Below are 56,218 nucleotides of genomic sequence, written 5' to 3'. Positions count from 1 at the left end.
CCTCGGAGAAGCGGCTGTCGTCCGGGGTGGCGACCAGGTCCGGGTCGGGCAGCTCGGCGCCGAGGTGCTCGCGCTCGACCGGCGGGGTGAGCAGCAGCTCGACCAGGTCGGCGACCCGGACCGAGCTGGGGGTGCGCAGCCCGGCGCCGCGGGCGAAGAACGCGCCGGTCGGGCGGACGGCCTGCTCTATCGGCAGCCGGAGCACCGGGGCGAGCAGCTGGCCGTACAGGTCGATACCGCTGCGGGCGCCGGGGGTGGCGAAGGCCTGCCGGTCCTGCTCGGCGCGGAACAGCGGGCCGGCCTCCAGCAGGCGGGTCTGCAGCTGGGTGTGGCGGCGGATGCAGTCCTTGACGATGTCGACGAGCTCGGCGGCGCGGCGCTTGTGCTCCGGGTCCTCGGCCTCGTCGCGGGCCTTGCGGATGTTGGTGAGAATCGCGTTCTCGTGCCGGTAGCGGTCGGCGATGTGGTCCAGCGCCTCGTCGATGAGGTCCGGGATGGCCCGCATCCAGTCGACGGCGCGGACGTTGCGCCGGGTGGCGTCGAGGGCGCGGCGCAGCGTCTCGGCGTACTGGACGGTGCGGTAGCGGGCCTGCTCGGCGGCGAGCTGGGCGTCGGCCAGGCGGCCGCGGCGGATCAGCACCTCCAGCTTGACCTCGGCGGCGATCTGGGCCGAGGTGACGTCGGTGTCGAGCGCGCCGACCAGGACGTTGACCGCCTCGTCGGTGGTGCGCAGGTAGACGCCGCCGTCGGGGCCCGGGACCTCCTCGATCAGCTTGAAGTCGTAGTCGCGCCGGACGTACTCGCCGTCCGCGGCGAAGGTGCCGTAGACGGCGCGGAAGCCGCGGTCGACGCTGCCGACGTTGATCAGCGACTCCAGCACCCAGCGGGCCACCCGCTCGTGCTCGGCGCCGGGGCGGCCGGCGGCCTGGGCGGCGACCCGGGGCAGCAGGCGGGCGAGCACTATGTCGCGGTCGGCGCCGGTGTCGAAGTCCATGTGGAGGGTGACCAGGTCGATCGCGGCGAGGCCGACCTCGGCCATCGCGTAGCCGCCGTACTCGCCGGCCAGGTTGACCTTGCGGCTGTCCAGGTCGTGCAGCGGGGCGGTGCAGGCCAGCGCCTTGAGCCGGCGGGCCAGGCCCTCGTCGGCGGCGGGGCCGGGCGCGGGACGCGCGGCGGCGCCGGCGGGCGGCCGGAGGCCGGGCTCGGTGGGCGGGTCTGCGATGGCGGTCACGGTGGACAAGATTAGAGGTTCGCACCGACATCGACCGAAACGGACCTTGCGGGCGGGTGGAGCGGCAGGCTGGAGGGCATGTCGGGGGTGAATTCAGAACGGAGTTTCGACGGGATTCCGCCATTCCCGAACCGATATTCGAGAATCCCGCGAGGGCGGCGCGGTACTACGGTCATGATCGACCCATGATCACCCGACTGGCCAAAGCGGGCCTCGCCGCCGCGCTGTCCGTGACCACCCTCGCCACCGGCGCCGCCGCCTCCACGGCCGCGCCGGCCGACGCGCCCAGCCCCTCGGCGCAGCACGTGACCGTGTCCCTGAACGGATTCCCGCCGAGCACCACCCCTCCCGGGCCGGGCCAGTTCTCGGTCGGCTGGACATCCGCCGGCACGCAGGACCTCACCGGGCCGACCCACCTCACCGTCGACCTGCCGCCGGGGCTGACCACCGACGGCGCGATGTTCTACTCCACGCCGTACGACTACACCTTCACCGAGAGCGTCTCGCCCGACGGCCGTCACCTGGAGGCCGTTCTCATCGGCACCCGGACGCCCGGACACTACGAGTTCATGAAGATGCACGTGTACGGCGGCCCCACCCAGCAGCCGACCGGCCAGATCACCGCGACGGTCGCCAACCCGAACGACACCGATCCGACCGGCCACGTCGCCGTCGTCACGCTCGACGGAAGCACGCCGGCGCCGGTCGTCCAGCCCGCCCCCGCCGTCGACGGCCTGGACACCACCACCGGCCCGGGCGCGGGCGGCACCGCGGTGACCGTCAGTGGCAGCAACCTGGCCCACGGCATGGTGCTGGTCGGCGGGGTGCCGGCGCCCGGCACCTGCACCGACACCGCGTGCACGGTGACCACGCCGGGCGGCTCGGGCAGCGCGCCCGTCTCCGTGGTCACGCCCGGCGGCACGGCTGCGGCGCCGGCGGCCTTCGACTACACCGGCGCCCCGCCGCCGGCGCCGCCCGTGCCGACGGTGTCCCAGGTGTGGACCCCGGCCAGCGCCCCGGTCGCGGGCGGCACGCAGGCGTACATCATCGGCGACAACCTGACGTACGGCACGGTGACGTTCGGCGGGGTGCCGGGCCTGCACACCTCCTGCGGTCCGAAGTTCTGCTCGGTGACCACTCCGCCGGCCGCCGGCCCCGGTCCGGTGGACGTCGTGGTGACGACGGCGGGCGGCACCAGCACGCCGGTCACGTTCACGTACACCGCGTAGTTCCTGCCTCCGATGCCCGGGTGCTGCCGCGCCCGGGCATCGGTGCGTTCCCGGGGCCCCGAGGGGGAGTTGAACACGTTCAAAAGATGAGTCTAGAGTCGGTTCCGCGCAGGTGGGACAAGGCCCCGCCTGTCCTTCGGCATGGAGGTTTCCGGCATGGACGTTTCTGACATGGAGTCCGCAGCCGCGCTGCGCCGGGTCCGGCGGTGGCTCCGGCTCTTCCTGGTCGGCCTGGTCCTGAGCGGCCTGACCGCCTTCCCGCTGGAGACCGAGACCCGCTGGCTCGCCGACTTCGCCGCCGGGCCGGCCGCCCCGGTCTCCGACCACTTGCCGGCGGCGATGGCCTGGCTCGAACGGGTCCGGACCGGGATCGCCGAGACCAACGACCGCTACCCCTTCCTCGCCTACGGCACCGACTGGCTGGCCTTCGCCCATCTGGTGATCGCCGCCGCTTTCTGGGGCCCGCTCAAGGATCCGGTCCGGAACATCTGGGTCATCCGCTGGGCCGTGCTCGCCTGCGGCGCCGTCATCCCCCTCGCCCTGATCTGCGGGCCGCTCCGGGGCATCCCGCTCGCCTGGCGGTTTATCGACATGTCGTTCGGAATCTTCGGTGTCATCCCGCTGCTGATCGTGCTGCGGGCGCTGCGTCCGCTGGAACGTTCCTTCCAGGGACCGGCGGCCGCGAGCTGAGCCGGAGCCGTCCCGCGCCGGGTCCGGAGTCCGGTCCGGCGCCGCCTGGGGGCGCGCAATCGGGGGCCGCGCGCTGGTGCCGGCGCCCGGGGCCCGGGTCACGGTCCGTGGCCTTCACACGCAGGCCCTACCATCTGGCTCAACAGCTGCTGGGAGGCGGACGGGCGTGGCCGATGCGGTGATCGATCTCAATGCGGACCTCGGCGAGGGGTTCGGGCGCTGGACGCTGACCGACGACGAGGCGCTGCTGTCCGTGGTGACCAGCGCCAACGTCGCCTGCGGCTTCCATGCCGGGGATCCGTCGACGATGCGCCGGGTCTGCGCGCTCGCCGCCGAGCGCGGCGTCCGGATCGGCGCCCAGGTCTCCTACCGGGACCTCGCCGGCTTCGGCCGCCGCGCGATGGACGTCCCGCCGGAGGAGCTCGCCGACGAGATCGCCTACCAGATCGGCGCCCTCCAGGTCTTCGCCCGCGCCGCCGGCTCCCGCGTCTCCTACGTCAAACCGCACGGCGCCCTCTACAACCGGGTCGTCACCGACTCCGACCAGGCGGAGGCCGTCGTCGCCGGCGTCCTGCGCGCCGGAGCCGTCTGCGACGGGCCGCTGCCCGTGCTCGGCCTGCCCGGCTCGCGGCTGCTCGCCGTCGCCGAGGGCGTCGGACTGCCCGTCGTCACCGAGGCCTTCGCCGACCGCGCGTACACCTGGGCCGGCACCCTCGTCCCGCGCCGCGACCCCGACGCGGTCGTGCACGACCCCGAGTCGGTGATCACCCGCGCCGTCGGCATCGCCCGGGACGGTGCGGTAGAGGCCGTCGGCGGCGAACGGATCTCCGTCGAGGCCCGCTCCCTGTGCGTCCACGGCGACACCCCCGGCGCCGCCCAGCTCGCCTGGCGGGTACGGGGGGCGCTCGCGTCCGCCGGGGTGCGGGTGGAGGCGTTCACGTGACGGCCGCGGATGTCCGGCGGGTCGGGGAGCGGTCCCTGCTGGTCGAGGTGGTGGGGCCGGTAGAGGTCGCCGCGCTGTACGGCTGGCTGCGCGAACGGCAGGAGGCGGGCACGCTCGGCGCCGTCGAGGAGATCGTGCCGGCGGCCCGGACAGTGCTGCTGGACGGCGTCGCGGACGTCGACGCGCTGGCCGCGCTGGTGCGGACGGCACGGCCGGTGGCGTCGGACGCGACGGGCGGACGCCTGGTCGAGGTGCCGACGGTGTACGACGGGGCCGACCTCGCCGAAGTCGCCGCACTGTGGGGGGTGTCGGAGGAGGCCGCCGTCCGGATCCACACGGCACCCGAGTACGTGGTCGCCTTCTGCGGCTTCTCCCCCGGCTTCGGCTACCTCACCGGGTTGCCGCCGCAGTACGAGGTCCCGCGCCACGCCACCCCGCGCAGCGCCGTCCCGGCCGGTTCCGTCGCCATCGCGGGCGCGTACAGCGCCGTCTACCCGAGCCCGTCCCCGGGCGGCTGGCAGCTCCTCGGGCGGACGGCGCTGAGGCTGTGGGACGCCGACCGCGAACCGGCGGCGCTGCTGGCGCCGGGCGTCCGGGTGCGGTTCACGGCGGTGCGGGCGTAGGGGGTGCAAGCGGGCCGGCCTCGCCTGCCGCCACCGGCCCTACGCCAGCGCCTCCGCAGCCGCGGACGCGAACCCGTCCAAGTTGTCCACCATCACGTTGTGCCCGCACTCCGGCACCGCCACCACCCGGACCCCCGCCGCCCGCAGCCGATCCGCGCCACTCGGCTCGCCATCCGCCTCCGGGTACAAGAAGGTCCGCGGCTGCGGCAGGTCGAGCAGCATCTCCCGCATCGTCGGCACGGTGGCGCGGGCGAGGTGGAGGGCACTGCGGTACAGCGCCTCGGGCCCGGCCAGGCGCATGGTGGCCCACCAGAACGGGCCCACCCGCTCGGCGACTTCGGCGCGACCGCCCGCCAGGAACTCCTCCTCCGTGTAGCTCGCGATCCCACTGCTGCCGGGCCGCTGGGCGACGGGGGCGATCGGATCGAGGTTGGCGTCGACGAGGACGAGCTTCGCGACGAGCTCGGGGTGCCGGTGGGCGAGGACGATCGCGACCGCGCCGCCCATGCTGTGCCCGATGACCTCGACGCCGGCCGGCCCGGCCGACCGTACAGCGGCCGCAACGGCATCGGCGTGGTCCTCCAGCGTGTACCCGAAGTCCGCGGGACGGTCGCTGATGCCGAAGCCGAGCAGGTCGAGCAGGAGGCTGCGGCGCCCCGCGAGCAGCGGGTGGGCGGCGGCCGGGGCGAAGTAGACGGGCGAGCTGGCGCCGAGGCCGTGCAGGTAGAGCCGGGCGGGCTCGGCTCCGGGCAGTTCGACCCAGCGGATCTGGTGGCCGTCGGGGGTGACGGGGGCGTGGCGCATCGCGGGACTCCTTACTCCGAATGACTCGACTGACTCGAATGACGCCGGGGAACGGCGGGGTGATCGGACCACCGCCGGATCGCCGGCGGATCGATCACCGAAAGAGACCATACCTCGATATCGAGGTACCACAACACCGATATACCGACATCCCGAGGGACCGCTCTGGCAGAGTGACCCCATGCTGAAGCTCGCGATCCTCGGATTCCTGCACGACCGACCCCTGCACGGCTACGAGCTGCGCCGCCACCTCGCCGCGCTCACCGGGCACGTCCGCCCGATCAGCGACGGCACGCTCTACCCGGCGATCAAGCGCCTGGAGTCCGACGGCCTCCTCGTCCGCGAGACCGAACCGGGGACGGCCGCCGCGCCCCGGCACACCCTGCACCTCACCGAGGCCGGCCGGGCCGCGCTGCTCGACCGCCTGCGCGAGCCCGAGGCGCTGGACGTCAGCGACGAGAACCGCTGGTTCACGCTGCTCGCCTTCCTGCGCCACCTCGACAACCCGGCCGACCAGGCCGCCGTGCTGCGCCGCCGCCTCGCCTTCCTCGCCGAACCGGCGAGCTTCTTCTACGAGGGCGAACGGCCGCTCGGCGCCGAGGAGTTCGCCGACCCCTTCCGCCGCGGCCTGCTGCTGATCGCCCGCGCCACCACCGAGGCCGAACTCACCTGGCTGCGCGAGACCTTGGCGGAACTGGACGCCGCCTGACCTACGCGGTGCACGCAAGGCCGGCCGGTCACCGCACGGCAACACCGCGGCCCGTAGCGGATGTCGGGACACCCGGCACGGGCCGCAATGTGAGTGCGCCCCGGTCCGAACCCCCCTTCCATCAGCGCGTCACCCGTGTTCGGATAGCGGCCATGAGCAACGAACTCCCTCACAGCGGGCAACCGAGCAACGAGCGACGCAACGGCTACGACGGCACCGGCGCGGGCGCGATCACCCCGGACGGCTGCGCCGTCGAGGTGTGGTCCCGCCTGCCGGTGGGCGACGCCCCCGACGTGATCGAGAGCGCCGTACCGGCCGGGGCGAGCATCCTCGAACTGGGCTGCGGCGTGGGCCGGATGACGCATCCGCTGGTCGACCGCGGGTTCGCCGTGACGGCCGTCGACGAGTCCGCCGAGATGCTGGCGCGGGTGCGCGAGAGCGTCCGGACGGTCCGCAGCCCGATCGAGCGGCTGGACCTCGGCGAGCGCTTCGACGTCGTGATGCTCGCCTCCTTCCTCGTGCACGCAGGCGATGTGACGGTCCGCCAGGGACTGCTGGAGACCTGTCGCCGCCATGTCGCGGACGACGGCTGCGTGTTGGTGCAGCGCGAGGGTGAGGACTGGCATCTGCGGGTGCCGCGGGAGAGCAAGCTCGCGGGGACGGACGGGGTGGCCCGGGTGGCCTCGGCGACGCCGAACGGGGACGGCTCGAACACGGTGTACGTCGAGTACGAGTTCCCGGACGGCCGCTGGTCCCAGACGTTCCTCTCCCGGCCGCTCAGCACGGAGGAGTTCGAGGGAGCGCTGGCGGAGGCCGGTCTGGCGGTGGAGCGGTACCTGACGGAGGACCGCACCTGGGTCCGGGCCCGGCCCGTCCTCTAGACCACGGGAGGCGTCCTCGCCCGGATGCACGCGCCGCCAAGGAGCACGCACGCCGGATAGAACCGGATTTCAAAACGCCGAGCAGAACCGGCCTGCAAAGCGGTGGGCCGGGACACCCGACAAGGGTGTCCCGGCCCACCGCCGACGGTGAAGGAACCCTAGCGCCCGAACTCCCGGGCGGCGGTCAGTCGCCCGCGCACGGCGGCGTGGACCTCGGCCTCCTCGGCCGGGTCGGCGGCGAGTCTCCGCAGGCGCTCCAGCACACGTGCGTCGCCCGTGGTGGCGACATGCCGCGCGGCGAGCTCGCGGGTGGACTCCTCGCAGTCCCAGAGGCACTCGACGGCGGGCCCCTCGGGGAAGTGCACGTCGGTCGCGGCGAGCGCCCGGGCGGCGCGACCGCGCAGTTCGGAGGAGGCGGCCTCCCCGTAGATGTGGCGCAGGACGGGGACGGCGTCGGCGGAGGCCAGCCGCCCCGCACCGTCGACCAGCGACCCGAGCCCGGTACCGCTGACCCCGCGGACGGAGATCCAGCGGCGCAGCCCGGCGACCACCAGCGGCGCGTCGGCCGGCTCCCCGGCGTCGGCGAGCAGCTGGACGGCGGCCTCGCCGAGAGCGCTGTCGGCGCCGCCGGTGGCCGGGTCGGCCCAGCGGCGGGCGTGCGCGAGCACCTCGGGGCCGCGCATCCGGCCGAGCAGCTCCAGCGCCGAGCGCACCATCCGGTCGTCGACGTCGGCGGCGGCGGCCTCGATCAGCTCGGCGGCGGCCGGGTCGCGCCGGTCGACCAGGTAGCGGAGGGCGGCCCGCCGGGCGCCGGGCAGACCGTCGCGAGCGGCTTCCAGCAGTACGGGCCGGTCCTCGGGGCGGACCACGGCGGTCAGGCAACGGGCGGCCGCGGCGGCGCGGCGGTCCACGGCGTCGGGGCCGGCCGGGTCCGACGGGTCGGCGGCGCCGCGGTCCGGCTCGGGACGGCCGAGAAATGCGCCGGCGCCGAGGTCCCCGAGGTCCCCCTGGTCGGCCCAGGCCAGGACGTCGGCGGTGGACCAGCCGGGGGTGACGCCGCTGCGGTTGAGCTGGCGCTGCCAGAGGTCGAAGGGTGACTGCTCGCTGGCCGCCGCGACTCTCGGGTGGTAGGCCGCCCACAGCCGCCAGGGCCGGGGCTCGTACGCGTTGCGGATGAAGTCGCGCAGCTCGGCGTCGCCCTCGGGGCCCGGCGCGAAGCGGTCCAGCACGGCGGTGCCGAGGAGCAGCAGGCCGCGGTCGTCGTCGCGCAGCGCGAGCTCGTCCAGGGCCCAGGGCCAGTTGGCGCCGGTGGCGGTGTACTCGCGCAGCATCAGCAGCGCGTCGCGCCGGCCGTAGGCGGCGAGGTGGCCGAGGACGGACAGGGCGAGGCCGGTGCGGTTCTCGTCGTCGCTGACCAGGTCCTCCGCGGAGTGGAGGTGGTCCTCGATGCCGTCGAGGGGGGCTTCCAGCTCCATGTAGAGGCGGGCGTAGTACAGCGAGCGGCTCTCGACCTGCCAGTCGGCTCGCGGATCCCTGGTGACGCACTCCTCCAGCGCGGCGATGGCCTCGGTACGGTCGGCGGCCAGCGCGTGGAGCTGCCCGTCACCGCGGCCTCGCTGAAGGAGGCCGAGGAGGCTGGCACTGGGTGCTATCACTGGCTCGAACATGAGGTCAGCATCCGTTGCGGCGGTCGTAGTGGCAACGGGATTTCCGTCGCCGGGGTCTCTGGTCGGTACTGCGGTGGGCGCCCGGGCGCCGGAATCACCGAAGGTTACCGCCTCGGGCACGCTTCCGCACACAGGGCGACGAAGGCTTCGGCCACAGTGGCATATGCCACGGGAATTTTGCCCACGTTCTGTCCAAATCCCCCGCAGGGTCGACGCGGCTGTGCGACAGTCTTCTCACCACCCGTTCTCACCACCTGCGACGGCTCGCTCGCTGCGCGTTGCTCGCCCCGATCGATGGGCCGGTCATGAACATGCCCTTAGCTGCCGCCCGCCCGCCGGGCACCGTCCGGCTGGACGGCGCCCCGACGAGCGGCACGAGCGGCACGGGCACGGCCACCACGAGCGCCTTCGGCACGACCCAGGCGGCCACGACCGAGGCGGGCAGCGGCCAGGACGACAGCGCCGACAGCGGAACGGACGGCAGAGTGGACGGCACGGCGCAGGAGCCGTCCGACCCCGCGGTCGGCTCCGCCGAATGGGACCTGCTCACCGACGGCGTCCGGTGGGACGCCGAGACCTATCTGCTGCTCGGCTGCGACCCCGGGCACGGCCCGCTCAGCCTCGACCGGCTGCCCGACCGCGTCCCCGAGGCGGACCGGCCGCTGCTGCGCCGGATGATGACCGAAACCCTGGTGCACGGGCGAACGGCGGTCGGTACCCTGCGGATCCGCCACCCCGACGGTCTCCACAACAGCGTCGAGTGCGCGGGCGAGCCCGTCCTTGGCCCGGACGGCACCGTCACCGCGCTGCGCATGCTGCTCCGCCCGGCCGTGCGGGCCTGAGTACTCAACAGCGCGCCCGACAGGGCCGGCTCAGGTAGCACCCGAGCGCACCGGCTCAGGTCGCCCGCGGCCGGTTCTTGCCGTCCGCCGCGCGCAACTCCCGCCCCAGCTCGGCCCGCAGTTCGTCCACCACCGGCAGCCCGCGGTACTGCGCGGTCAGCCGGTACATCTCGCGCAGCCGGTCCCAGGTCCGGTGCGAGGAGTTCTGGCCGATCAGGTTCATCACCATCTTGGCCTGGAACTCCGCCGCGTCCGGCTCCCCGGTGATCCAGTGCACCGAGGCCAGCGTGATCCGGTCGAACAGCGCGGACCGCAGCTGCCCGGTGCCCTCCCGCAGGGTGATCACCCGCTCCGCGTACCGCTGCGCCTTCGGTGCGGCCGACCGGTCGTGCTCGGCCAGCGTCCGCAGCACCAGCGCCTGCATGCCGCGCAGTTCGGCCTCGTCGAACACCTGCATCCAGGACGGCGGCGGCTCCGGCACGTCCTCGGCGAACAGGTCCTCGGCCTCGCCGAGCAGCCGGCAGGTGTCCTGGGTGTGCCCGATCGAGGCGTGCGCCCACGCCTCGACGGTGTTCAGCATGGCGCGCGTTCTGGGCAGCAGCCGCCCGCCCGCCGCCTTCGCCGCCGACATCAGGTCGATCGCGTCGTCGGCGCGGCCCAGGTGGACCATCTGCCGGGCGGCGCGGGAGATCGCCTCGCCGGCCCGCGGACGGTCGCCCGCCTCCTTGGCCGCCTCGGCCGCGATCATGAAGTACCGCTGGGCGGTGGGCTCCAGGCCCACGTCGTGCGACATCCAGCCGGCCAGCACCGCGAGGTTGGCCGCGACCAGCCACAGCCGCTGTTCCACGGCGGGCGGGTGCCGGTGCGTCAACAGGCCGCCTACCTCGTTGAGTTGGCCGACCACGGCCTTGCGCTGGAGACCGCCCCCGCGCGCGGCGTCCCACGCCCGGAACACCTGCACCGAGCGCTCCAGCGCCTCCACCTCGTCGAGCCCCACCGGGCCCGCGTCGTACACGTCCACCACCGGGCGCGCCCCGCCCTCGGTGATCACCTGCCGCGGGCCGGGCGCCGCGGCCGCGTACGCGACCGCGTCCCCGCCCAGCCAGCCCTTCAGCGAGTCGGCGATGACCGCCCCGGCCGTGAGCGCGGCGCCCGCGCCCACCAATCCACGTCGGTTCAGCATGAGGTCCATTCCCGTGAACTCGGTGAGGACCGCGGCCGTTCGATCCGGCGACCATGGCACTGCTGCGGACTGCGCCGCCCCGTTCCTGGTAGGCCGGTGTCGTTCCAGACCGAGGTCCTCAGTGGTGACGACACGGCCGAGCCGCTCCGTGAACACGGCTGCCAGCACCCGCGGCACCGGATCGCGGGGGATCTCCCCCTGCTCGATCCAGCGCCGTACCCTCGACGTGTCGGTGGACAGCTGCTGCTGACCCATCGCGGCACCCCGACGGTTGACCAGCCGCGCGAGTTCGCCCTTCGACCATCCGGTCAGGACGAACAGATCGGCGAGTCGGGTGTTGGGTCCCCTGCTCACGTGAAGCCCCCAGGTTCCTCGGCTGGTTCGAGGCTAGAGGCTCCGGCAAGTGCCAGGCGAGCATTCGCCACCGTTCGCCAGGGCCCGCCAGACTACTAAGCCAGTGCGGCGCGGGTGTGTTGTAGGGGTGCGCCACCTCGCCCCCGGGGCGGGAGGCGCTCCGGACCGGGTCGGGGCACTCCCCCGACCGTGGCACGGGGCGCGCCCGGTCCTCACCCGAGGGGGTGGCGCGGCCGGGTGGCGCGGGGGCGCCGGGCACGGCCACGGCAGTCCGGCCGACCGCATTCCCCAGGGTGCGGACGGCCGGAGCACAGCCGAACAGGGGTTCTTGACCCCGCGTCCGTGCCCGGCGCCCGCGCACCACCCACCGCACCGAACCAGGGCCACCGTCACGCCAGGAAGCACGCGGCACCGGCCCTCCCCCGCACCGCGGGATGCACCCGCCGACGGACAGGAAGGGACCACCCTCACCCCATGTACTCCTCAGCGACGACCCCCACGCCGACCGCGACCCGCACCGCGCTGCGCCCCCCCACCGCAGCCGCCGGCCGTCCCGGGCCGAAGCAGGTGCCCCCGCCGAGCCGCCCCGCGGCCCCGCGCGGCGCCGACGGCCGGACCACGGACGCCCGGGTTCCGGCCGGCCGTACGGCGCTGGGGCTGCGCGGCCCCGAGGCCGCCCCGCCGGCCGGCGGCCGGATCCCGCTCGCCCGCCAGGCCGACGGCCGGGTGCTGCGCGGCCCGCACCGGCCCGGCCAGCCCGGCGGACCCGAGCGGATCGACCCGTCGTCGCTCCAGACCCCGGCCGTACGGGCCGCGCTGGCGAGCGTCGCGCGGATATGTCCCGCGTTCACCCCGCGCCAGGTGCTGCGCGAGGGCAGCCGCCACATCCTGGTGGCGGGCACCATCGGGCGCGCCCCGGTGGTCGCCAAGTGCCTGGCGCCGCAGGCGGTGCGGAGTGAGTACTTCGAGCAGCTGGTGGCCGACTTCCACCACGAGGTCGCGGTCTACCGGGCGTTCGTCCGGCACCGTCCGCCGGTGCGGCTGCCCCGGCTGGTCGCCGCCGACCACGACCGCTGCGTGCTCGTCATGGAGCGCGTTCCCGGGCGGCCGGCCGCCCGGGAACGCCACCCCGTCAACGCGCCCACCCCGGGCGAGGTGCGGGCGCTGCTCACCGCCGTCCGGACGCTCAACCTGTGGCGTCCGCCGACCGACGTGTTCCAGCCGCGGATGGACTACCAGCTGGAGATCGCCCGGTACCACTCGGTGGGCCAGCTCACCGACCGGGACGCCGGCGACCTGCGCGGCCTGCTGCACGGCCTCGGCCACACCCCGCTCCAGCTCTGCCACGGCGACGCCCTGCTCAGCAACATGCTGCTGGCGCCGTCCGGCCCGGTCCTGGTCGACTGGGAGCAGGCCGGCTGGTACCTGCCCGGCTACGACCTGGCGGTGCTGTGGAGTGTGCTGTCCGGGGACACCGCGGCGCGCCGCCAGATCAGCCAACTCGCCCAGAGCGGCGGCACGCTGGCCCGGGACGCGTTCCTGGTGAACCTGGTGCTGGTGCTGATGCGGGAGATCCGGCTGTACGACGTCCCGGGGGCGGGCGAGGAGCAGCGGATCATGATTCGCCGGCTCTACGACGACGCCGCGCTGGCCCGCAGGGCCGTCCGGGCCGCCGTGGGAACCCGCTGAGCGATCGGTTCCGGTCCGGGGATTCCGGCCGGGGAACAGCCCTCAGGGCCGGGCGCCGTACTCCAGGGCGGCCCGGCCCACGGCCTCCAGGACGGCCTCGTCCGGCGCGAGGTGCACCCGGCTGCTGAGCACGTCCCGCAGGTAGCGCTCCAGCGGGTGACGCCGGCTCAGGCCGGGGTTGCCGGTGAGCGAGACGGCCTGCTGGACGGCGGCCGTGGCGGCCCGGACGGCCAGCAGGTGGGCGGGGCCGGTCCGGGCGACGGCGTCCGGCTCGCCCCGGTCCACCCGTGGGGCCAGCCCCGCGATCAGCTCCTCGGCGCCGATCAGCTGGGCCTCGATCTCGCCGAGCGCGCAGCAGTAGCGGGGCAGGGTGCCGAGCGGCTCCGTCGGATTGGCCGGAGTGCGCTGGTTGAGGAAGCGGACCAGCCAGGTCTGAGCGGCGCGGGCGACACCGACCGCCACCGCGGAGAGGGCCAGATCGTGCCAGGCGCGGGCGAGTTCGGCCTCCGCCTCGGCCTCCTGACCGTCCGTCCGGCGGGGCGCGCCGAGCCCGAGCGCGAGGTCGGCCGGCACCCGGACCCGGTCCAGCACCACGTCGTGGCTGGCGCTGGCCCGCAGGCCGAGCTGGTCCCAGGTCGGGTCGATCTCCAGGCCCTCGCTCTCGCCGCGGACCAGGAAGGTGCCGATCCGCGGCTCCGGTTCGTCGGTCCGCGCGGTCACCGCCATCCAGGCCAGCGCCTCGGCGCCGGTGCAGTACGTTTTCCGGCCACTCAGCAGCCAGCTGTCCCCGTCCCGCCGCGCCACCGTCTCGGGCAGCGCCCCGGGCCGGCCGCCGGGCTCCGCGCGCAGCGTGTTGACCAGGGCGGGCCCGCGCCGGGATTCGGTGAGCAGCCGCCGGTAGCCGGCCGTCGGCCAGGCCGCCCGGCGGGCCTGTTCGGCGTGCTGGAGCAGGGTGAAGGCGGTGACCACGGCCACCGAGGCGTCCCCGCGGCCGAGTTGGGCCAGCACCCGGACGGTGTCGGCGAGCGTGCCGCCCGGTCCGCCGTACCGCTGCGCGACGGTCAGGGTGAGCAGCCCGGCCTCGTGCACCGCCTCGATGCCCTGGTACGGGAAGGTGGCGTCGCGGTCGTGCTCCTCGGCGCGGGCGGCGAGCAGGTCGACCACCCGGGGCAGCCCGGCGAGGGCGGCGGCGACGGGCGACGGGTCGGCGGCGGTCGGGGTCATGGTGCGGGTGCCTCCGGGCGGCAGCAGGGGCTCGGCAACTGCGGGCGGCCCGCCGGGCGGGCACGCGGTGGCGGTCGGCGGCCCCGGAGGTCGGTGCCCGGCTCAGTGCACGGTCCGCCCCCGGATCGGCGCCGACCGCTCGGCCGGGCGCCCGCCGCCGTTCAGCGGCCCGGACACGCCGCGCTGGCGGTGCGCCGCAGGTCCAGATAGCTGCGGCGGGTCAGCAGCGGGAGACGGCACGACATGGTCGCGACTGTACGAACCGATGATCGAGCCCGTCAAGCAGTGGCCTGTCCGCGGAACGGCGGCCGGCGGGGCGGTTCGACGGCAGTGCGGTCAGCCGGCTGGGAGGTCTACCGGCGGGGCGGTTTTCAGCCCTGCTGGAACATGTCCGCGGGGAGCGGCTTCAGGAGCTGATACAAGTCGTCCGAAATCGGCCGGTCCCAGGACGCGATGGTGACCTGGACGCCGTCGCTGCGGCCGAACTGGGCGCAGAACACGCGCTCCTCGCTGACCTTGACCTTCTTCACGATCAGCAGGTCGTCCCCGAGCATCACCGGGAAATCCTCGGCCGAGACGAACTCGACCGGCTCGTCGTTCTCCAGCGCCGCGAGCAGCTGCCGCACCTCGAAGGGCACCTCGTCGCCGGTCTCCCGGGCGGGCGAGCCCTCGGGGAGGTTGCCGATGAACATCGCCGGGCCTCTGCCGCCGAACAGGTCGTAGCGCAGGAAAATCCCCTGGCAGGAGCCGTCCGGGCCGGTCATCATGGCCGCACCGAAGTCGCCGGGCCAGTCGCCCGGGTCCATCGCGAGCACGTCGAAGTCCGGGCCGGCGGGCTGTCCGGAGCGACGGCGGAGAAAAGACATGGGAACATCGTACGTGCCCAGCACACCGCGCTCGCGGGGTGGGTGGGGCACCGGCGGGAGATCCACGCTCAGAGACCAATGTTGACTCTGAGCAACCGTCCGGGCTACGTTCGGTTCTGCACGACAGCCGTTCTGGGTTTCACCCTCCGGGGGGACGGCACGTCGCAACGCGGCCCTACACGCGTATCCCTCACTGTGCACTTGTCGTGCCGAACTGCCGAGCACCCAGCTTCGTCGTCGCACACAGCACAGCACACAAGCCAACAGTTCCATGCACCACAAGAGCCAGATCCGCGGGGCCCCGGCCCGTCGCTCCCGTGGATCTGCTCGGGACGCCGCCGCGTGGGGGCGTGCGGGTCCCGAGCAAACGGTGCCGTGTCCGAGTCGCTCTCGGTCCCGGCGCCAGCCTCCCGGCGACTGCCGGCCCCTCGTGGGCCGGGACCGGCCGACGCACCCCGGTGCGCAGGGGATTCCTGGGAGGATGGCCTGGCAGCACTGCCGGGCCGCACAGCAGGCGCCGTGTCTGGCCGCGTGGGGGCGGTGGGCACGGCGTCTGCCTGTGCTCATACTCTGAGCTGCGTTTGTCTAACAGTCAACAGAAATTCTGACGAGGCACGATCAATAGATCATCAGTTGTGCTGTTCGAGGCCGAAATCACCCTCGAACAGCTGCGGAAACGGCTGCGGAACACCGGTGGGGCGAGCCTCATGTCCGAGGCCCGCCCCACGGCTCTCCCGCAGTCCTGACGGGTCTTTCCCGCGTCCTACCGGGGCCCCACCGGGGTCAGGTGAGGTCGAACTCGCCGTCCCGGGCACCGAGCACGAAGGCCCGCCACTCGGCCGGCGTGAAGACCAGCACCGGCCCGGCCTCCTGGCGGCCGTCCCGCATCCCGATGTACCCGTCGACGAACGCGATCTGGACGTCCCCGACGCCCTGGCTGCTGCACAGCCACGTCGCTCCGGTGAAGTCCACCTTCGGCTTCCCGTTCGGCGCCAACTCCGGCCCCGGACCGGCCACCTCCCGACCGGCCGTCTCCACGTCAGTCCCGCTGTTCGCTGCCACTGTTCGGTCTCCTCCCGACGTCATTCCCGGCCAGCCTAGCCACACCCGCCCGCCCCGGTCAGCGGGTTGAGGAGGACTCCCCCGGACGCGGCCGGACGCCGCCGGAGGAACGGTCGAGCGTGTCCCGCCCGGCGGGGGCTGCAGGCAGCTGCCAGAGTGTGGAACACCCCACCCGCGCCAGGTGGGCCCAGACCGCCCCGGAGGGTCCCCGACGCACGGGCCCCCGACCAACCGCCCGCAGGGAGCAGCCGATGAGCCGCCGGGACGGCACCCGCGCAGACGTCATCCCCATCTCCGACGCCCCCTCGGCCCACCCTCCGGCGCCCCGCACCCCGCCCTCGCGCACCCCGCTGCCCCGGCCCACGTCGGGCCGGCCGACCGCGCACGGCCGGGTCGGGATCGTCCTCGTCTCGCACAGCCAGGAACTGGCCACCGCCGTCCGGGCCCTGGCGCTCGCGCTGACCGGATCCGACTCCCCCGCCCCGGTCGCCGCCACCGGGGGCGACCCGGTCACCGGACCGGGCATCAGCGCGGTCCTGGTCGCCGCCGCCACCCGGCGGGTCGACCAGGGCCACGGCGTGGTCGTCCTGGCCGACCTGGGCAGCGCGGTCGCCACCGTCCGCGCCCTGCTCGCCGACGCCGACGAGCACGGCCTGCCGTTCCCGGTCCGCTTCGCGAACGCGCCGTTCGTCGAGGGCGCCGTGGCGGCCGTCGCGACCGCGACGGCCGGCGGCGACCTCGCCGCCGTCCTGGACGCCGCCGAGGAGACCTACCGGCAGCACAAGGGCTGACGGCAAGGCCTGAGGGTTGGCCGAAAGCAGTGGGTCAGGGGCGCTCCTTGCCCTCCCAGGAGTAGAACGCCGGGCCCTCGCACTCCAGGGCGTGCCGCAGCCGCTCGTGCTCGGTCTCGATCATCGGCGGCAGCGCGTCCAGCGTGAACCAGCCGACCTCCAGCGACTCGTCGTCGTTCACGCGCGCCTCGCCGCCGATCGCCCGGCAGCGGAAGGTCAGCACCAGGTACTGCGACACGTCGCCGTTCGGGTACGTCACCTGCGGCGAGACAGTGACCGAGGCGAGCAGTTCGGGGACCGCCACCACCCCCGTCTCCTCCAGGCACTCGCGCACCACGCCGTCGGCCGGCTGCTCCCCGGGATCGAGGATGCCGCCCACCGGCGCCCAGCGCCCGTCGTCGGCACGCCTGCCGAGCAGCACCCGGTCGCGGTCGTCCAGCACGACGGCGACGACGGCGCTCAGCCAGAGCGGGCGGTTGCCCACCACGGAACGGAGGTCGGCGAGAAACTCAGGAATGGCCATGTCCGCAGCCTAGCGAGGCGGAAGGGCGGGCCGTGCGGAGCCTTCGCCGGGGCGCAGCAGCGCCTTGACGGTCAGTCCGAGGATCCGCAGGTCGAGCCCGAACGAGCGGTGCTCGACGTACCAGAGATCGAGCTCGGCCCACTCCGGCCGGCTCAGCCGGGTGCGCGGCCGACGGGCCTGGAGCTGGGCCCAGCCGGTGAGGCCCGGGCGGACGGCCAGTCGGTCCTGCTCGCGGCGGGGGTAGCGGATCACCTGATCCGGACGGGCCGGCCGGGGCCCGATCACCCCCATCTCGCCGCGGGCGACGTTCCACAGCCGCGGCAGCTCGTCCAGGCCGGTGCGGCGCAGCAGCACCCCGAGGCGGCCGTCCCGCCGGGTGCGGAAGCGCAGGATCTGGAACTCCCGGCCGTGCCGGCCGGTCCTGGTCTGGCGCAGGAGCACCGGTCCGTCCGCCGTCCAGCGGAGCAGCACGGCGATCGCCAACGCCAGCGGCACCGCGACGATCCCCGCCAGGGCCGCGACCGCGAGGTCCACGCCGCGCCTCATGACCCGGGCACCCGTCTGACGGGTTCAGACATGTCCGCCCACCGCCCCGGCGCTGCCGCGCATCGCTTCCCCTCCCCGAGAACGCATTCACAGTATGGGGAGGCATGAAGGCGCCGCCCGGGAATGGTGAAAGAAGTGGGGAAGGGATTACCGGAGCAGCCGAATTCCAGCCGTGGACGTGCCTGCGAGTTCTTGCCCCGCGAGTTGCCGCGTTCTTGTCAAACAGGTTTCGGAGCGCAGCTTTCAGAGCGCGGCGCGGCGGCGGTACCGCAGCAGCGCGAAGACGATCCGGCCGAGCAGCAGGACGCCGGCCGCCAGGCAGCCGGCCACCGCCATCGCCCAGGCCGGTCCGTCACTGTCCGGAACGATCACCGCGACGACGATCCCCAGCGCCAGGCAGGCCAAGCCCACCACCGCCAGCGGAATCTGGTGGGTGACCAGGGCACCGCCGCTCCAGGCGCGGGCCATCCGGGTCGCGCCGTGCAGGTGGAAGGGATCACGGTCCGCATCTGCCATGAGCCCAAGGTACCCCGGGCGGGCGCCGGAGGCAGCCCGCAGGGAGTGAACCCCTCGGCATCCTGCGCCACCTGTACAACTGCCAGTCGACGTGAAATTCGGCGCACATTCAGTCCACGAAAAATCCTCGGCCCCCCGGTACAACCATCTACGCGGCGTACCGGTCTCCACTACATTGAGCGATCCAGGAGCCGTCCTCGACGCGGGTGTTCGTCCCCCCGTCGCGGACCGGAATACACCAGGGGGCGGAGCCGCTGCCCCCTGGAGTCGGAGGCCGGGCTCCGTCCTCCGGCGGTACCGCCACGCCGCTCGGCGACCGAGGGGGAACCGTGCCGCAGTCCCAGTCCACCACGGCGATCACCGCCGTCCACGCCCGACCCGTCGCGCGCGTGCGCACGCTGTCGCCGGTCGTCGGCCGTCCGGCCGAACCGCACGGCGGCGGCTGGCACGGCGCGCCCGCCGACGCCCATCGCCCGGACGCGCGGGTCGACTGGCTGCGGTTCGCCCCCGTCCAGCCCGTGTTCCGGGCCCGCGCCGCCCAGCGGCTCGCCGTCCTCGCGTACCACGGCGTCACCGACCCGAGCTCCTTCGGCGCCCAGCTCGACCGGCTCCGAAGACTCGCCACCCCCGTCTCGCTCGCCGCCGTCCTCCAGGCCGTCACCGAGCGGCGGCCGCTGCCCGCCCGCAGCGTGCTCGTCACCTTCGACGACGCCGACCGCAGCGTGCTCACCCACGCCCTGCCCGCCCTCAACGCCCGCGGCATCCCGGCCGCCGCCTTCGTCATCTCCGAGCTCATCGGCACCGAGCGGCCGTTCTGGTGGCACGAGGCCGACTTCCTCGCCCGACACGGCGGACGCGCCCGCTCCCTCGACTGCGGACACCCCTCCCAGCTGCTCCCCCGGCTCAAGGCCATGCCCGACCCGGACCGCCGGCGCAGCCTGCACGAACTCCGGGTCAGCGCCGGCCGCCGGCCACCCGCACAGGAACAGCTCACCCCCGCCGACCTCCGCGCCCTGCGCGACGGCGGCGTCGCCATCGGCAACCACACCCAGGGGCACCCCTGCCTGGGCCGCTGCGACGACGACACCGTCCGCGCCGAGATCACCGGCGCCCACGACGCCCTCACCCAGTGGCTCGGCGAACCCCCCATCGCCTTCGCCTACCCCGACGGCGGCCACGACCCGCGCGCCGAGGCCGTCCTGCAGGAGCTCGGCTACCGCCTCGGCTTCCTCTCCGACCACCGCCTCGGCCCCCGCCTCCCCTCCCATCCCCTCCAGATCAGCCGCCTCCAGGTCGACTCCACCACCAGCACCCGCCGCTTCGACACCATCCTCTCCGGCCTCGAACCCGCCTACCGCCGCTGGCGCCGCCAACCAGTGGCCTGAAAACCCACCCCACGCGCAGGAAGTCGGCCCTGCCGACTTCTGGTGCGAGCGATCAGGGGGTGGGAGCCAGGAGGAACTGCGACTCGGGGTAGTACGTGGCGGCCGGCGGGAGGGTCGCTGGGGTGCCGGCGTGGAGGACGGTGGTGGTGGCGGTGCCGGTGGGGGTGTGGTCGGCGATGCGGCGGAGGGCCTGGGCGGCGACGGCGTCGGCGGAGCCGTGGAGGGTGAGGTCCGGGGTCGCGGTGGCGGCGACGGCGGCTCGGATGCGGTCCGCCACGAGTTCGTAGTGGGTGCAGCCGAGGACGACCGCGGACGTGCCGGCGGGCGTTCGGGTGGCGGCGTTCGCGATGGCCGCGGTGATGGCGTCGTCGTCGCCGTGCTCGATCGCGTCCGCCAGGCCGGGGCAGGCCACCTCGGTGACGTCCGCCGTGCCGCCGAAGTCGCGGATCAGGCCGCGCTGGTACGCGCTGCCCGTGGTGGCAGGGGTCGCCCAGATGGCGACCGGGCCGCCGAGGGCCGCGGCGGGCTTGATCGCCGGGACGGTGCCGATGACGGGCAGCGCGGGTTCGAGTTCGGCCCGGAGGGTGGCGAGCGCGTGGACGGAGGCCGTGTTGCAGGCGATCACGAGCGCGTCGGGTTCGAGGGCGGCGGCGGCCCGGGCGCAGCCGAGGGCGAGCTCGGTGACCTCTTCGGGGGTGTGCGGCCCCCACGGCATGGAGGCGGGGTTGGAGGAGAGCACCAGGTCGACGTCCGGGCGCAGCTTCCGAAGCGCGGCGGCGGCGGCCAGCAGGCCGATTCCGGAGTCCATCAGTGCGATCTTCACGGGGCAAGACTTTAGTCGATCCGCCCGTCCGGGCCGGTTCTGCGGCAGACTGCCGAGGTGACCGTCCTGCTGTGGATCGCCGCGTTCTCCCTGCTGGTCTGGCTCTGGCTGGCGTGTTGCCACGGCTTGTTCTGGCGCACCGACGTGCGACTGCCGCCGCGCCGGCCGCCGGTGCGCTGGCCGCAGGCGGCGATCGTGGTGCCGGCGCGGGACGAGGCGCCGGTGCTGCCGGTGAGCCTGCCGTCGCTGCTGGCGCAGAAGTATCCGGGGCGGGTCCGGGTGATCCTGGTGGACGACCACAGTTCGGACGGCACGGGCGCGCTGGCGGCGGAGCTGCGGACGATGGACGGGCTGGAGCTGACGGTCACGACGCCTCCCCCGCTGCCGCCGGGCTGGACGGGCAAGCTGTGGGCGCTGCGGCACGGGGTGGAGCTGGCCGGTCCGGACGTGGAGTACCTGCTGCTGACGGACGCGGACATCGCGCACGGCCCGGATTCGCTGGCGGAGCTGGTGGCGGCGGCGGAGAGCAACGGGCTGGATCTGGTGTCGCAGATGGCCCGGCTGCGGGTGGAGACCGGCTGGGAGCGGCTGATCGTGCCGGCGTTCGTCTACTTCTTCGCGCAGCTGTACCCGTTCCGTTGGAGCAACCGCCCGGGCGGCCGGACGGCGGCCGCGGCGGGCGGCTGTTCGCTGGTGCGGCGGGAGGCGCTGGAGCGGGCGGGCGGGGTGGCCGCGATCCGGGGTGCGGTGATCGACGACGTGTCGCTGGCCCGGGCGGTGAAGGCGTCGGGCGGGCGGACGTGGCTGGGCCTGGCCGGGGAGGTGGACAGCGTCCGCCCGTATCCGCGGCTGGAGCAGCTGTGGCGGATGGTGTCGCGCAGCGCATACGCGCAGTTGCGGCATTCGCCGCTGCTGCTGCTCGGGACGGTGCTCGGGCTGACGCTGGTGTACCTGGTGCCGCCGGCGGCAACGGTGGCCGGGCTGGCGGCGGGGGCGCCGACGGTGGTGGCGGTGGGCGGGGCGGCCTGGACGCTGATGGCGGGGACGTACCTGCCGATGGTGCGGTACTACGGGCAGCCCGCTCCGGCGGTGCTGCTGCTGCCGTTCACGGCGGCGATGTACCTGCTGATGACGGTGGACTCGGCGGTGCAGCACTGGCGCGGCCGAGGGGCCGCCTGGAAGGGCCGCACCTACTCGCAGCAGGTGTGAGGCGTTCCCGAGCGCGAGCGGCCGGTCGGACTCCATACTGCTCGGATGGACCGTCAACGGCTCTCCCGTCTCGCCCATGCCCGCCATCCGATCGCGGCGCCGCTCGCGGACGAGTCGGTGGCCCGTCTGCTGGAGCGCGCCACCGCCCACACCGAGGTCGGCCGGGCGCTGGATCTCGGCTGCGGCGAGGGCGCCTGGCTGGTCCGGGCGCTGGCCGCGCGCCCGCGCTGGCGGGCGGTCGGGGTGGACCTGGACGCGCAGGCGCTGACCCGGGCCCGGGAGACGGCCACCGCGGTGGGCGTGGTGCGCCGGATCGGCCTGCACCACGCCGACGTCCGAGAGTTCGCCGCGGCCGAGCCGTTCGACCTGGTGCTGATCGTCGACGCGACGCACGCGTTCGGTGGCCTGCGACCGGCCCTGGCGGCGGTCCGCGAGCAACTGGCGCCGGGCGCCCGGGTGTTGATCGGCGAGAGCTTCTGGGAGCGCGAGCCGTCCCGGGCCGCGCTGGAGGCGCTGGGCGCGGCCCGGGACGACTACGCGGATCTGGCGACCACCACGGGCCGGCTCGTCCGGGACGGCTGGACGCCGGTGGACGGCCACATCAGCAGTCAACAGGAGTGGGACGCCTACGAGTTCTCCTGGACCGGCACGCTCGCCGAGTGGGCGCTTGACCACCCGGAGGACCCGGACGCGGCGGCCGTCCGCGAGGCCGCCGACCGGCACCGCACCGAGTGGCTGCACGGGCACCGGGGCACGCTCGGGTTCGTCACGTACCTGCTGCGCCGGGACTGAACCCGCCTGCTGCGTACGTCACTTCTGCGTACGTGCGAGGAAGTCGTCGATCAGCGGGGCGATTTCGGGCAGCTTCTCCTCCAGCGCGAAGTGCCCGGTGTCGAGGACGTGCAGTTCGGCGTCGGGCAGGTCACGCAGGTAGGCACGGGCTCCGGCCTCGGTGAAGAACGGGTCGTTCCGTCCCCAAACGATCAGTGTGGGCGGGCGGTTGGTGCGCAGCCACTCCTGCCAGACGGGGTAGAGCTCGACGTTGGAGTGGTAGTCGAGGGCGAGTTCGACCTGGATGTCCTTGCGGCCCGGCAGGTCGAGGAAGTGCTGGTCGAGCGTCCAGCCGTCGGGGGCGACGAGGGTCGGGTCGCCGGTGCCGCCCTCGTACTGGCTGCGGGTGATCTCCAGGGTGAGGATCGCGCGGGCCCGTTCGGCGGCGCCCTCGACGCCGTGCCGGTTGGCGATGAACTCCCGTGCCTGGTCGGAGAGTCCCTCGTCGTAGGCGTTGCCGTTCTGGACCACCAGGCCGGTGATCCACTCGGGCCGGCGGGTGGCCAGGCGCAGGCCGACGGGGGCGCCGAAGTCGAAGACGTACAGCGCGAACCGGTCGAGGCCGAGCGCGAGGCAGAAGCGTTCGACGACGTCGGCGAGGGTGTCGAAGCGGTAGCGGAAGGCGTCCGGCGCGGGGCTGTCGCTGTGGCCGAAGCCGGGATAGTCGGGCGCTATCAGGCGGTAGCGGGTACCGAGCGCGTCGAGGAGTCGGGCGTACTGGTGCGACGCGGACGGGAAGCCGTGCAGCAGCAGGAGGACGGGGGCGTCGGCCGGGCCGGTTTCGCGGTAGAACACGCGCAGGCCGTCGAGATCGACGTGGCGGTGGTGGACGTGCGGGATCGTCAGCTCGCTCATGCTAACCATTAAACAGCATCAGAACCGTTAGGTTGGCGGTTTCCTCGGCTGCTTCCTGACGACTGAGCCCGCGTCACCGGCCCGGCGGAGCAGGGGTATCAGCGCTTGCGCAGCTGCTCCTGCTGGACCAGGTAGTCCAGCACCTCGGGCATCGCGTCGACGCCGCCCGCCTTGGTCGGCGAGGTGCGGTACTCGCCCTGGACGACCACCGTGGGCAGCTCGTTGACGCCGTAGCGGACGAACTGGGCGGCCGCGTCGTCGACCGACTGCCGCACGGCGTCGGAGCGGTACGCCTGACCGAACTGCTGCGCGTCGACGCCGTGGCGCACCGCCCACTCGGTGGCGGTGGCCTCGGTGGTGAGGTCGGCCTTGTCGTTGTGCACCGAGCGGAACGCACTCGTCTGCAGCCGCTCGACCAGGCCCAGGCGCTCCAGCGTGTAGTACAGGCGCGCGTGGCCGCGCTGCACGCCCTCCTCGGGGCTGCCCGGCCAGATCGCGGGGACGCGCCGGAGGGCGACGTCCGCGCGGTGCTTCTCGGCCCAGGCCTGGAGCGGCTGCTCCAGCTGCTGCGAGTGGCCGCAGTCGTACCAGAAGAACTCGACCGCCTCGGTACGGGCCGCCTCGCGCACCGGCTGCGGGTGGTCGAGCTTCACGTACTGGACGCCCTCGGCGGGCTGTCGGTGGGTGGCCGCGCCGGCCTGGACGGGCGACGCGGCGATCCCGGCGGCGACCGCGAGCAGGACGGTGGACCTCAGCAGCGCCTTCGACACAGGCTTCACAGACTTCGCAGGTTTCACACCGGGCAGTGTGGCGGTGACGGTTCGTTACCGGCGAGTTGCGCGGGGCGGGTGGGGGCGGATTCGCCCGTTCGGAGTAGCCTGTGGCCTGTCTCAGGCTCTCACGTCCTCCGGGCTGCACGTCCTCAGGTCTGCAGCGCCGCCCGGCTCTCGGCCCACACGTCGGCGACCAGCCGCTGCCAGGCGTCCACGACCGCGCCGAGCTCGAAGTGCGCCAGCGCGTGCGCCCGGGCGGCTGCGCCCAGGCCAGCACGGTTGCAGGCCAGCACCTTGGCCAGCGCCTCGGCGAGCGCCAGCGGGTCCCCAGGGGCGACCAGCGCGCCGGTGGCGCCGTCCCGGACCACCTCGCGCACCCAGCCGACGTCGGTGGCCACCGCGGGCACCCCGGCCAGCGCCGCCTCGATGAGCGCGCCGGGCACGCCCTCGCTGTCGCTGGTGAGCAGCACCGCGTCGGCGGCCCGGTACAGCGGGACCGGGTCCGGCAGGGCGCCGAGGAAGTGGGCCCGGGCGGCGGCCGGGTGGCGGGCCAGGACCTCGCGCAGCGGGCCGTCGCCGGCGACGGCGAGGCGGACGTCGGGGAGCCGGTCGAGGACGTCGAGGGCCAGGTCGAGCCGCTTCTCGGGAGCGATCGCGCCGATCCAGGCGACCAGCAGGACGTCCGCAGGCAGGCCGAGCGCGTGCCGGGCGGCGCGCCGCTCGTCGCGGCCTTCGGCGGGCGGATAGCTCTCGGCAGCACGGGAATTGGGGATGACCCTGACCTTGCCGCCGGGCAGCCGGAAGTGCTCCTCCAGGACCGCACGGGCCTCGTCGGTGAGGGTGGTGACGGCGGCGGCCCGGTGGAGGAGGGCGCCGCCGCGGAACCGGCGCAGCGCCGTCCCGGTCCAGTAGCGGGGGTGGCCGACGGAGACGTAGACGAACGGGATGCGGGTGCCGGCCAGGGCGAGAGCGCAGGCGGCGAGGGTGTCCGAGCCGTGGGCGAGGACGACGTCGGCGGCGCGGGCGGCGGAGCGCAGGGCCAGCAGGGTGGCCGGGTGCAGGCGGCGAGGGCCGAGCACGGTGGCGGTGCGGGCGCCGGGGGCGTCAGGCGCTTCGGGGGTTTCGAGCTTCATGGTTCCGGCGGGCGCCGGGGGCGGGGCGGGCACCTGCGGTTGCGCGCCGGGCGTCTCCGGTATCGCGCGGTCGTCCATCGCGGGCCTGTCTATCGCGGGCTCGTCTGTCGCGCGGTCGTCCGAGCGGGGGCCGGGGCGCGGGGAGGACCTGGTCCCGGAGCGGGAGGCGGGGTTCGGCGCGAGGGCCATCAGGGCGGAGGACTGGCCTCGACGGCGCATCTCGTGGTGCAGGTCCCGGGCGAAGTTCTGGGCGCCACTGCGGCGGGAATCGCTGATCAGATGCAGGATGCGGGGACGGGTTTCGGCCGGGTCGGCCGACGTATCGCAGGTATCGTCGGGCATGGCAACGACCTTGGCACAGCGTCACGCGCTGTACAGCCCCTTCGCACAACCCGTTGGTGGTCCGTGCGCCCGCGCGGATACCCCTCGCGTGCGCCGGTCGGGCGCGGTCGTGCGCCGGTTGCGACCGCCGTGCGCCCCGGTTCGCCCCGCGCGCCCACCCGGCCGCCCCTGCGGCGTTCCCCACACGCGTAATCGCTGGCGGGTCCGCCGGAGCACCTGCGATGCTGATCGGCAGTCAGGGCGCGTCCGGCACGGGAGAACGGACGCACCCGGTGAGGGGCGGGGGTGGCCTGTGCATGTGCTTCAGGTGATCGACAGCGCGAGCCGGCTCGGCGCGGCCGGGCGCGCGCTGGTCGCGATGACGCCCCAACTGGTGCGCGCCGGCGTCACCTTGGACGTCGCGTACCTCCACGACGCGCCCGACGGCTGCCAGCCCGAGCTCACCGAGGCGGGCGCCGCCGTGTTCGCCGTCGGCCGCCCCGGCCGGGCCGGTACGGCCGCTGCGCTGCACCGGCTGATCCGCGAACGGCGGCCCGACCTCGTCCACACCACGCGCCACGCCGGGGCGCACCGCTCCGACCTGCTCGCCCAGGCCGCCGCGTTCGCCGCCCGCACGCCGGTGGTGTCCAGCCTGGTCGACCCGCCGTCGGGGCCGGACCGACCGGGCGGGCTCCGCCCGGCGCAGGCCCTCGACGCGGCAACCGCGCGCGGCACCCGCCGCTTCCACGCGCTCACCCGGTACGTCGCCGCCACGACGGCGAAACGGCTGCGGGTACCCCGGCAGCGGATCGACGTGGTGCCCCGCGGGCGCGACCCGGAGCTGCTCGGCACCGCGACCCCGGAGCGGCGGGCCGAGGTCCGCGGCGCGCTGGAGCTGCCCGGGGACGTGCCGGTGGTGCTGGTCGCCGCGTGCCAGCAGTACCGGAAGGGCCTGGACGTGCTGCTCGACGCCTGGCCCGCGGTGCGGCGCGCGGAGCCCGAGGCCGTCCTGCTGCTCGCGGGCGGCGAGGGCCCCGAGACGGCGCGGCTGCACGCGCTCGCCGGGGTGGCCGGGAACGTGCGCTTCCTCGGGCCGCGCGACGACGTGGCCGACCTGATGGCCGCCGCCGACGCGGTCGCGGTGCCGGCCCGTCGGGACGGCCAGGGCGGCGCGGCGATCGAGGCGATGGGCGTGGGCGTGCCGCTGGTCTGCACGGACCTGCCGGGGCTGCGCGAGACGGTCGGTTCGGAGGACTACGCCCGGCTGGTGCCGCCGGAGCGGCCGGCCGAGCTGGCGGCGGCGATCGCCGACACGCTGGCGGACCGGTCGGCGGCCGGCGCGCGGGCACAGGCGGCGCGGGCGCGCTTCCTCACCTCGTTCACGCTGCATCAAGTGTCGGCGCAGACGGTCGAGTTCTACGAACGCTCGCTGCGCCTGCGCCCGGCCTGAGCGGAGGCGGTGGCCACGAGGCGGCCGGGATCGACCCGTACGCGGAGCGCCCGCGCATCGCCTGCCCGCCGACCGTGCGGTCCGCGGCCGGTTAGGCGGATCGGGTGAACGCGGTTGGACCTCGGCCCGGGCCGGTCGGCAGGATGTCCGGCCGGGGCGCCGCCATGCGGCCCCACCTCCCCCTCCCCCGTACGGATTTGGAGTACCCGGTGTTCAAGGGATTCCGCAGCTTCCTGCTGCGCGGAAACGTGGTGGACCTCGCGGTCGGCATCGTGATCGGCGCGGCCTTCACCGCCGTCGTCACCGGGTTCGTGACCGCCTTCCTCACGCCGCTCATCGGGGTCGCGACCGGCGCCGTCGGCGACTTCACCCAGAAGACCTTCGACGTGGCCGGCACCCGGTTCCCGTACGGCGTCTTCGTCAACGCGCTGATCAGCTTCCTCCTGGTCGCCGCGGTCATCTACTTCGCCGTGGTAGTACCGGTCGGCAAGCTCCAGACCCGCTTCGAGTCGGCCAAGCCCGTGCCGGCGCCCAAGGTGGACTGCCCGGAGTGCCTGAGCTCGATCCCGGCCGCGGCGACCCGCTGCTCGTTCTGCACCTCGGAGGTCGGCGCCCGCCCCGGCCTGCCGGCGCAGGCCCAGGCGCTGCAGTCGCACTGACCGGTGCTGACCAGGCGCCAGAGGCACTGACGGGGTCTTTATCCCCGAAACATTCACGAGCCCCCGCCGCACCGTCGGCGGGGGCTCGAACGCGCCCGCGCACGCCCCATCCGTAAAAGTTTCTCCCCCGGACCCAGACCCCGGCACCGCCCGGTCACCCCAAGGGTTCGCCGGTCCGCCGTCCGGGCGCTGTTCGATCACTGACGGCGCGTCGAGGTTGTCCGGAACTGAATGCCGGTATGTCCGTTCTTCCTACTTTCGAAACCTTTGTGCGAGCGAAGACTGTGTAAACACTCGAACTGCTCCCCCTCCCGCTCTCCTCAGCAGGCGCATTGTGGGCTTACCGTATGCCCCATGACCTCGCCCCGCTCCTACGACGGAGTCGGCTACCCCTCTCCGTCCTTCTCCTCCGGCACGCCGATTTACGACAGCCTTGTCGCCGAACGCGGTGTCCCGCAGATCGCCCCCATCAATGTGCCGGCCGCCCTGCCGCCGGCCCTGTCGTCCGGGTACGGATCAGGCCTCGGCCCGTCCTACGAGAACCGGTACGCCACCGGCTACGAGAGCGCCGGCAGCAACCTCCCCGCGCTGCCGCCGGCCCGCCTCGCGCTGGGCCCCGGCCCGAGCAGCAGCCCCTCCGCCGGCCCCGCCACGGCGTACATCCCGGCCCAGCCCGCGCCGGCGTACGCCTCCGCGCCGCAGCCGCCCGTCCCCGGCTACGGCGGCCCGCAGCCGTACCAGCGGCCCCAGCCGCCGGCGCCGGCCTTCGCCCAGACGGCGAGCGGCGGTTACCAGCCGACCGGCGGCCAGAGCTTCGGCGGCCAGAACACCTTCGTCGGCGGCCAGGGCGGCCAGCAGTCCTTCGGCGCGCAGCCGATCGGCGGCCCGGGCGCGTTCGGCCCCGGCCAGCCTGGCGGCCAGCAGCACGGCGGTCCGCAGAGCTTCGGCGGCCAGCAGTCCTTCAGCGGCCCGGCGCAGGGCGGCCCCGGCTTCCAGGGGCAGGGCGGCGACCAGTCCTTCGGGGGCGGCCAGCTGCGCCCGGCCATGGCGCCGGTCGCGCCGGTCCGCCCGATGCAGCCGCAGCGCCCGGGCCCGTACGGCGAGCCCGGCCACGGCGGATTCGCCGGGCAGCCCGGGGGCTACCAGCCGCAGGGCCAGGGCTACTGAGCCGCTGACACCCCAGGGCCGACCCCACCCGGCCCGCACCCGCACCACCTGAGCACCACCCGGCGCGCGCCGCGCGCCGGGCGAACGGAGAAACGGGTCATCCACGGACCGCCCGGAACGCCCCCCACGGCGTCCCGGGCGGTCCGTGCGCGTTCGGGGGTTCGTTTGGGGTGCGTGCGCGTACGGGGTGCACGCGTAAGGGGGCGTCGGGTCCGTGCGATCGCGGCTGGCAGGATGGAGGAATGCAGCTCACCGGACTCCACGTCTACCCCGTCAAGTCCATGTACCGCCTGAGCCCCGACAGTGCCCCGGTCGAACCCTGGGGCCTGGCCGGAGACCGCCGCTGGATGCTCGCCGACCCCACCGGCCGCTTCGTCAGCCAGCGCGAGAACGCCGCCCTCGGTCAGATCCGCACCGGCCTGCGCCCCGACGGCACGCTCACCCTCACCGCCCCCGACGGCTCCCGGATCGAGGTCACCGCCCCCGCCGTCGCGGCCGGCGACCCGCTCGCCGAGGTCGAGGTCTGGGGCACCCGCTTCCGCGCCACCGAGGCGCCCAAGGACGCGCACGAGTGGATCTCCGAGCACCTCGGCGAGTATCGCCTGGTGCATCTGGACGATCCGCGCGCCCGGCCCGTCGACCCGGACTACGGCACACCCGGCGACACCGTGTCCATGGCCGACGGGTTCCCGCTGCTGCTCACCACCACCGCCTCGCTGGACCGGCTCAACGAGCTGATCGCCGCCGAGCACCCGGACGGCCACGAGCCGCTGCCGATGGAACGTTTCCGCCCCAACGTCGTGGTCGACGGCGCCGAGCCGTGGGCCGAGGACGGCTGGCGCCGGATCCGGATCGGCGGCCTGACCTTCAAGGCGGTCAAGCCCTGCGGCCGGTGCGTCATCACCACCACCGACCAGGAGAGCGGCGAGCGGCGCGGCCCGGAGCCGCTGCGCACCCTGGCCCGGCACCACCGGCTCCTGAAGAAGGCCGCCTTCGGCCAGAACCTGATCCCCGAGCGCCCGGCCGGTGTGACCGGCGACGTGCTCGGCGCGCTGCGGCTCGGCGACGAGGTCGAGGTCCTGGAGGACGGCGCGCACTGGCCGGCCGACGCGCGGGCGTGAGCACCCGGCGTGCGGCCCCGGCTCCGGAACGGTCTGGTTCCTGAACGCCCTGGTTCCGGGGTCGGAGCCAGGGCTGGCTCTGCGGCTTCGGCTCCGGAACCAGGGCTGTGCGCGCTCGTTGAAACATGTGGTCGGAACATGTGCTGAAGACGGGCGCCCCCGGTGCCCGCATGATCGCCGGCGGCGGCCGGACCACCCGCCCGGGCGCGCTACGGTGGGCGGACGGCCCGCGCACCCTCGCGCGTACGGCCCGTTGATCGCCGGCTCGACGAAGGTGGGGACGACAGACCGTCATGGCTGAGCACAGGGTCCGGGTCACCCAGGACAGCGCATCCCGCTGGCGGCGCCGCGCGGGCGAGTACGACACGCTCGCGGAGGCCCTCGCCGCCGCCGAACCGGGCGACACCGTGACCGTCCGGCCCGGCACCTTCCGGGAGAACGTGCTGCTCGACAAGGCCGTGACGATCGTCCCGGCGCAGGGCCCGGGCACCGTCCGGATCGACCCGCCCTCCGGCGTGCCGCTGACCGTCACCGCCGCCGCGACCGTCCGCGACCTCGTGGTCGAGGGCGGCGACAGCTCCGCCCCCGCCGTCCTGATCAGCGGGCCGGAGGCGGCGCCCGCGCTCAGCGGCTGCCGGGTGGAGAGCCCCTCCGCCACCGGGATCGAGATCACCGGCGGCGCCCGGCCCACCCTGCGCGGCTGCGTCGTCGCCAACCCCGGCGGGCTCGGCCTGCGGCTGCGCGGCGAGGGCACCGCCGCCGCGTTCGAGGACTGCGAGGTCGCCTCCGCCGCCCAGGCCGGACTCGCCGTGCTCGGCGGCGCGACCGCCGCGCTCGACCGCTGCCGGATCCACCACACCGCCGGCGCCGGCGTGCTGCTCTCCGACCCGGGCAGCGCCGCCGAACTGACCGGCTGCGAGATCTACGAGATCCGCGGCAGCGGCGTCCAGGCCGAGGCGCACGCGGGCGGACGGCTCGTCGACTGCGAGATCCACCGCGTCACCGGCAACGGGCTGACCCTCGACGGCGAGGCCGAGCTCGTGCTCACCGGCTGCCGGGTGCATGACCTGCCCGAGAACGGCGCCGACCTGCGCGGACGCTCCCGGCTCAGCCTCACCCACACCACCGTCCGGGACTTCGGGCGCGGCGCGCTCTCGGTCTGGGACCAGGGCACCGAGGCCGTCGCCGAGTCCTGCCAGATCCACAGCTCCACCGGCGAGTACCCGGCGCTGTGGGTCAGCGACGGCGCCCGGCTCACCCTGACCGACTGCGCGCTGCACGACCTGCCGGACGCGCTCTTCGTCCTCGACCGGGACTCCGCCGCCACCGCCGACCGCTGCTCGTTCAGCCGGATCCGCAGCTCGGCGGTCTCGGTCAGCGGCGGCGCCGCGGTGACGCTCACCGCCTGCCGGGTGCAGGAGGCCGGCACCGGGCTCTGGTTCCGCGACCACGGCAGCGGCGGGCTGCTCACCGACTGCGAGATCTCCGACGTCGCCACCGGCGTGATCGTCACCAAGGGCGCCGACCCGGTGCTGCGCGACTGTACCGTCCGGGCCAGCACCGACGCCGGGGTGTACGTGTCGGCGCAGGGGCGCGGCACGTTCGAGGACTGCCGGGTCTCGCACGGCAAGGGCTTCGGATTCCACATCATCGACGGCTGCCGCACCCAGCTCACCCGGTGCCGGGCCGAGCAGAACGAGCGGGCCGGCTTCGAGTTCTCCGAACCCGGTCCGGTGGCGGAGGGCTGCACCTCGGACGACGTCGGGCCGGCCGGCGGAGCGGCGGAGGTGCCGGCGCCGCGGACCCCGCGGATGCCGGTGACCGCCCAACTCACCTCTGTCGCCCCGGTGTTGGCGGCCACGGCGTTGGCGGCACCGACTGCCGCGATCGCCCCGATCCCCGACTGCCGGCCCGCCGACGAGGCTCTCGCCGAACTCGACTCGCTGGTCGGGCTGGCCACCGTGAAGCAGGAGGTGCGCACGCTCATCGACCTGATCTCGGTCGGCCGGCGCCGCCGCCAGGCCGGGCTCAAGGCTCCCTCGCTGCGCCGGCACCTGGTCTTCACCGGTGCCCCGGGCACCGGCAAGACCACGGTGGCCCGGCTCTACGGCGAGATCCTCGCCTCGCTCGGGGTGCTCCAGCGCGGGCACCTCGTCGAGGTGGCCCGGGTGGACCTCGTCGGCGAGCACATCGGCTCCACCGCGATCCGCACCGCCGCTGCCTTCGACCGCGCCAGGGGCGGGGTGCTCTTCATCGACGAGGCGTACGCGCTCGCGCCCGAGGACGGCGCCCGCGACTTCGGGCGCGAGGCGATCGACACCCTGGTCAAGCTGATGGAGGACCACAGGGACGAGGTCGTCGTCATCGTCGCCGGCTACACGGCCGAGATGGAGCGCTTTCTCTCCGCCAACCCCGGCGTCTCGTCACGTTTCTCACGCACCATCACCTTCTCCGACTACACGGCGGACGAACTGCTGGAGATCGCGCGGGCGCAGTGCGCCGAGCACGAGTACGCGCTCGCCGAGGCCACCGAGGGCGCGCTGCTGCACCACTTCGCGACGCTTGACCGCGGGCCCAACTTCGGTAACGGGCGCACGGCGCGGCAGGTCTTCGAGACGATGGTCGAGCGGCACGCGATGCGGGTCGCGCACCTGGACAATCCGTCCACGGAGGAGCTCCAACTCCTCGTCCCCGCCGACCTCCCCGCCGCGCGCCTGCCCTGACGCCGGCAGAGTTCCTGGGAACTCCGCGGAACTCGGCGGTGCGGCGCGGTCGTTGAGGCTTGCATGAGCATGCTTCTGACGGGCGCGGCGGGCGGGTTGCTACTGCCGGCGGCGCTGGTGGTGGTGTTCTTCGTCGGCGCGGTACTGCGGCAGCTGTGGGCGCGGCCGGCGGAGGGCGCTGAGCGGGGCGCGGGCGCGACGGCGACGGAGGAGCTGCACGCGCTGCTGTACCCGGGCAAGCGCGTGCAGCTGGAGCAGCGCCGGGTGGAGCTGGTGCTGCGGGACGACGAGCACGACGGAGCACCGAAGCGCGCCGGGATCGACCTCGCGGGTGGGCGGGCGGTGATCCGTCGGGGCGGGGGGAACAGGTAACAGCTAACAACAAACAGATTACAGATTTCGAAATCTGTTATCTGTCATCTGTTACCTGTTCGCCGCCACCCGTCAGCGCCCGCCCGTCACCCCGCCCACTCGCCGCCGGCCAGGAACGACTCCAGCACGGCCCGGTACGGCGCGATGTCGATCCGCTCGCCCGCCAGCCAGTCGTCCGAGTAGTACTTGTCCAGGTACCGGTCGCCCGGGTCGCAGATCAGGCCGACCACGCTCCCGTGCCGCCCCGCCGCCCGCATCTCGGCGACGATCCGCAGCGCGCTCCACAGCCCCGTCCCCGTGGACGCCCCCGCCTTCTTGCCGAGCACCTGCTCCAGCACCCGCACGGCGGCGATCGACGCGGCGTCCGGGACCCTCATCATCCGGTCGATCGCGCCGGGCACGAAGCTCGGCTCCATCCGGGGCCGCCCGATGCCCTCGATCCGCGAGCCGCTCGCGCAGACCGCGTCCGGGTCGTGGTGCACCCAGCCGTCGAAGAAGCAGGAGTTCTCCGGGTCCGCGACGCAGATCCGGGTGTCGTACTGCATGTAGTGCACGTACCGGGCGATGGTCGCCGAGGTGCCGCCCGTCCCGGCGGTGGCGACGATCCAGGCCGGCTCGGGGTGCGGCTCCAGGCGCAGCTGGGCGAAGACCGACTCGGCGATGTTGTTGTTGCCCCGCCAGTCGGTGGCCCGCTCGGCGTAGGTGAACTGGTCCATGTAGTGGCCGCCGGTCTCCTCGGCAAGCCGGGCGGAGGCCTCGTACACCTCGTCCGAGCGCTCGACCAGGTGGCACTCGCCGCCGTGGAACTCGATCAGGTCGATCTTGGCCTGGCTGGTGCTCTTGGCCATCACGGCGATGAACGGCACCCCGATGAGCTGCGCGAAGTAGGCCTCGGAGACGGCGGTGGACCCACTGGAGGCCTCGATCACCGGCTTGCCCGGGCGGATCCAGCCGTTGCAGAGCCCGTACAGGAAGAGCGAGCGGGCGAGGCGGTGCTTGAGTGAGCCGGTCGGGTGGGTGGACTCGTCCTTGAGGTAGAGGTCGATCCCCCACTCGGCCGGCAGCGGGAAGCGCAGCAGGTGGGTGTCGGCGGAGCGGTTGGCGTCGGCCTGGACCCTGCGCACCGCCTCGTTGAGCCAGGCCCGGTAGTCGTCGTCGGAACGGTCGACGTCGATGGTCGGCTCGATGCCGGGTCTGATGCCCCGTGCGGTACCCGACTCGCTGCCCAGCTCGGTACTCATGGTCACTCTCCTCGTCGCGGCCCCCCGCTGCTCACTACGAGTGTACGAGAGTCACGATAAGTGACCATTTTCGAAGTCCCAGCTTCCGCTTATCCCTTTCTCTCCGCCCGAAGGGCACCTCACCCCGCCTGCACCGATTGCGGGTCCGCCAGGTAAGGCAGCCACGCCAGCTCCGCCGCACCCGCGAGCGCGCTGTGGGCCAGCTCCGCGCCGACGATCGGCACCCGGCCGCTGCGCCCCCACAGGCAGCGCTCGGCGACGACCGCGCGCAGCCGCTCGGGCGCGGCCTCCAGCAGGTCGAGGTGGAGCCCGCTGAGGACCACCCGGTCGGGGTTGAGGATGTTCGCGACGCCGGCCAGCCCGAGCCCGAGCCGGTCGATGACGTGCTCGACGGCCGCGCGGGCCCGCTCGTCGGTGGCCGCCGCCCGGCACAGGTCGCGCGCCTGGTCGAGCAGCGGGCGCCCCGGCTCCGGGGTGAACCCGGCGGCGGCGAACAGCGCGTCGGGGTCGGTCTCGGAGTTGAGGCAGCCCCGATTGCCGCACACACAGGGCCGGCCCTGCGGGTCGACGGTGAGGTGGCCGACCTCCAGGGCGAGCCCGGCACTGCCCGTGTGCAGCCGGCCGTCGATCACCAGCGCGCCACCGACGCCGCTGTGGCCAGAGGTGACCAGGAGCAGGTGGCGGGCGCCGCGCCCGGCGCCATGCCGGTACTCGGCGAGCGCGCCGAGGTTGGCGTCGTTGGCGATGGCGGCGGGCAGCGGCCGGAGCGCGTGCGGGCCGTGGTCGGCGCGGCCGACCTCGACGTCGTACAGGTCGGCAACCGGGGTGCCGCTGGGCCAGGCGAAGTGCAGGGCGGCGAGCGCGGTGCCGTCCGGCTCGGTGACCGGGTTGGGCAGCGCGAGCGCGGCGCCGAGGCAGCGCCGGCTGGTGGAGCGGGCGAGTTCGGCGCCCGCCTCCGCGACGGCGCGCAGCATCCGGACCGGGTCGGTGGCGGCGGGCAGCGGCAGGTGGACCGGGGGGTCGAGGAGTCCGCCGAGGCCGGCGAGGGTGACGCTGAGCCCGTCGGCGTGGATCTGTCCGGCGATCACGACCGGGCCCTCGGGGTCGATCGCGAGCCGGTGCGAGGGGCGCCCGCGCCCTCCACCGGCCGGGCGGGAGTCGACGGTGATCAGGCCCAGCGCCTCCAGCTCGGCCGTGACAGCGCCGGCGGTGGCCCGGGTGACGTCCAGCGCCCGGGTGAGCGCGGAGCGGGTGGGCGTCTGGCCGGTGTGGATGAGCGAGAGCGCGGGGCCGAGCAGCGTCCGGCCGCGGTCGGGGGCGGCGCGGCGGTGGGCATCGCGCTGCGCGTCGGGCTCGGTCTCGGGGCCCGGTTTCGGACTTGATGGTGAGAGCTGCACGCCCCTATTGTGACTTTGTGCCGCTTCGAAACAAAATCCGTTCCCACGCCCTGCCCAACCAGCCCTCTCCCCAGTCTCGCAGCACACCCCCCGTGACGGACAGCCCCTGGGGCCCCGCACGCCTCGCGCTCACCGCGATCTTCGCCGTCGACGGCTTCCTCTTCGCCACCTGGGTGGTCCGGATCCCGGACGTCCGCAGCCAGGTCAGCGCCTCGCACAGCGCCCTCGGGCTCGCCCTGCTCTGCCTGTCGATCGGCGCCGTCCTCACCATGCCGGTGGTCGGCCGGCTCTGCCTCCGGTACGGCTCCCGCGTGGTGACGGTCGGCTCGCTCGCGCTGCTCAGCCTCGCTGTTCCGCTGCCCGCACACGCCCACTCGGTCCCCGCGCTCGGCGGCGTGCTGCTGCTCTTCGGCGCCGGGTACGGGGGCGCCAACGTCGCGATGAACAGCGCCGCCGTCGACCTGGTCGCACAGCTCCGACGGCCCGTCATGCCCAGCTTCCACGCCGGGTACAGCCTCGGCGGCCTGCTCGGCGCCGGCGTCGGCGGACTCCTCGCCGACACCCTGAGCGCCTCGTGGGCACTCGCGCTCGGCGGCCTGTCCGGCCTCGCGGTCACCGCGGCGGCGGGCGTCGTCCTGCTGCGCAGCCCGGACGCACCGCAGGTCACCCCCGAACGCCCCGACGCCGGGCACGGCGCCTCCCGGACCCTCCCGCACGCCAAGCTGCTCGTGCTCATGCTCGGCCTCACCGCCCTGTGCACCGCGTACGGCGAGGGTGCGATCGCCGACTGGACCACCCTCCACCTCACCGACGACGTCCACGCGAGCGCCGGGACGGCCGCTGTCGGCTACGCCGCGTACGCGTTCGCGATGACCAGCGGGCGGGTCGGCGGCACCTGGCTGTCCATCAGGCTCGGCCAGAGCCGGCTCATGCTCCTCGGCGGGCTCGCCGCGGCGGCCGGCATGCTGCTCGCCGCGCTCGCGCCCTCGGTGCCGCTCGCGATCGGCGGGTTCGTCCTGGTCGGCCTCGGGCTGGCCAACCTGTTCCCGCTCGCCATCGCCCAGGCGGGCGCGGCGGGCGGCCCGCAGGGCGTCGCGCTCGCCTCGACGCTCGGGTACGGCGGGATGCTGATCGGTCCGGTGATGATCGGCTTCCTGGCCGACGTGGCCGGGCTCCCGCTCGCCCTCACCACGGTCGCTGTCACGGCCACGGTGGCGGCGTTCCTGCCGCTCACAGTCCGGCGCCACTGACGGTCCTGGGGCTGCCCGCCGGGGAGCCCCGGCTCGACGCGAACAGATGACAGCAAACAGATGACAGATTTCATCATCTGTCATCTGTTTGCTGTTACTTGTCCGCTGCATGGTGGCAGGATGCACGCCATGACGACCAGCGGACGGATCCAGGTACTGCGGGCGAGCGAGCGCCCGGCGACGGCGTGGCTCAACGGGGGCGGGGTGACCAGGGAGGTTGCGGGGTTCCCGGCCGGGGCGGGGCTGGCCGGGTTCGACTGGCGGGTCAGCCTCGCGGACGTCGCGGCGGCCGGGCCGTTCTCGCCGTTCCCCGGAATCGACCGGGTGATCACCCTGCTCGAGGGCCCCGGCATGGTGCTCACCGTGGACGGCACCGAGCACCGCGTCGACGCGCCCTACCGGCCCTTCGCCTTCCCCGGCGAGGCCGCCACGGACTGCCGGCTGCTCGCCGGCCCGGTGGTCGACTTCAACGTGATGACCCGCCGCGGCAAGGTCACTGCGGACGTCGGCCTCATCACCGCGCCGGCCTCCGCGGACGTCCCGTCGGGCGGCGCCGTCCTCGTGGTCTGCCTCTCCGGTACAGCCGCCGTCGGCACAACCGCTGGCGACGACGCACCGCTCGCCCGCTACGACGCCGCTCTGCTCGACCACCCCGACGCGCACCGGCTCCGGGTCGACGGCGTCACCGCCGTCATCACCTTCCGCCCCGCCCGCTGACGGCCCGTACCGGAAAGTCGTACCCGCTCAGGCCGACTCCCCCGGCAGCCGCAGGTCCCAGCCCACCAGCGCGCGCAGCTGCTCCGCCGTCACACCGTCGGGCACCGGCTGCGGCGCGTCGTGGCGCAGCGGCGGCTGCCAGCCCTCCTCCGCCGTCCAGCGGCGGACCACCTTGGCGGGCGCTCCCGCGACGACGCTGTGGTCCGGCACCTCGCCGCGTACCACGGCGCCCGCCGCCACCACGACGTTGCGGCCGATCCGAGCCCCCGGCAGGATCACCGCACCAGTGCCGATCCAGCTGCCCGCGCCGATCTCCACCGGCTCGTTGCGCGGCCACTGCTTGCCGATCGGCAGGTCGGTGGAGCGGTACTCGTGGGCCTGGTCGGAGATGTAGACGCCGGGCCCGGTCCACACGTCGTCGCCGAGGACGATCGACTGGTGGCCGACGATGTGGCTGTCGCGGCCTATCACGCAGCCGCCGCCGATCCGCACGATCGGCTCGGGCCCGAGGTCGAGGCCGGGCAGGAAGCCCGCGCTGATGGTGACCCGTTCGCCGATGATCGAGAACGGCCCGATGGTGATCCACTGCTCGTTGAAGACCGCCCCGAGCGGGAACGCGAGCGTCGTCCCGTCCCCCAACTCGCCGAACCGGTACGGGCCGGGGTTCTGGTTGCTGACCGCGCCGGTCCGCTGCGCCCAGCGCCAACCCCGGTGGACGAGGCGCCCGGCGGCGCGCCGGCCGCCGGCCCGGACGGCAGTGAGGAGGGAACGGGTTTTCGGCATGCGATCACGTTACCGGCCCGTAGGGTTCGCCCGGCGGCCGGGCGGTCAACATCACATCCGCCCCGCCGAACGGCCTGGGACACCCGCCGAACGGCCCGGGTCCGAAATCCGCCACCCGTGGAAGACTCCGGTGCCATGGACATCTCCGAGCACATCGAAGCGCTGCGCCGCGAGGGCGCCCTGCTCGCCGACGCCGCCGCCCGTACCGACCTGGACGCCCCCGTCCCGACCTGCCCGGACTGGCGGCTCGGCGACCTCCTGCGGCACACCGGCCACGTCCACCGCTGGGCCGCCGCCTACCCCGCCCGGGGCCTGCGGGAGCCGCTGGACCCGGAGGGCGAGCGGGCGGTGTTCGGTCCGGCGCCGTCGGACGCGGCGCTGCTCGACTGGTTCCGCGAGGGCCATGCCGCCCTGGTGGACACGCTGGTCAAGACCCCGGCGGACGTGGACTGCTGGACGTTCCTCCCGGCCCCCAGCCCGCTGGCGTTCTGGGCCCGCCGCCAGGCGCACGAGACCGCCGTCCACCGCCACGACGCCGACGCGGCGGCCGGCATCGAGGGCCCGCGCGTGGACACCGCGCTCGCGCTCGACGGCATCGACGAGCTGCTGCGCGGATTCCTGGTCCGCCCGCGCTCGAAGCTGCGCAGCGAGCGGCCGCGCACGCTGCTGGTCCGCGCGACCGACGGCCCGGGCCTCTGGCGGCTGACGATCACCCAGGAGCCGCTCGCCGTCACCACGGACGGGCCCGAGGAACCCGCCGACCTCACCCTTGCCGGTCCGGGCCGCGAGCTGTACCTGCTGCTGTGGAACCGTCTCCCGGCCGAGCACGGATCCGCCCAGCACGCCGGATCCGCCGGGCACGTCGAGCGCACCGGGGACGAGACGCTGCTCGACCTCTGGCGGGAGACGGCCGCCGTCCGCTGAAGCCGGGAGCCCGGAGCCGGGAGCCGGGAGCCAGGAACCGGGCTCAGCGCACCCAGCGCGCCGGCCGCTTCTCCAGGAACGCCCGCATCCCCTCCTGCGCCTCCGCCGAACCGAACAGCCGCGCCGACAGCTCCACCAGCTCGTCCGCGTCGCGCTCGAAGGACCGCGCCACGTCCGCGTTCGCCAGCCGCTTCGACTCCGCCAGCCCCTGCGGCGAGCCCTGGCGCAGCGCGTCCAGCAGGTCCTTCAGCGCGACGCCGGTGTCCTCGCTGGACCCCGTGGCGCGGGTGATCAGCCCGATCCGGGCGGCCTCGGCCGCGTCGAAGACCTCGCCGGTGAGGTAGTAGCGGGAGGCGGCACGCGGCTCCAGCTTGGGGCGCAGCGGCAGCGAGATGACGGCGGGCGCGAGGCCGAGCCGGACCTCGGTGAACGCGAAGGTGGCGGCCGGCCCCGCGAGGGCGAGGTCCGCCGCACCGACCAGGCCGAGGCCGCCGGCCCGCACGTGCCCGTCGATCACGGCGATCACCGGCTTCGCGCAGTCGACGATGGCCCGCTGGAGCTCGACCAGGCCGCGCGGACCGACCGTCGGGTCCGCACCGGTCGCCTCGGACAGGTCCGCGCCCGCGCAGAACACCTTGCCGGTGTGCCCGAGCACCACCGCCCGGACCTCCGGGTCGGCGGCGGCGAGCGCCAGTCCAGCGTGCAGCTCGGCCATCAGGCGGGTGGAGAGCGCGTTGCGGTTGTGCGGCGAGTCGAGGGTGAGGGTGGTGACGGCGTCGGCGGTGGTGACGCGGACGAAGGGCGCTTCGCTGGTCATCGGCGGGGCCTGCTTTCCGGCTGAGGGTGGGTCGGACTGCGGCGCCGTCCGGGGTGCCCGGACGGCGCCCGGACGACTCTGGCACGGCCACCCGCCCCTCGGCCAGAGCCGCAAGGTGTCGAGCACGGGCGAAAACCGGTGGTGAGCGCCACGGCCTCCGGGGCAGCATCGCCGCCATGACCGCAGACGCCATGAGCACCGACGCCATGAGGGCCACCCCCGCCGCCGTGACCACCGACGCTGTCCTGCTGCTCGCGCCCCGCATCAACGAGACCGGACTCCAGCTGCGGACCGCAGCCGGCCGCCGAGGCCTGCGGGCGTACACCGCGAGGTCCTGGCAGGCGCCGCAGGAGCTCCTCGGCTCGGCGGGGCCGGTGCACGTCTACGGCGGGCCGCTGTTCGGCGACGCCGTCGGCCGGGCGCTCGGGCTCGCGCTGCTGGAGCCGCCCGCGGACTGGCTGGCGGAGCTGCCGAAGGAGCTGACCGGGCGGCGGGTGGCCAGCACCACCCTGGCCGAGGCCCGTCGGCTGCGCCGCCCGGCGTTCGTCAAGCCGCCGGCGGACAAGGCATTCGCGGCCCGCGTCTACCCCGACGGCACCGCGCTGCCGGGCCCGGAGCTGCTGGACGATGACACCCCCGTGCTGGTCAGCGAGGTGGTGCGGTTCCGGCGCGAGTACCGGCTGTTCGTCCTGGACGGCTCGGTGCGGGCCGCCTCGCGCTACGCGGTGGACGGCGAGTTGAGCGTCGCACCGCTCGGGGCGGACGGCGCGGACGTCCTCGCGTTCGCCGCCGACGTCCTGGCCGCTTCGGGGGCCGCCTCGGGCCCGGCCCTGCCGAGCGCCGTCGTGGTGGACGTCGGGGCAACCGACAGCGGCTGGGCCGTGGTCGAGGCCAACGCGGCCTGGGCCAGCGGCGGTTACGCCGCCGACCCGGACGGCGTCCTGGACGTGGTCCTGCGCTCCGCCGGACCGCTCGCCCAACTCCCGCCCGCCGACCGCTCGTTCCTGCGCGACCTGCCCGAAGTCGTCCGCTAGCGGCGCCACTCGACTGTCCGACGGCGGCCTCGGCTCATACCCCCTGCCAGCCCTGGCCGGTCCGGGGCGCTCGCTCCGTCCGCGCTCCGCCCCTGGCGAAACGGTGGTGCGGCCCCTCCGCGCGATGGGCCACGATGGCCCCATGACCACCACTCACCTCACGCACATCACCGAACCCCCTGGCGTCGCCCCCGGGACCGGCTACACCCAGGTCGTCACCGGCGCTGGCCGACTGGTCCAGGTCTCCGGCCAGGTGGCCTTCGACGAGCACCGGAACCTGGTCGGCGTGGGCGACCCGAAGACCCAGGCGCGCCAGGTGTTCGAGAACCTGCGCCGCTGCCTGGCCGCTGCCGGGGCCGACTTCGGCGACGTCGTCAAGTTCACCATCTTCGTCACCGACATCGCCTACCTCCCGGCCATCCGGGAGGCCCGGGACGAGCACGTGGACACCGCGAACCCGCCGGCCAGCTCCGCGGTGCAGGTCGCGGCGCTGTTCCTCCCCGAGGTGCTGATCGAGATCGAGGCCCTCGCGCTCGTCCGGGAGTAGGGCCTCAAGCGTTTGCGGTCCCTCTTACGCGTTGCGGTCCCTCTCACGCGTTGCGCTCCCGCCGTCCGGCCCACCGGACGGCGGGGCCCATCGCCAGGCCCGCCGCCGCCAGCACCGCGCCGAGGACGGCCCAGCCGAGCAGCCCGTACCCGATCACAGCGGTGCTCACCAGCGCCGGACCGATCATCAGCGCCGCTGCCGTACCGGCGTTGTACACGCCTTGGTAAGCGCCGTGGGCGCGCTCCCCCGCGAGGTCGTAGCTGAGCGCCCATCCGCCCGCCTGGCCGAGCACCTCACCGAACGACTGGAGCGCCACCCCACCGAGCACCACCACGGCCGCGACGATCGGGGGCAGACCGTGCGCGAGGGCGATCACCACGCACGCCCCCGCGAGGATCACCCCCGCCCGGCCGCAGACCCGGGCCGCCGTCGCCGGGTCTTCGGTGCCCTTGGTGGCACGGACCTGAAGCGCGATCACCAGCACGGTGTTGACGATCAGGGTGCCGGCGACGGTGATGCGGGGCGCGTCGGTCTCCTTGACGATCCACAGCGGCACGCCGACCTCCAGGACGGAGAACTGCAGGCCGAGCAGGGCGTTCAGCACGGTCACGACCAGGAACGGCCCGTCCCGCAGCGCCGGGTTGCTCCGCCCGGTGCGCTCTCCTGCCCCGTCTCCGGTGCGATCTCCGGCGCCCCGCTCCTGCCGTCCTGACGGCCGGTCCGCCAACACGGGGAGGCGGTGGAACATCCCGGCGACGACCACGAAGGAAGCGGCGTTGACCAGGATCGCCGTCAGGTAGACCGGCCGAGTGTCCGCCTGGAGCGCGATCGCGCCGAGCGCCGTCCCCGCGCAGAGGCCGGCGTTGGTCACCACCCGCAGGTAGGCACGGCCCGCCACCCGGCGGTCGGCCGGCAGCACCTCGGCGTAGAGCGCGTTGCGAACGGCGGTCGACCCGCGGTCCACCGCCGCGACCGCGCAGGCCAGCGCGACGAACGCCGGGTAACTGTGCACCAGCGCGTACCCCGCGGTGCCGACCGCCTCCAGGGAGATCAACGCCACCAGCACGCGCCGCGCACCCCAGCGGTCGGCGGCCCGCCCGGCCGGCACGCTGGCGACGACCCCGCAGAGCCCGGCAGCCGTCATCCCGAATCCGAGCTGGGCGGCGCTCAGGCCGAGCACCCGGGTGAAGAACAACACGGAGACGGCCAGCGAGAGGCCGTTGCCCACGGTGTTGACCAGGGTGATCGCGGCCAGCCGACGGACCGTCGGGTCCGGGTGCAGCCGCCGCCGGACGGCACGGGCGAGCCCGCCGCCGGATTCGGGCACGGCGGACTCAGGCACGGCGGATTCGGGCACGGCGGATTCGGGCACGGCGGATTCGGGCACGGCGGAGGAAGGTGCGGAGGTCTCCGCGGATGGGGTGGTCATGGCCCCGATCCCACCGCCTGACGCGCGGCAACCGGTAATCCTTTAGGCTCTGCCTAAATCTCCGCCCCACTCATCGTTCCGCGCCGCCCGGAGGCCTCGCCGTGCACCGGTTCACGCTAGGCCTGGCCGACCTCGCCACCACCTGGTTCGCCGTCTCCCCGATCCAGGAGGCCTCGCTGAGCCTGCGGATGTGGACCCACCCCGGCGTCTACCCGCTGCAGAGCCGCGCCTTCGAACGGCTCCGACCCACCTTCGAGCGGCTGGACTCCACCCTGCTGCTGTCCCTCGTCGCCGGGAACCGCTGGATCCCCGACTTCCTGACGCCCCGCCCGGCCGCCCCGGCCGCCGACTTCCGCACCGAACTGGCCACCGTCCGCGCCCTCCCGCCCGAGCAGCTGCGCCCCGAACTGGAGCAGACCTTCCTGCCGCACGGCCAGCCGCTGCCCGCATCGCTCGCCGCCGGGCTGGCCGACCCGGCACGGCTGTTGGGCCGGATCGCCGACGCGCTGGAGGAGTACTGGGAGGTGTGCCTCGCGCCCACCTGGTGGCCGCAGGCCCGCGCGGTGCTGGACGCCGACCTGGTCTACCGGGCCCGGCTGCTCGCCCAGCACGGCGCGGCGGCGCTCTTCGCCGACCTGGACCACCGGCTGCGCTGGGAGAACGGCGTGCTGTCGATCAACCGGCGGTGGAAGGAACGGGACGGCGAGACCGCCGTGGACGGACGCGGCCTCGTCCTGACGCCGACCTTCTTCGCCCGCGGCGCGATCACGATGATCAGCAACGATCGTCCGCCACAGATCAGTTACCCGGCCCGCGGGCAGGCAGGCATGGCCGGCGCGAGCGCACCGGTGCCGCCGCAGGCGCTGGAGGCGCTGCTCGGCGCACCGAAGGCCCGGCTGCTGACACTGCTCGCCGAACCGGCCTCGACCACCGACCTGGCCTACCGCCTGGGCGTCACCCCGGGCGCCGTCAGCCAGCACCTGTCCGTCCTCGCCGCCACCGGCCTGGTCACCCGGGCCCGGCACGGCCGCTCAGTGCTGTACCGGCGGAGCGCGCTGGGGGACGAGCTGGCGGGGGCGAACAGGTAACAGATGTCAGATGACAGATGTTGAAATCTGCAATCTGTTATCTGTTCGCCGTCACCTGCCCGCCGTCCGCCACCCGCCCACCACCCACCACCCACCACCCACCGCCGGCCATCATCTGCCGACCACCACCCAAGTGGTACAGACCTGTTGACGCATTGGTCCAGTCCTCCTACAGTTCCCACGCCCCGCCTGCCCACGGCGCGGGCACCGATCGTACACGGATCACCCGCCGGTTCTACGTCACCCTGTCCAACCCCCACAGTCACAGGGAGAACCATGTCCGCTCGATCCCGGGCGGGGCGCCCGCGCGTGCGCAGCAGACTACTCGCGCTGCTCTCCGTCCTGCTCCTCCCGCTGGCCGCACTCACCGCGCTGGCCGCCCCGGCGCACGCCGCCGGCCGGCTCACCGCCACCTTCACCACCGCCGACAACGGCTCGTGGTGGCAGGGCACTTACATCGTCCACAACGACAACGCCACCGCCGTCACCGGCTGGACCCTGGAGTTCGACCTCCCGGCCGGCGTCACCATCGGCAACAGCTACAACGGCACCGCCACCGTCAACGGACAGCACGTCACCGCCACCAACGCCTTCTACAACGCGACCGTCCCCGCCCACGGCAGCACCGAGCCGTACAGCTTCTGGTTCGTCGGCAACGGCCCGGCCGTCCAGGGCTACGAATTCCACGGCTCAGGCAGCGACAACTCCTGGGAGCCCAACCGCACCGGCCACCAGGCCAATCTCTACGCCGACCCGAAGGACCCGTACAACTTCCACTTCAGCGTGGACGCGGCGGTCCAGGCCTACCTCGGCGCCGGGGTCAACCCGCGCAAGCTCACCATCGGCTTCCCGTTCTACGGACGCGGCTGGCAGGGCGTGGCCGACGGCGGCGCGTCCGGCGTCTGGCAGCCCGCGAACGGCGCCGCCCCGGGCCAGTTCGCGGAGGAGGCCGGCACCCGCGGCTACAACAACCTCATCACCGGCGTCCCCAACCTCGCCGTCCACCACGACCCGCAGTCCGTCGCGACCTACGGCTGCACCGGCGCCGGCGGGCAGTGGTGGACCTTCGACGACGCCTGGTCGATCGCCCAGAAGACGGCCTACCTCAGGTCGAAGAACCTGCTCGGCGGCATGATCTGGGAGATGTCCGGCGACACCCCGTCCGGCACCCTGATGAACGCCCTCGACACCGGCCCCAAGTAGGCCGACTGAAAGGCCCGTTGACACCAAAGGGGCCGGTGTTCCTCCCCGCGGGGAGGAACACCGGCCCCCAACGAACGGACGCCGCCTACCGCGAGGCCAGCGCCGACAACTTGCGCGCCGCACGGTACTGGCGCAGTACCTGGGCGAAGGTGGTGTGGCCCTGGGTCGTCCGGGCGAAGGCCCGCCAGGCGGCCGGCACCAGGCAGACAGCCGCGTGGAACAGGTATGGGCGCCGCTCGAACGCACCCAACAGCTGCTTCCCGGCCCGCATTTCAACACCCAGGCCCGCCTTGATGGCGAATGCGTAGTTGAGCGCCTCGCGCCGCACCTCGGCCGCGTTGCCCGCCTCCGCGACCTGCACCGCCCACTCGCCCGCCAGCCGGCCCGAGCGCAGTGCGTACGAGATGCCCTCGCGGGTCCACGGCTCCAGCAGCCCGGCCGCGTCCCCGGCCACCAGCACCCGGCCGCGGGAGAGTGGCGAGTCCTCGGCCCGGCAGCGGGTCAGGTGCCCGGACTCCACACTCGGAGTGAAGCCCGACAGGCCCAACTGCCGGATATAGTCGGCGAGATACTGCTTCGTCCGCTCACCGTCGCCACGCGCCGAGATGACGCCCACGGTCAGGCTGCTCGACTCGGTCTTCGGGAACACCCAGCCGTAACTGCCCGGCAGCGGGCCCCAGTCGAGGTGGATCCGGCCCGCCCAGTCGGCGGCGACCTGCGGCGGCACCGGGATCTCCGCCTCCAGGCCCAGGTCGATCTGGTCGAAGGTGACGCCGACGTGGCGGCCGATCCGGCTCGCGCTGCCGTCCGCGCCGACCACCGCGCGTGCCTCGAAGCTGCGCCCGTCCGCCGCCGTGACCAGCGCCGTCCGGTGCCCGCCGCCGCGCTGCTCCACGCCGGTGACGGTCACTCCGGTGACCAGCACCGCCCCGGCCTGCTTGGCCGCCTGCACCAGGCGCAGGTCGAACTCGTCGCGGTTGACCAGGCCGAACAGCATCCGCTTGGAGCGCTGCGTCCGGGTGTACCGCCCGCAGTACGCGAAGGTGACGGCGTGCACCCGGTCCTGCAGCGGGAGCCGGAAGTCCGGCGGCAGGCTGTCGCGGGACGGGCCGATGATGCCGCCGCCGCAGGTCTTGTAGCGGGGGTGCTCGGCCTTGTCGAGCAGCAGCACCCGGCGGCCCTGGACGGCGGCGGCGTGCGCGGCCGAGGCCCCGGCCGGTCCGGCGCCGACCACCACGACGTCCCAGACGCCGTCGAGCCCGTCAGGCCCGTCGGGCTGCGAAGCGGACGGCCCCTCGGACGTCCCGGACGCTGCGGACGTCCCAGGCGCTGCGGACGCCTCGGACGTCCCTGACGCCTCGGGCAGTTCGGACGCCTTGGGCGCCGCGGCGTCGAGCGGCGAAGTCTCGGTGTCGAGCGGGCTGCGGGAATCGGAGCTTCCGGAGTCAGTCACGTCAAGCAATCCTATGCGTCCACCGGGCCCGCCGGTCGCCGCGCCGCCGTGAACCTCCCGTCGTCTGCGGACCCGGCCAACGGACCTGACCGCCGAGCCCTAACGAGGGACCCGGCCGAGGGCCCCGGCCGCCGGACCGCGCCACCGGGCCGGGCCGCCGAACCCGCCGGTGCCGCTCCGCCTATGATCGGCGGTACCCCAACCGTCCACGCCCGCCCGGACCACCCCTCGGGCGGCCCCGCCCCTCTCGGAGCACCCCGATGTCACAGCCCCTGGCCGACGCCGTCCGGTCCCTGATGGACCGTGCCCGCACCGACCTCGCCGAGCTGGTCGCCTTCCCGTCGGTCGCCGACCCGCGCCAGTTCCCGGTCGAGGAGTGCGAGAAGGCTGCCCGCTGGGTCGCCGATGCCTTCGCCGCCGAGGGCCTGACCAACGTGCAGCTGCTCGACACCCCCGACGGCACCCAGTCCGTCTACGCCGAACTGCCCGGCCCCGAGGGCGCGCCCACCGTCCTGCTCTACTCGCACTACGACGTCCAGCCCCCGCTCGACGAGGACGCCTGGCAGAGCCCCGCGTTCGAACTGACCGAGCGGGACGGCCGCTGGTACGGCCGCGGCGCGGCCGACTGCAAGGGCAACATCCTGATGCACCTCACCGCCCTGCGCGCCCTGCGCCAGGTGTACGGGGACGCCTACCCGGTCGCCCTGAAGATCATCGTCGAGGGCTCGGAGGAGCAGGGCACCGGCGGCCTGGAGCGGTACGCGGAGGCGCACCCCGAGCTGCTCGCCGCCGACGCGATCATCATCGGCGACACCGGCAACTTCGCCCCCGGCCTGCCCACCGTCACCGCCTCGCTGCGCGGCATGACGGTCGTCGAGGTATCACTCACCACCCTGGCCGGCAATCTGCACTCCGGCGCGTTCGGCGGCGCCGCCCCCGACGCTCTGCAGTCGCTCATCAAGGTCCTCGCCTCGCTGCACGACGAGCACGGCGACGTCGCCGTGGCCGGGCTGGCCGCCGACCAGACCTGGGACGGCGTGCAATACACGGAGGAGCAGTTCCGCTCCGACGCCAAGGTGCTCGACGGCGTCGCCCTCACCGGCACCGGCACCATCGCCGACCGGCTCTGGGCCCGCCCGTCCGTCACCGTCCTCGGCATCGACGCCCCGCCGGTGATCGGCGCCACCTCCTCCGTCCAGGCCGCTGCCAAGGCGCTGGTGAGCCTGCGCGTACCGCCGGGCACCGACCCGGCCGCCGCCCAGGACCTGCTGGTCGCCCACCTGGAGGCGCAGGTCCCGCTCGGCGCCCGGCTGACGATCGAGCGCCAGGGCAACGGCTCCCCGTTCAACGCCGACACCACCGGCCCGGCCTACGAGGCGATGGGCGAGGCCATGGCCGAGGCCTTCGGCACCCCGATGGTCGCCTCCGGCGAGGGCGGCTCGATCCCGCTCTGCAACACGCTGCGTACGCTGTACCCGCAGGCCGAGATCGTGCTGATCGGGGTCGAGGAGCCCACCACCCAGATCCACGCGGTCAACGAGAGCGTCGACCCGCAGGAGCTGGAGCGGATGGCCCTCACCGAGGCCCTGTTCCTCCGCCGCTACGCCGAACTGCGCTCCGTCTGACGGACATTGGGACGGGGGCTGCCCGCAGCCCCCGTCCCCGTGCGGCCACCGCCGCCGCGAACCCGACCGCGCCCACCGCGAGTCCGGCCCCGGCGCCGAAGCAGAGTTCGGGGATCAGCCCCCGCCGCAACGGCCTGAGCCGGTGCACCACCCCGGCCACCGTCGCCGCCCCGAGCGCCCCGGCGGCCGCCCGACGGGCGCCGGGCGAGAGCACGACTGCGGGCGGCACCGGTTCGACGGCCCGCGCCGCACGCACCGCCCACCCACCGAGCCCGGCCAGCGCGAGCGCCGAACTCCCGTACTGCAGCGCCGAGTACAGCGGAACGCCGGCCATCTCCCGTTCCAGCGCGGGGAGCAGCCGCACCCCCAACCGCCCCTCGTGCGTGAACGCGTCCCACCCGACGTGCGTGGCCGCCCCCACCGCAGCGGACACCGCGAACCAGCCCACCCGCGCAGCACAGTCGCCTTCACGCCGGACGGTCAACGCCTCGGCCGCGCCCGCCCACCGCGCGGGCAACAGCGCCACCAACGGCGCGCGCAGCAGCCCGTGCCAACCGGCCACCAGCGCCCCCGCGATCGCCACATCCACCGTCGGCACCGCCCACCACCGGTGGGTCAACCCGCCGTGCCCGTACACCCCCGGCAGCAACGACTCCGCGAAGAACGGCACATCGGGCGCCATCGACCCGGCAACCAGCGCCGAGGCCACCAGCGGCCCGCGCTCCCCGGCAGCACGCAGCAGAGGCAGGACGGCCATCGGATGGCTCAGCGTGAACGGCATGCCTCCATCCTGCCCGCTGCGCCGCCCAGCGGCGTCATCCGGTCTCCGCCATGTCCGCCGCAAAGCCTGCTGAGCCACCCGAACCAGGCCGAGGGCGACCTGCCGTCCGCTCGCTCGGCGCCGGTCGAGCCCTCTGCCCTCCACCACCGGCCGCAGTGGCACCCGCTACGCCGCATCCGCCGCCCGGGCAAGGCCCAGAGCGACCTGTCGCCCTGCCTCCAGATAACGCAACTCGCCGCAGCGGCGCGCGTCCAGGGTGGCGGCAAGCCGCCGATACCGGCTCGGGGGCAGCAGGTCGGCGGCCTCGTCCAGGGTGACGAAGCGCCAGCCGCGCAGTTCCTCGGGCTGGAGCAGCAGGCCCTGCCGCCCGTTCGCGTCCAGCAACCCGCCGTCGTACATGAGCCGCAGACCGCCGCGGCGAGGACCCGTGCGCGGTTCCCAGTCGACGGCGAGCAGGCGCAGAGTGGCCGGGTCGAGGCGGAGACCGAGTTCCTCGGCGGTCTCACGCAGGGCGGCGTCGGTGGGGGCCTCGCCGCGTTCGACGACGCCGCCGGGGAAGTCCCAGTCGGGCTTGTAGACGGGGTCGACGAGAAGCACGCGGTCCTGTTCGTCGAAGAGCAGGACCGCGGAGGCGACCGTGTCCCCGGTGGGGTCGGGGGTCTGGGCGATCGGGCAGCGGGCGGCGCCGTCGCGGACGAGTTCGGCGATCCGCTCGGCGGTTTCGCGCGGGGTGAGCCGGCCGGAGTCGATCAGGCGGGCGTCGCGGACGAGCCAGCGCCGGGCTGCACGGTAGCGGGGCAGGTGCTCAAGGCACCACTGGCGGACCCGCTCGCTGGCCGCCGCATCGCCGGGGCATTCGTCCCGGTGTGCAATGCGCTGACGCAGGATCGTTTCTTCTGGGTCAAGGACGACGTGGTGCACCGCGATCCCGTGCGCGGCGAGATCGCCGAAGATCTCGTCCCGGTAGTCCTCTCTGAGCAGGGTCATCGGGACCACCAGCGGGCCCGGCACCTCGCCGAGCAGCGCGGCGGCCACCTCGGGGACGAGCCGGCGCCAGGCCGGCAGGTCCTGGAAGTCGGACACCGCCGCCAGCCGGTCGGCCGGAAGCACCCTGCGCAGCCCGAACCCCACCAGCTCGGGGTCGAAGAGCATGCTCCCCGGCAGCAGTTCCACCAGTTCCCGGCAGGCACTGGTCTTGCCCGCCCCGAATGTGCCATTGACCCAGACGATCACAGCGTCCCCTGCCCTCGACTTCCCCCGGTGCCGGTTCGCACCGGGCGGCGCCCCCGTTGTCGAACCAGCGCCACCCGTGGTGGTACCCCCGCCGCGCCGCTCCCCATACCTTCCCGCGCCGCCCACTGCGCCATCCACTGCGGCGCCCCGACTCGCCTCTTGACAGAGGCATGTGCCCAGGCCAGGCGCCTGGGCGGTCGGCTATGTAGACCAGTCGTCATAATCCTTGCGCCCCCTTCGCACTCCCACAACCCGCCTCCGTACCACCCCTCGCGGCGCCCGGCCGACCCTCGCGCCGGCGCTCTCGTGCAAACGCGCGCCCCGCACGCACCACTCACGCCCAGCGCTCCTGCTCCCCCCTTCACCCGGGGAAAATTATGTAGACCGGTCTACATCGCCCGCCGAATCAGCCCCTCCACCCAGCGCACAGGAAGTCGGCCTGCCCGACTTCCTACGCACACCACCACACCACCCCAGATTTCTGTAGACCGACCTACATATTCGCGCCGCCGCACACACTGTGCCGCCCCCACCCCCGCCCAACCCCCGCCCCACCGCGCCCGCTTGCGCCCAGGCCCCCGCACCCCGTACAGAGGAACGATGAAGCTGCGCCCAGTCGGCCGAGTCGTCGTCATCGGGTCGGTCAACGTCGACCGGATCCTCCGCTGCCCCATGCTCCCCTCCCCCGGCGAGACCGTGCTCGCCATGGACGCCACGCAGGGGTTCGGTGGCAAGGGCGCCAACCAGGCGGTGGCGGCGGCCCGGATGGGGGCGGCGACCCAACTGGTCGCGAAGGTCGGGGCGGACGCCGACGGACGGGCTGCGCTCGCCGACCTCCGGAGCGCCGACGTCGACACGGGCGCCGTGCTCACCGACCCCGCCGCACCCACCGGGCAGGCGATCGTCATGGTCGACCCGGCCGGCGAGAACAGCATCGTCGTCGTCCCCGGCGCGAACGCCCACCTCACCGCCGCCGAGGTCACCGCCGCCCTCGCCGCCGTCCGGCTGCTCCCTCGCGACGTGGTCCTCACCAGCGGCGAGATCCCCAAGGAGTGCGTCCGCGCGACGGCCGCCGCGCTCCCCGCACACGGCACCCGCTGGGTCCACAACGCCGCGCCCGCCGGCACGCTCCCCGACACGCGTTCAACCGGCCGCCGTCCCCTGGTCGTTGTGAACGCCGTCGAGGCCCGTCAGCTGACCGGCACCGCCACCGTCACCGAGGCCGCACACGCACTCACCAACATCACCGACCTCCCCAACCCCACAAACCTCGCCGCCCTCACCGACGGCACCGTGATCACCCTCGGCGGCGAGGGCGCCCTCGTCGTCGCCGACGGCCGGGTGACCAGGCTCCCCGCCCCCGCCGTCACCGTCGTCGACACCACCGGTGCCGGCGACGTCTTCTGCGGCGCCCTCGCCGCCGAACTCGCCCGCGACACGCCGCTCCCCGAGGCCGTCGCCGTCGCCGTGGCCGCAGGAGCCTTCGCCGTCACCGCCCTCGGCGCCCGCGGCGCCCTCCCCCGCCCCACGGACCTCTGAGCACAGCAGGGAGCGGCACAGCAGGGAACAGCACAGCGAGGAGCAGCACAGCAAGGGACGCCCGGACCACAAAGCCCCAGGCACCCCTCACCGACAACCCACGCGAGCCCTACGGCCGCCCCATGTACGACGGGTAGTAGCCGCTGCTGATGCCCGAGATCCGGATGAGGGTCCCCGGCCGCGCGGCCTCGACGTACTGGTTGTTGCCCAGGTAGATCGCCACGTGCTGGATCCCCCGCTTGGTGCCGTCGGGCGACCAGAAGAACAGGTCACCCCGGCGGAGCTGGCTCGCCGTGATGGGCGTGGTCGCCGCGTACTGGTCGTTGGCCACCCGCGGCAGGTTGATGCCGCCGCGCCGGAACGCCTGCTGCACCAGGCCGGAGCAGTCGTAGCCGTCCGGCCCGTTGCCCGCCGTCATGAACGGCTTGCCCACCTGGGCGAGCGCGAACTGGATGGCCGTCTCGACGTTCCGGTCCGCCGCCGCCGGCGCGGCGTTGGACGAGGACGAGGACGAGGACGAGGACGAGCCCCCACCGCCCGTACGGTTCAGGTACACGTCGTAGTGCGTGGTCCAGCGCCACTCGCCCTTGCTGTTCTTGAACCAGTAGCGCGACCCGTCCCACCCCTGCTTGATCCCCCCGTTGGACGTCGCGCTCGACGACTTCGAGGACGTCGACGTCGAGGAGGACGACGTCGAGGACGCCGACCCGCCCCCGGTCCGCGCCACGTAGACGCTGTAGTGGGTGGTCCAGCGCCACTGCCCCTGGCTGTTCTTGAACCAGTACCGCGAGCCGTCCCAGCCGGCGTGGGCCGGCGCCGGCTCGGCGGCGGCGGGGGTCACGCCGGTACCGAGGCCGATCACGCCGGCGCCGGCCGCGACCACAGCCACCATGCCGATCCCCCGGCGGAGCCGCGCGGCCCGGGAAGGACGGGCGGCGGCCCGCCGGTCGGCGGTGGTGGCGTGCTGCCCGGTCGGCTCGTCGGCGGCATCCGGCGTGCTGGTATTGACGGTGGTCATTCTGTTGTCTTCCTTCACTGCTGCGGACTGTGCTGCGGACACGGCTGATCAGTTCTGCCGCCTGTCACGTTAAGCACGCGTCAGCTCACAGCGCGCAGTGGAGTGCGCCAAAGGAGGGTCGCGAAAGGTGAGCACCGAACGGGTCGTCAGGGTGATACGACGTCACCGAAGCTGGATCCGACGCCCCCTCATCACCGCTTCCCGCCCTCCGCGAGCAGCTGCTTCTTGAGCACCTTTCCCATGGCGTTCCTGGGGAGTTCGGGCACCAGGACGACCCGGCGCGGCCGCTTGTGCACCGAGAGCCGCTCTGCCACAAAGGCCGTCAGCTGATCCCCCGTCACCGGACCGTCCGGAACGACGTACGCGACGATCGCCTGTCCGAGGTCCTCGTCCGGCGCGCCGACCACGGCGGCGTCGGCGACCGCGGGGTGGTCGCGCAGCGCGGCCTCCACCTCGCCGGCGCCGATCCGGTAGCCACCGCTCTTGATCAGGTCGACCGAGGCGCGGCCGACGATCCGGTGGAATCCGTCCTCGCCGATCACGGCGACATCGCCGGTGCGGAACCAGCCGTCCGCCGTCCAGGACTCGGCGTCGGCGTCCGGCCGGTTGAGGTACCCGGAGAACAGGGTCGGCCCGGCGACCTGCAGTTCGCCGACACTCTCCCCGTCGGACGGCACGGGCGCGCCGTCCTCGCCGACCAGCCGGGTGCGCACGCCGTCCAGCGGCAGGCCGACGCTGCCGGGGCGGCGCTCGCCGTCCGCCCTGGTGCTGACGGTGATCAGGGACTCGGTCATCCCGTAGCGCTCGATCGGCGCGTGCCCGGTCAGCGCCGCCAGCTTCTCGAACACCGGGACGGGCAGCGGCGCACTGCCGGAGACCAGCAGCCGGGCCGAGGCGAGCCGGGCCGCCGCCTCCGGGTCGGCCACCAGCCGGGACCAGACGGTCGGCACCCCGAAGTACAGGCTGCCGCCCGCGGCGGCGTACCCGGTGGGACTGGGCCGCCCGGTGTGCACCAGCCGGCTGCCGGTGCGCAGGGCGCCGAGCACGCCGAGCAGCAGGCCGTGCACGTGGAACAGCGGCAGGCCGTGGACGAGCGTGTCCTCGGCGGTCCACTGCCAGGCGGAGGCGAGCGCGTCCAGGTCGGCAGCGACGGCCTCGCGACGGATCACCGCGCCCTTGGGCGCGCCGGTAGTGCCCGAGGTGTAGAGGACGAACCCGGTGGTGTCCCCGGCCGGCTCGGCGTACGTCGTCGCGGAACGTTCCGTCAGGTCGACGGCCAGCCCCTTCACCCCGCCCACCCCGCTGTCCTCGCTGTCCCCGACGGCGCGCGCCAGCAACGCGGCCCCCGAGTCGCGCAGGATGTGCTCGCGCTCCTTCGGCCCGGAGTCGGGCGGCACCGGCACCACGGGCACACCCGCCAGCAGGCCGCCGACCACGGCGGTCACCGTCTCGACGCTCGCCCGGGCCAGCACCGCGAGCGCGGGCGCCCCGGCCACCCGATCGGCCACGGCGGTCGCCGCGCCGAGCAGTTCCTCCCGGGAGAGCGCCCGCCCGTCGATCCGCAGCGCATCGGCCGCATCCCCGAAGCCGCCCTGAAGTGCCGTCAGCAGTGCCATGCTTCCGTCCTCGCCTCTCTCACGGTGTCCCGCCGACTCTACGGGCCGTCCGGGTCCGCCCCGGAAACGCCGGAGGGCGTGGCACCGAGCACCCGGTACCACGCCCTCCGTCCCTCCGCGGGGGACCCTGCGGGGATCCAGCGAGGGATCCCCGCAGGGTCCTGCGAGGGATCAGCCCTTGCGGGCCTTCACCTCGGCGGTGAGCTGCGGGAGAACGGCGAAGAGGTCGCCGACCACGCCGTAGTCGACCAGCTCGAAGATCGGGGCCTCGGGGTCCTTGTTGACGGCCACGATGGTCTTCGAGGTCTGCATGCCGGCCCGGTGCTGGATGGCACCGGAGATGCCCGCCGCGATGTACAGCTGCGGCGAGACCTGCTTGCCGGTCTGGCCGACCTGGTTGCTGTGCGGGTACCAGCCGGCGTCGACGGCGGCACGCGAGGCTCCGACGGCCGCGCCGAGCGCGTCCGCGAGCTCCTCGACGACGCCGAAGCCCTCGGCGGCACCGACGCCGCGGCCGCCGGAGACCACGATCGCGGCCTCGGTCAGCTCCGGACGGCCGGTGGAGACGCGCGGGGTGCGCGAGGTGACCTTGGCGGCGTTGCCGGTGAACTCCACCGCGACGTTCTCGACGGCGCCGGCGGCCGGGGCGGCCTCGGGGGCGACGGCGTTCGGCTTGACGGTGATGACCGGCGCGCCGTGGGTGACCTTGGACTTCACCTGGAAGGACGCGGCGAACACCGACTGGGTGGCGACCGGACCGCCGTCGCCGGCCTCCAGGTCGACGGCGTCGGTGATGATGCCGGAGCCGATCCGCAGCGCCACGCGGGCGGCGACCTCCTTGCCCTCACCGGAGGACGTGACCAGCACCGCCGCGGGCGACACGGTCTTGGCGATCTGGGCCAGGGCGTCCACCTTCGGGACGACCAGCTGGTCGGCGAACTCGGCGCCGTCGGCGACGTACACCTTCGCCGCGCCGTACTCGCCGGCCTTCGCGGCGATGTCGGCCGCGGCGGCACCGGCGCCGAGGACGACGGCGGACGGCTCGCCGATGCGGCGGGCCAGGGTCAGCAGCTCCAGGGCCGGCTTGCGGACCACACCGTCGGCGTGGTCCACCAGAACCAGGATCTCAGCCATGATTCGTTGCTCCTGATCGATCGTTGGATGCGCGAACGGGTGGGACTAGATGAACTTCTGGTCGGCCAGGAACGCGGCGAGCTGCTTGCCGCCCTCGCCCTCGTCCTTGACGACGGTGCCCGCGGTGCGCGCCGGACGCGCCGCCACCGCCTCGACCGCCGTCCACGCACCCGCCAGACCGACCTCGTCCGCCT

At 74.1% G+C, this 56,218-nt stretch carries 51 protein-coding genes and 3 pseudogenes (1 of these 54 cut by a window edge); 28 read left to right on the top strand and 26 right to left on the bottom strand.

The window, feature by feature from the left end; translation table 11 throughout:
* Nucleotides 1-1,222, bottom strand: partial view of a hypothetical protein gene (locus KV557_RS27290; protein WP_218204178.1) — the 5' portion only. Its footprint begins 305 nt before the window's first position; the window shows 1,222 of its 1,527 coding nt (coding positions 1-1,222); the start codon lies at nt 1,220-1,222; its stop codon lies off the left edge, out of view.
* Between the two features lie 194 nt (nt 1,223-1,416).
* Between KV557_RS27290 and KV557_RS27285 the strand changes: the two genes are divergently transcribed.
* The 4 genes from KV557_RS27285 (at nt 1,417) to KV557_RS27270 (ending at nt 4,716) form a co-directional block, all read left to right on the top strand.
* Nucleotides 1,417-2,460 (top strand): IPT/TIG domain-containing protein, encoded by a 1,044-nt coding sequence (locus tag KV557_RS27285; protein WP_218204152.1) that lies wholly within the window; start codon nt 1,417-1,419, stop codon nt 2,458-2,460.
* 156 nt (nt 2,461-2,616) lie between these two features.
* Nucleotides 2,617-3,150: a hypothetical protein gene (locus tag KV557_RS27280; protein ID WP_256178007.1), complete on the top strand. Its 534-nt coding sequence runs from the start codon at nt 2,617-2,619 to the stop codon at nt 3,148-3,150.
* Nucleotides 3,151-3,316: 166 nt separating this feature from the next.
* The gene (locus KV557_RS27275; protein WP_308130095.1) at nt 3,317-4,093 is read left to right on the top strand and encodes a LamB/YcsF family protein; all 777 of its coding nucleotides are present in this window, start codon (nt 3,317-3,319) and stop codon (nt 4,091-4,093) included.
* Complete coding sequence (locus KV557_RS27270; RefSeq protein WP_218204151.1) at nt 4,090-4,716, top strand: 5-oxoprolinase subunit B family protein; 627 nt, start codon at nt 4,090-4,092, stop codon at nt 4,714-4,716. Before KV557_RS27275 ends, KV557_RS27270 begins: the two co-directional genes overlap by 4 nt.
* 39 nt (nt 4,717-4,755) lie before the next feature.
* On the opposite strand, the gene KV557_RS27265 is transcribed toward KV557_RS27270, so the two are convergent.
* A complete protein-coding gene (locus KV557_RS27265; protein WP_218204150.1) occupies nt 4,756-5,520 on the bottom strand; it encodes an alpha/beta fold hydrolase in 765 nt (254 codons plus the stop codon).
* 181 nt (nt 5,521-5,701) lie between these two features.
* On the opposite strand from KV557_RS27265, the gene KV557_RS27260 reads away from it, so the two are divergent.
* Together KV557_RS27260 and KV557_RS27255 are read left to right on the top strand one after the other, a co-directional pair.
* Nucleotides 5,702-6,229, top strand: coding sequence for a PadR family transcriptional regulator (locus tag KV557_RS27260; protein ID WP_218204149.1), 528 nt, complete (start codon nt 5,702-5,704; stop codon nt 6,227-6,229).
* 152 nt (nt 6,230-6,381) lie between these two features.
* Nucleotides 6,382-7,110 (top strand): class I SAM-dependent methyltransferase, encoded by a 729-nt coding sequence (locus tag KV557_RS27255; RefSeq protein ID WP_218204148.1) that lies wholly within the window; start codon nt 6,382-6,384, stop codon nt 7,108-7,110.
* A gap of 158 nt (nt 7,111-7,268) precedes the next feature.
* Here the strand turns inward: KV557_RS27255 and KV557_RS27250 are convergent, their stop codons facing one another.
* Nucleotides 7,269-8,777: a HEAT repeat domain-containing protein gene (locus KV557_RS27250; protein ID WP_218204147.1), complete on the bottom strand. Its 1,509-nt coding sequence runs from the start codon at nt 8,775-8,777 to the stop codon at nt 7,269-7,271.
* A 305-nt stretch (nt 8,778-9,082) separates the two neighbouring features.
* Here KV557_RS27250 and KV557_RS27245 point away from each other — a divergent pair, with 305 nt between their 5' ends.
* Nucleotides 9,083-9,619 (top strand): hypothetical protein, encoded by a 537-nt coding sequence (locus KV557_RS27245; protein WP_218204146.1) that lies wholly within the window; start codon nt 9,083-9,085, stop codon nt 9,617-9,619.
* 55 nt (nt 9,620-9,674) lie between these two features.
* On the opposite strand, the gene KV557_RS27240 is transcribed toward KV557_RS27245, so the two are convergent.
* Nucleotides 9,675-11,156 carry a DNA-binding protein NsdB gene (locus tag KV557_RS27240; protein ID WP_218204145.1) on the bottom strand — a complete coding sequence of 494 codons (1,482 nt, stop codon included), beginning with the start codon at nt 11,154-11,156 and terminating at the stop codon, nt 9,675-9,677.
* Between the two features lie 474 nt (nt 11,157-11,630).
* Here KV557_RS27240 and KV557_RS27235 point away from each other — a divergent pair, with 474 nt between their 5' ends.
* Complete coding sequence (locus tag KV557_RS27235; protein WP_218204144.1) at nt 11,631-12,845, top strand: aminoglycoside phosphotransferase family protein; 1,215 nt, start codon at nt 11,631-11,633, stop codon at nt 12,843-12,845.
* A gap of 42 nt (nt 12,846-12,887) precedes the next feature.
* On the opposite strand, the gene KV557_RS27230 is transcribed toward KV557_RS27235, so the two are convergent.
* The 3 genes from KV557_RS27230 to KV557_RS27220 form a co-directional block, all read right to left on the bottom strand.
* Nucleotides 12,888-14,069 carry an acyl-CoA dehydrogenase family protein gene (locus KV557_RS27230; RefSeq protein ID WP_218204143.1) on the bottom strand — a complete coding sequence of 394 codons (1,182 nt, stop codon included), beginning with the start codon at nt 14,067-14,069 and terminating at the stop codon, nt 12,888-12,890.
* A 371-nt stretch (nt 14,070-14,440) separates the two neighbouring features.
* Nucleotides 14,441-14,935 (bottom strand): hypothetical protein, encoded by a 495-nt coding sequence (locus tag KV557_RS27225; protein WP_218204142.1) that lies wholly within the window; start codon nt 14,933-14,935, stop codon nt 14,441-14,443.
* A gap of 783 nt (nt 14,936-15,718) precedes the next feature.
* A complete protein-coding gene (locus tag KV557_RS27220; protein WP_374106678.1) occupies nt 15,719-15,952 on the bottom strand; it encodes a DUF397 domain-containing protein in 234 nt (77 codons plus the stop codon).
* A gap of 296 nt (nt 15,953-16,248) precedes the next feature.
* On the opposite strand from KV557_RS27220, the gene KV557_RS27215 reads away from it, so the two are divergent.
* Entirely contained in the window at nt 16,249-16,788 is a 540-nt protein-coding gene (locus KV557_RS27215) for a PTS-dependent dihydroxyacetone kinase phosphotransferase subunit DhaM (protein WP_218204140.1), read from the top strand.
* A 34-nt stretch (nt 16,789-16,822) separates the two neighbouring features.
* On the opposite strand, the gene KV557_RS27210 is transcribed toward KV557_RS27215, so the two are convergent.
* From KV557_RS27210 to KV557_RS27200, 3 genes are all read right to left on the bottom strand, one after another.
* On the bottom strand, nt 16,823-17,311 hold the full coding sequence (locus tag KV557_RS27210; protein WP_218204139.1) for an NUDIX hydrolase: 489 nt from the start codon (nt 17,309-17,311) through the stop codon (nt 16,823-16,825).
* A gap of 9 nt (nt 17,312-17,320) precedes the next feature.
* A complete protein-coding gene (locus tag KV557_RS27205; RefSeq protein WP_218204138.1) occupies nt 17,321-17,857 on the bottom strand; it encodes a sugar transferase in 537 nt (178 codons plus the stop codon).
* Nucleotides 17,858-18,100: 243 nt separating this feature from the next.
* Nucleotides 18,101-18,373 carry a hypothetical protein gene (locus KV557_RS27200; RefSeq protein WP_218204137.1) on the bottom strand — a complete coding sequence of 91 codons (273 nt, stop codon included), beginning with the start codon at nt 18,371-18,373 and terminating at the stop codon, nt 18,101-18,103.
* A 329-nt stretch (nt 18,374-18,702) separates the two neighbouring features.
* Here KV557_RS27200 and KV557_RS27195 point away from each other — a divergent pair, with 329 nt between their 5' ends.
* Nucleotides 18,703-19,758, top strand: a complete 1,056-nt coding sequence (locus tag KV557_RS27195) for a polysaccharide deacetylase family protein (RefSeq protein ID WP_308130094.1) — start codon at nt 18,703-18,705, stop codon at nt 19,756-19,758.
* Between the two features lie 52 nt (nt 19,759-19,810).
* Here KV557_RS27195 and KV557_RS27190 read toward each other — a convergent pair whose 3' ends face one another.
* On the bottom strand, nt 19,811-20,581 hold the full coding sequence (locus KV557_RS27190; RefSeq protein WP_218204136.1) for a glutamate racemase: 771 nt from the start codon (nt 20,579-20,581) through the stop codon (nt 19,811-19,813).
* Between the two features lie 57 nt (nt 20,582-20,638).
* Between KV557_RS27190 and KV557_RS27185 the strand changes: the two genes are divergently transcribed.
* Complete coding sequence (locus tag KV557_RS27185; RefSeq protein ID WP_374106677.1) at nt 20,639-21,790, top strand: glycosyltransferase; 1,152 nt, start codon at nt 20,639-20,641, stop codon at nt 21,788-21,790.
* A 45-nt stretch (nt 21,791-21,835) separates the two neighbouring features.
* Complete coding sequence (locus KV557_RS27180) at nt 21,836-22,582, top strand: SAM-dependent methyltransferase (RefSeq protein WP_218204135.1); 747 nt, start codon at nt 21,836-21,838, stop codon at nt 22,580-22,582.
* A gap of 18 nt (nt 22,583-22,600) precedes the next feature.
* Here KV557_RS27180 and KV557_RS27175 read toward each other — a convergent pair whose 3' ends face one another.
* The 3 genes from KV557_RS27175 to KV557_RS27165 all read right to left on the bottom strand — a co-directional run bounded on the left by KV557_RS27175 (nt 22,601) and on the right by KV557_RS27165 (nt 25,724).
* A complete protein-coding gene (locus KV557_RS27175; RefSeq protein ID WP_256178006.1) occupies nt 22,601-23,476 on the bottom strand; it encodes an alpha/beta fold hydrolase in 876 nt (291 codons plus the stop codon).
* 98 nt (nt 23,477-23,574) lie between these two features.
* Nucleotides 23,575-24,255 (bottom strand): thiol:disulfide interchange protein DsbA/DsbL, encoded by a 681-nt coding sequence (locus KV557_RS27170; RefSeq protein ID WP_218204133.1) that lies wholly within the window; start codon nt 24,253-24,255, stop codon nt 23,575-23,577.
* 143 nt (nt 24,256-24,398) lie between these two features.
* On the bottom strand, nt 24,399-25,724 hold the full coding sequence (locus tag KV557_RS27165; RefSeq protein ID WP_218204132.1) for a glycosyltransferase family 4 protein: 1,326 nt from the start codon (nt 25,722-25,724) through the stop codon (nt 24,399-24,401).
* A 307-nt stretch (nt 25,725-26,031) separates the two neighbouring features.
* Between KV557_RS27165 and KV557_RS27160 the strand changes: the two genes are divergently transcribed.
* From KV557_RS27160 to KV557_RS27135, 6 genes are all read left to right on the top strand, one after another.
* The gene (locus KV557_RS27160) at nt 26,032-27,153 is read left to right on the top strand and encodes a glycosyltransferase family 4 protein (protein ID WP_308130093.1); all 1,122 of its coding nucleotides are present in this window, start codon (nt 26,032-26,034) and stop codon (nt 27,151-27,153) included.
* 209 nt (nt 27,154-27,362) lie between these two features.
* Nucleotides 27,363-27,812 carry a large conductance mechanosensitive channel protein MscL gene (gene mscL / locus KV557_RS27155; protein WP_218204130.1) on the top strand — a complete coding sequence of 150 codons (450 nt, stop codon included), beginning with the start codon at nt 27,363-27,365 and terminating at the stop codon, nt 27,810-27,812.
* Nucleotides 27,813-28,166: 354 nt separating this feature from the next.
* Nucleotides 28,167-28,979: a DUF6643 family protein gene (locus tag KV557_RS27150; RefSeq protein WP_218204129.1), complete on the top strand. Its 813-nt coding sequence runs from the start codon at nt 28,167-28,169 to the stop codon at nt 28,977-28,979.
* A 242-nt stretch (nt 28,980-29,221) separates the two neighbouring features.
* Nucleotides 29,222-30,100 carry an MOSC domain-containing protein gene (locus KV557_RS27145; RefSeq protein WP_218204128.1) on the top strand — a complete coding sequence of 293 codons (879 nt, stop codon included), beginning with the start codon at nt 29,222-29,224 and terminating at the stop codon, nt 30,098-30,100.
* Nucleotides 30,101-30,393: 293 nt separating this feature from the next.
* Entirely contained in the window at nt 30,394-32,823 is a 2,430-nt protein-coding gene (locus KV557_RS27140; RefSeq protein ID WP_218204127.1) for a right-handed parallel beta-helix repeat-containing protein, read from the top strand.
* A gap of 63 nt (nt 32,824-32,886) precedes the next feature.
* Complete coding sequence (locus KV557_RS27135) at nt 32,887-33,195, top strand: DUF6191 domain-containing protein (RefSeq protein ID WP_218204126.1); 309 nt, start codon at nt 32,887-32,889, stop codon at nt 33,193-33,195.
* 86 nt (nt 33,196-33,281) lie between these two features.
* Here KV557_RS27135 and KV557_RS27130 read toward each other — a convergent pair whose 3' ends face one another.
* Entirely contained in the window at nt 33,282-34,436 is a 1,155-nt protein-coding gene (locus KV557_RS27130) for a PLP-dependent cysteine synthase family protein (RefSeq protein ID WP_218204125.1), read from the bottom strand.
* A gap of 119 nt (nt 34,437-34,555) precedes the next feature.
* Nucleotides 34,556-35,734, bottom strand: a complete 1,179-nt coding sequence (locus KV557_RS27125) for an ROK family protein (protein ID WP_256178010.1) — start codon at nt 35,732-35,734, stop codon at nt 34,556-34,558.
* Between the two features lie 116 nt (nt 35,735-35,850).
* Here KV557_RS27125 and KV557_RS27120 point away from each other — a divergent pair, with 116 nt between their 5' ends.
* On the top strand, nt 35,851-37,083 hold the full coding sequence (locus KV557_RS27120) for an MFS transporter (protein ID WP_374106676.1): 1,233 nt from the start codon (nt 35,851-35,853) through the stop codon (nt 37,081-37,083).
* A 129-nt stretch (nt 37,084-37,212) separates the two neighbouring features.
* A complete protein-coding gene (locus tag KV557_RS27115; protein ID WP_256178005.1) occupies nt 37,213-37,800 on the top strand; it encodes a HutD/Ves family protein in 588 nt (195 codons plus the stop codon).
* Between the two features lie 27 nt (nt 37,801-37,827).
* Here KV557_RS27115 and KV557_RS27110 read toward each other — a convergent pair whose 3' ends face one another.
* Entirely contained in the window at nt 37,828-38,583 is a 756-nt protein-coding gene (locus tag KV557_RS27110; protein ID WP_218204122.1) for an acyltransferase, read from the bottom strand.
* Between the two features lie 135 nt (nt 38,584-38,718).
* On the opposite strand from KV557_RS27110, the gene KV557_RS27105 reads away from it, so the two are divergent.
* Nucleotides 38,719-39,507: a maleylpyruvate isomerase family mycothiol-dependent enzyme gene (locus KV557_RS27105; RefSeq protein ID WP_218204121.1), complete on the top strand. Its 789-nt coding sequence runs from the start codon at nt 38,719-38,721 to the stop codon at nt 39,505-39,507.
* 43 nt (nt 39,508-39,550) lie between these two features.
* Here the strand turns inward: KV557_RS27105 and KV557_RS27100 are convergent, their stop codons facing one another.
* A complete protein-coding gene (locus tag KV557_RS27100; RefSeq protein ID WP_218204120.1) occupies nt 39,551-40,324 on the bottom strand; it encodes an enoyl-CoA hydratase family protein in 774 nt (257 codons plus the stop codon).
* Between the two features lie 206 nt (nt 40,325-40,530).
* Here KV557_RS27100 and KV557_RS27095 point away from each other — a divergent pair, with 206 nt between their 5' ends.
* On the top strand, nt 40,531-41,358 hold the full coding sequence (locus KV557_RS27095; protein WP_218204172.1) for an ATP-grasp domain-containing protein: 828 nt from the start codon (nt 40,531-40,533) through the stop codon (nt 41,356-41,358).
* 142 nt (nt 41,359-41,500) lie between these two features.
* Nucleotides 41,501-41,905, top strand: a complete 405-nt coding sequence (locus KV557_RS27090) for a RidA family protein (RefSeq protein WP_256178004.1) — start codon at nt 41,501-41,503, stop codon at nt 41,903-41,905.
* A gap of 43 nt (nt 41,906-41,948) precedes the next feature.
* On the opposite strand, the gene KV557_RS27085 is transcribed toward KV557_RS27090, so the two are convergent.
* Complete coding sequence (locus tag KV557_RS27085) at nt 41,949-43,334, bottom strand: MFS transporter (protein WP_218204118.1); 1,386 nt, start codon at nt 43,332-43,334, stop codon at nt 41,949-41,951.
* Nucleotides 43,335-43,435: 101 nt separating this feature from the next.
* Between KV557_RS27085 and KV557_RS27080 the strand changes: the two genes are divergently transcribed.
* The 3 genes and pseudogenes from KV557_RS27080 to KV557_RS44555 form a co-directional block, all read left to right on the top strand.
* Nucleotides 43,436-44,422 (top strand): ArsR/SmtB family transcription factor, encoded by a 987-nt coding sequence (locus tag KV557_RS27080; protein ID WP_218204117.1) that lies wholly within the window; start codon nt 43,436-43,438, stop codon nt 44,420-44,422.
* 276 nt (nt 44,423-44,698) lie between these two features.
* Nucleotides 44,699-45,022: pseudogene (locus KV557_RS44560) on the top strand (cellulose binding domain-containing protein); the annotation flags it as partial.
* 66 nt (nt 45,023-45,088) lie between these two features.
* Nucleotides 45,089-45,625 (top strand): annotated as a pseudogene (locus tag KV557_RS44555) (glycoside hydrolase family 18 protein); the annotation flags it as partial.
* Nucleotides 45,626-45,710: 85 nt separating this feature from the next.
* Here KV557_RS44555 and KV557_RS27070 read toward each other — a convergent pair.
* Nucleotides 45,711-46,862 (bottom strand): geranylgeranyl reductase family protein, encoded by a 1,152-nt coding sequence (locus tag KV557_RS27070; RefSeq protein ID WP_308130097.1) that lies wholly within the window; start codon nt 46,860-46,862, stop codon nt 45,711-45,713.
* A gap of 476 nt (nt 46,863-47,338) precedes the next feature.
* Here KV557_RS27070 and KV557_RS27065 point away from each other — a divergent pair, with 476 nt between their 5' ends.
* The gene (locus tag KV557_RS27065) at nt 47,339-48,703 is read left to right on the top strand and encodes a dipeptidase (RefSeq protein ID WP_218204115.1); all 1,365 of its coding nucleotides are present in this window, start codon (nt 47,339-47,341) and stop codon (nt 48,701-48,703) included.
* Here the strand turns inward: KV557_RS27065 and KV557_RS27060 are convergent.
* Complete coding sequence (locus KV557_RS27060; RefSeq protein WP_218204114.1) at nt 48,654-49,484, bottom strand: DUF4184 family protein; 831 nt, start codon at nt 49,482-49,484, stop codon at nt 48,654-48,656. The genes KV557_RS27065 and KV557_RS27060 overlap by 50 nt on opposite strands.
* A gap of 165 nt (nt 49,485-49,649) precedes the next feature.
* Nucleotides 49,650-50,717, bottom strand: a complete 1,068-nt coding sequence (locus KV557_RS27055; RefSeq protein ID WP_218204113.1) for an NUDIX hydrolase — start codon at nt 50,715-50,717, stop codon at nt 49,650-49,652.
* A 600-nt stretch (nt 50,718-51,317) separates the two neighbouring features.
* On the opposite strand from KV557_RS27055, the gene KV557_RS27050 reads away from it, so the two are divergent.
* A complete protein-coding gene (locus KV557_RS27050) occupies nt 51,318-52,256 on the top strand; it encodes a ribokinase (protein ID WP_218204112.1) in 939 nt (312 codons plus the stop codon).
* Between the two features lie 109 nt (nt 52,257-52,365).
* Here KV557_RS27050 and KV557_RS27045 read toward each other — a convergent pair whose 3' ends face one another.
* From KV557_RS27045 to KV557_RS27030, 4 genes and pseudogenes are all read right to left on the bottom strand, one after another.
* The gene (locus KV557_RS27045; RefSeq protein WP_218204111.1) at nt 52,366-53,274 is read right to left on the bottom strand and encodes a C40 family peptidase; all 909 of its coding nucleotides are present in this window, start codon (nt 53,272-53,274) and stop codon (nt 52,366-52,368) included.
* A 191-nt stretch (nt 53,275-53,465) separates the two neighbouring features.
* Entirely contained in the window at nt 53,466-54,890 is a 1,425-nt protein-coding gene (locus KV557_RS27040; RefSeq protein ID WP_218204110.1) for an AMP-binding protein, read from the bottom strand.
* Between the two features lie 171 nt (nt 54,891-55,061).
* Nucleotides 55,062-56,024, bottom strand: coding sequence for an electron transfer flavoprotein subunit alpha/FixB family protein (locus KV557_RS27035; RefSeq protein WP_218204109.1), 963 nt, complete (start codon nt 56,022-56,024; stop codon nt 55,062-55,064).
* A gap of 45 nt (nt 56,025-56,069) precedes the next feature.
* Nucleotides 56,070-56,218, bottom strand: a pseudogene (locus KV557_RS27030) (electron transfer flavoprotein subunit beta); the annotation flags it as partial.

Source organism: Kitasatospora aureofaciens (assembly GCF_019192735.1).
GTDB lineage: Bacteria > Actinomycetota > Actinomycetes > Streptomycetales > Streptomycetaceae > Kitasatospora > Kitasatospora aureofaciens_A.
Note: the sequence above shows the minus strand (reverse complement) of the source record. Positions and strands in the feature narration are given on the sequence as shown.

Bases quoted from the DNA above. Each gene is read 5' to 3' on its own strand.
- KV557_RS27285 (WP_218204152.1), top strand. From the start codon at position 1,417: ATGATCACCCGACTGGCCAAAGCGGGCCTCGCCGCCGCGCTGTCCGTG.
- KV557_RS27280 (WP_256178007.1), top strand. From the start codon at position 2,617: ATGGACGTTTCTGACATGGAGTCCGCAGCCGCGCTGCGCCGGGTCCGG.
- KV557_RS27265 (WP_218204150.1), bottom strand. From the start codon at position 5,520: ATGCGCCACGCCCCCGTCACCCCCGACGGCCACCAGATCCGCTGGGTC.
- KV557_RS27260 (WP_218204149.1), top strand. From the start codon at position 5,702: ATGCTGAAGCTCGCGATCCTCGGATTCCTGCACGACCGACCCCTGCAC.
- KV557_RS27255 (WP_218204148.1), top strand. From the start codon at position 6,382: ATGAGCAACGAACTCCCTCACAGCGGGCAACCGAGCAACGAGCGACGC.
- KV557_RS27250 (WP_218204147.1), bottom strand. From the start codon at position 8,777: ATGTTCGAGCCAGTGATAGCACCCAGTGCCAGCCTCCTCGGCCTCCTT.
- KV557_RS27245 (WP_218204146.1), top strand. From the start codon at position 9,083: ATGAACATGCCCTTAGCTGCCGCCCGCCCGCCGGGCACCGTCCGGCTG.
- KV557_RS27235 (WP_218204144.1), top strand. From the start codon at position 11,631: ATGTACTCCTCAGCGACGACCCCCACGCCGACCGCGACCCGCACCGCG.
- KV557_RS27230 (WP_218204143.1), bottom strand. From the start codon at position 14,069: ATGACCCCGACCGCCGCCGACCCGTCGCCCGTCGCCGCCGCCCTCGCC.
- KV557_RS27225 (WP_218204142.1), bottom strand. From the start codon at position 14,935: ATGTCTTTTCTCCGCCGTCGCTCCGGACAGCCCGCCGGCCCGGACTTC.
- KV557_RS27215 (WP_218204140.1), top strand. From the start codon at position 16,249: ATGAGCCGCCGGGACGGCACCCGCGCAGACGTCATCCCCATCTCCGAC.
- KV557_RS27210 (WP_218204139.1), bottom strand. From the start codon at position 17,311: ATGGCCATTCCTGAGTTTCTCGCCGACCTCCGTTCCGTGGTGGGCAAC.
- KV557_RS27205 (WP_218204138.1), bottom strand. From the start codon at position 17,857: ATGAGGCGCGGCGTGGACCTCGCGGTCGCGGCCCTGGCGGGGATCGTC.
- KV557_RS27200 (WP_218204137.1), bottom strand. From the start codon at position 18,373: ATGGCAGATGCGGACCGTGATCCCTTCCACCTGCACGGCGCGACCCGG.
- KV557_RS27180 (WP_218204135.1), top strand. From the start codon at position 21,836: ATGGACCGTCAACGGCTCTCCCGTCTCGCCCATGCCCGCCATCCGATC.
- KV557_RS27175 (WP_256178006.1), bottom strand. From the start codon at position 23,476: ATGAGCGAGCTGACGATCCCGCACGTCCACCACCGCCACGTCGATCTC.
- KV557_RS27165 (WP_218204132.1), bottom strand. From the start codon at position 25,724: ATGCCCGACGATACCTGCGATACGTCGGCCGACCCGGCCGAAACCCGT.
- KV557_RS27150 (WP_218204129.1), top strand. From the start codon at position 28,167: ATGACCTCGCCCCGCTCCTACGACGGAGTCGGCTACCCCTCTCCGTCC.
- KV557_RS27145 (WP_218204128.1), top strand. From the start codon at position 29,222: ATGCAGCTCACCGGACTCCACGTCTACCCCGTCAAGTCCATGTACCGC.
- KV557_RS27140 (WP_218204127.1), top strand. From the start codon at position 30,394: ATGGCTGAGCACAGGGTCCGGGTCACCCAGGACAGCGCATCCCGCTGG.
- KV557_RS27135 (WP_218204126.1), top strand. From the start codon at position 32,887: ATGAGCATGCTTCTGACGGGCGCGGCGGGCGGGTTGCTACTGCCGGCG.
- KV557_RS27130 (WP_218204125.1), bottom strand. From the start codon at position 34,436: ATGAGTACCGAGCTGGGCAGCGAGTCGGGTACCGCACGGGGCATCAGA.
- KV557_RS27115 (WP_256178005.1), top strand. From the start codon at position 37,213: ATGACGACCAGCGGACGGATCCAGGTACTGCGGGCGAGCGAGCGCCCG.
- KV557_RS27110 (WP_218204122.1), bottom strand. From the start codon at position 38,583: ATGCCGAAAACCCGTTCCCTCCTCACTGCCGTCCGGGCCGGCGGCCGG.
- KV557_RS27105 (WP_218204121.1), top strand. From the start codon at position 38,719: ATGGACATCTCCGAGCACATCGAAGCGCTGCGCCGCGAGGGCGCCCTG.
- KV557_RS27100 (WP_218204120.1), bottom strand. From the start codon at position 40,324: ATGACCAGCGAAGCGCCCTTCGTCCGCGTCACCACCGCCGACGCCGTC.
- KV557_RS27095 (WP_218204172.1), top strand. From the start codon at position 40,531: ATGAGGGCCACCCCCGCCGCCGTGACCACCGACGCTGTCCTGCTGCTC.
- KV557_RS27090 (WP_256178004.1), top strand. From the start codon at position 41,501: ATGACCACCACTCACCTCACGCACATCACCGAACCCCCTGGCGTCGCC.
- KV557_RS27085 (WP_218204118.1), bottom strand. From the start codon at position 43,334: ATGACCACCCCATCCGCGGAGACCTCCGCACCTTCCTCCGCCGTGCCC.
- KV557_RS27065 (WP_218204115.1), top strand. From the start codon at position 47,339: ATGTCACAGCCCCTGGCCGACGCCGTCCGGTCCCTGATGGACCGTGCC.
- KV557_RS27060 (WP_218204114.1), bottom strand. From the start codon at position 49,484: ATGCCGTTCACGCTGAGCCATCCGATGGCCGTCCTGCCTCTGCTGCGT.
- KV557_RS27050 (WP_218204112.1), top strand. From the start codon at position 51,318: ATGAAGCTGCGCCCAGTCGGCCGAGTCGTCGTCATCGGGTCGGTCAAC.
- KV557_RS27045 (WP_218204111.1), bottom strand. From the start codon at position 53,274: ATGACCACCGTCAATACCAGCACGCCGGATGCCGCCGACGAGCCGACC.
- KV557_RS27040 (WP_218204110.1), bottom strand. From the start codon at position 54,890: ATGGCACTGCTGACGGCACTTCAGGGCGGCTTCGGGGATGCGGCCGAT.
- KV557_RS27035 (WP_218204109.1), bottom strand. From the start codon at position 56,024: ATGGCTGAGATCCTGGTTCTGGTGGACCACGCCGACGGTGTGGTCCGC.